The 43026-nt window shown below is 71.1% G+C and carries 41 protein-coding genes; 17 read left to right on the top strand and 24 right to left on the bottom strand.

The window, feature by feature from the left end:
* The 3 genes from VGN50_RS08300 to VGN50_RS08290 all read right to left on the bottom strand — a co-directional run.
* Nucleotides 1–302, bottom strand: a 302-nt coding sequence (locus VGN50_RS08300; RefSeq protein ID WP_327444270.1) for a PqqD family protein, incomplete at its 3' end; no start/stop codon positions are given.
* A complete protein-coding gene (locus tag VGN50_RS08295) occupies nt 295–555 on the bottom strand; it encodes a hypothetical protein (RefSeq protein ID WP_327444269.1) in 261 nt (86 codons plus the stop codon). The genes VGN50_RS08300 and VGN50_RS08295, both read right to left, overlap by 8 nt.
* A complete protein-coding gene (locus VGN50_RS08290; RefSeq protein WP_327444268.1) occupies nt 552–1436 on the bottom strand; it encodes a hypothetical protein in 885 nt (294 codons plus the stop codon). Before VGN50_RS08290 ends, VGN50_RS08295 begins: the two co-directional genes overlap by 4 nt.
* Before the next feature lie 32 nt (nt 1437–1468).
* Here VGN50_RS08290 and VGN50_RS08285 point away from each other — a divergent pair, with 32 nt between their 5' ends.
* The gene (locus tag VGN50_RS08285) at nt 1469–2890 is read left to right on the top strand and encodes a polysaccharide biosynthesis tyrosine autokinase (protein WP_327444267.1); all 1422 of its coding nucleotides are present in this window, start codon (nt 1469–1471) and stop codon (nt 2888–2890) included.
* On the opposite strand, the gene VGN50_RS08280 is transcribed toward VGN50_RS08285, so the two are convergent.
* The 3 genes from VGN50_RS08280 to galT are packed head-to-tail and all read right to left on the bottom strand — an operon-like array spanning nt 2887 to nt 6720.
* Nucleotides 2887–4425, bottom strand: a complete 1539-nt coding sequence (locus tag VGN50_RS08280) for a S10 family peptidase (RefSeq protein WP_327444266.1) — start codon at nt 4423–4425, stop codon at nt 2887–2889. The two genes, VGN50_RS08285 and VGN50_RS08280, sit on opposite strands and share 4 nt — an antisense overlap.
* Nucleotides 4426–4444: 19 nt before the next feature.
* A complete protein-coding gene (gene galK, locus VGN50_RS08275) occupies nt 4445–5608 on the bottom strand; it encodes a galactokinase (protein ID WP_327444264.1) in 1164 nt (387 codons plus the stop codon).
* The gene (gene galT / locus VGN50_RS08270; protein ID WP_327444263.1) at nt 5605–6720 is read right to left on the bottom strand and encodes a galactose-1-phosphate uridylyltransferase; all 1116 of its coding nucleotides are present in this window, start codon (nt 6718–6720) and stop codon (nt 5605–5607) included. The genes galK and galT overlap by 4 nt, the downstream gene beginning before the upstream one ends.
* Nucleotides 6721–6813: 93 nt before the next feature.
* Between galT and trpS the strand changes: the two genes are divergently transcribed.
* From trpS to VGN50_RS08255, 3 genes are read left to right on the top strand one after another with little or no spacing between them, the layout of a single operon-like run.
* The gene (gene trpS, locus VGN50_RS08265) at nt 6814–7845 is read left to right on the top strand and encodes a tryptophan--tRNA ligase (RefSeq protein WP_414694581.1); all 1032 of its coding nucleotides are present in this window, start codon (nt 6814–6816) and stop codon (nt 7843–7845) included.
* Nucleotides 7846–7855: 10 nt separating this feature from the next.
* Nucleotides 7856–8371 carry a 2'-5' RNA ligase family protein gene (locus tag VGN50_RS08260; protein ID WP_327444261.1) on the top strand — a complete coding sequence of 172 codons (516 nt, stop codon included), beginning with the start codon at nt 7856–7858 and terminating at the stop codon, nt 8369–8371.
* A gap of 1 nt (nt 8372) precedes the next feature.
* Nucleotides 8373–9455: a YihY/virulence factor BrkB family protein gene (locus VGN50_RS08255; RefSeq protein ID WP_327444260.1), complete on the top strand. Its 1083-nt coding sequence runs from the start codon at nt 8373–8375 to the stop codon at nt 9453–9455.
* Nucleotides 9456–9508: 53 nt separating this feature from the next.
* On the opposite strand, the gene VGN50_RS08250 is transcribed toward VGN50_RS08255, so the two are convergent.
* The 6 genes from VGN50_RS08250 to VGN50_RS08225 form a co-directional block, all read right to left on the bottom strand.
* Nucleotides 9509–10642 carry a serine hydrolase gene (locus tag VGN50_RS08250; protein WP_327444259.1) on the bottom strand — a complete coding sequence of 378 codons (1134 nt, stop codon included), beginning with the start codon at nt 10640–10642 and terminating at the stop codon, nt 9509–9511.
* A 114-nt stretch (nt 10643–10756) separates the two neighbouring features.
* The gene (locus VGN50_RS08245) at nt 10757–11512 is read right to left on the bottom strand and encodes a succinate dehydrogenase iron-sulfur subunit (protein ID WP_327444258.1); all 756 of its coding nucleotides are present in this window, start codon (nt 11510–11512) and stop codon (nt 10757–10759) included.
* Nucleotides 11512–13287, bottom strand: coding sequence for a succinate dehydrogenase flavoprotein subunit (gene sdhA, locus VGN50_RS08240; RefSeq protein ID WP_327444257.1), 1776 nt, complete (start codon nt 13285–13287; stop codon nt 11512–11514). Before sdhA ends, VGN50_RS08245 begins: the two co-directional genes overlap by 1 nt.
* A gap of 25 nt (nt 13288–13312) precedes the next feature.
* Nucleotides 13313–13774, bottom strand: coding sequence for a succinate dehydrogenase hydrophobic membrane anchor subunit (locus VGN50_RS08235; protein WP_327444256.1), 462 nt, complete (start codon nt 13772–13774; stop codon nt 13313–13315).
* 13 nt (nt 13775–13787) lie between these two features.
* The gene (sdhC, locus tag VGN50_RS08230; protein WP_327444254.1) at nt 13788–14165 is read right to left on the bottom strand and encodes a succinate dehydrogenase, cytochrome b556 subunit; all 378 of its coding nucleotides are present in this window, start codon (nt 14163–14165) and stop codon (nt 13788–13790) included.
* Nucleotides 14166–14404: 239 nt separating this feature from the next.
* Nucleotides 14405–15544: a glycosyltransferase family 1 protein gene (locus tag VGN50_RS08225; RefSeq protein WP_327444253.1), complete on the bottom strand. Its 1140-nt coding sequence runs from the start codon at nt 15542–15544 to the stop codon at nt 14405–14407.
* 99 nt (nt 15545–15643) lie between these two features.
* Between VGN50_RS08225 and VGN50_RS08220 the strand changes: the two genes are divergently transcribed.
* Nucleotides 15644–16735, top strand: coding sequence for a mannose-1-phosphate guanylyltransferase (locus VGN50_RS08220; protein ID WP_327444252.1), 1092 nt, complete (start codon nt 15644–15646; stop codon nt 16733–16735).
* A gap of 22 nt (nt 16736–16757) precedes the next feature.
* Here the strand turns inward: VGN50_RS08220 and VGN50_RS08215 are convergent, their stop codons facing one another.
* Nucleotides 16758–18347: a polyketide antibiotic transporter gene (locus tag VGN50_RS08215; protein WP_327444251.1), complete on the bottom strand. Its 1590-nt coding sequence runs from the start codon at nt 18345–18347 to the stop codon at nt 16758–16760.
* Complete coding sequence (locus VGN50_RS08210) at nt 18344–19300, bottom strand: ABC transporter ATP-binding protein (RefSeq protein WP_327444250.1); 957 nt, start codon at nt 19298–19300, stop codon at nt 18344–18346. Before VGN50_RS08210 ends, VGN50_RS08215 begins: the two co-directional genes overlap by 4 nt.
* A 53-nt stretch (nt 19301–19353) precedes the next feature.
* On the opposite strand from VGN50_RS08210, the gene VGN50_RS08205 reads away from it, so the two are divergent.
* The 11 genes from VGN50_RS08205 (at nt 19354) to VGN50_RS08155 (ending at nt 31714) form a co-directional block, all read left to right on the top strand.
* Entirely contained in the window at nt 19354–19851 is a 498-nt protein-coding gene (locus VGN50_RS08205) for a GbsR/MarR family transcriptional regulator (protein WP_327444249.1), read from the top strand.
* A 130-nt stretch (nt 19852–19981) separates the two neighbouring features.
* Nucleotides 19982–21577, top strand: a complete 1596-nt coding sequence (locus tag VGN50_RS08200) for an acyl-CoA mutase large subunit family protein (RefSeq protein ID WP_327444248.1) — start codon at nt 19982–19984, stop codon at nt 21575–21577.
* A gap of 42 nt (nt 21578–21619) precedes the next feature.
* Nucleotides 21620–22873: an amidohydrolase gene (locus tag VGN50_RS08195; protein ID WP_414694580.1), complete on the top strand. Its 1254-nt coding sequence runs from the start codon at nt 21620–21622 to the stop codon at nt 22871–22873.
* Between the two features lie 130 nt (nt 22874–23003).
* Nucleotides 23004–24077 carry a BMP family ABC transporter substrate-binding protein gene (locus VGN50_RS08190; protein WP_327444247.1) on the top strand — a complete coding sequence of 358 codons (1074 nt, stop codon included), beginning with the start codon at nt 23004–23006 and terminating at the stop codon, nt 24075–24077.
* A 205-nt stretch (nt 24078–24282) separates the two neighbouring features.
* On the top strand, nt 24283–25851 hold the full coding sequence (locus tag VGN50_RS08185; RefSeq protein ID WP_414694584.1) for an ABC transporter ATP-binding protein: 1569 nt from the start codon (nt 24283–24285) through the stop codon (nt 25849–25851).
* Complete coding sequence (locus VGN50_RS08180) at nt 25848–26966, top strand: ABC transporter permease (protein WP_327444246.1); 1119 nt, start codon at nt 25848–25850, stop codon at nt 26964–26966. Before VGN50_RS08185 ends, VGN50_RS08180 begins: the two co-directional genes overlap by 4 nt.
* Nucleotides 26963–28231 carry an ABC transporter permease gene (locus tag VGN50_RS08175; protein ID WP_327444245.1) on the top strand — a complete coding sequence of 423 codons (1269 nt, stop codon included), beginning with the start codon at nt 26963–26965 and terminating at the stop codon, nt 28229–28231. The genes VGN50_RS08180 and VGN50_RS08175 overlap by 4 nt, the downstream gene beginning before the upstream one ends.
* An 83-nt stretch (nt 28232–28314) precedes the next feature.
* Nucleotides 28315–28680 carry a cytidine deaminase gene (locus VGN50_RS08170; RefSeq protein ID WP_414694583.1) on the top strand — a complete coding sequence of 122 codons (366 nt, stop codon included), beginning with the start codon at nt 28315–28317 and terminating at the stop codon, nt 28678–28680.
* Nucleotides 28681–28840: 160 nt separating this feature from the next.
* Complete coding sequence (locus VGN50_RS08165) at nt 28841–30133, top strand: thymidine phosphorylase (RefSeq protein WP_327444243.1); 1293 nt, start codon at nt 28841–28843, stop codon at nt 30131–30133.
* A 10-nt stretch (nt 30134–30143) separates the two neighbouring features.
* Nucleotides 30144–30545 (top strand): cupin, encoded by a 402-nt coding sequence (locus VGN50_RS08160; protein ID WP_327444242.1) that lies wholly within the window; start codon nt 30144–30146, stop codon nt 30543–30545.
* Nucleotides 30546–30604: 59 nt separating this feature from the next.
* Nucleotides 30605–31714, top strand: a complete 1110-nt coding sequence (locus tag VGN50_RS08155) for an adenosine deaminase (protein WP_414694582.1) — start codon at nt 30605–30607, stop codon at nt 31712–31714.
* Between the two features lie 9 nt (nt 31715–31723).
* Here VGN50_RS08155 and VGN50_RS08150 read toward each other — a convergent pair whose 3' ends face one another.
* Nucleotides 31724–32545, bottom strand: coding sequence for an RDD family protein (locus tag VGN50_RS08150; RefSeq protein ID WP_327444241.1), 822 nt, complete (start codon nt 32543–32545; stop codon nt 31724–31726).
* Nucleotides 32546–32568: 23 nt separating this feature from the next.
* On the opposite strand from VGN50_RS08150, the gene VGN50_RS08145 reads away from it, so the two are divergent.
* Nucleotides 32569–33561, top strand: coding sequence for a stage II sporulation protein M (locus VGN50_RS08145; RefSeq protein ID WP_327444240.1), 993 nt, complete (start codon nt 32569–32571; stop codon nt 33559–33561).
* Nucleotides 33562–33619: 58 nt separating this feature from the next.
* On the opposite strand, the gene VGN50_RS08140 is transcribed toward VGN50_RS08145, so the two are convergent.
* From VGN50_RS08140 to deoC, 9 genes are all read right to left on the bottom strand, one after another.
* The gene (locus tag VGN50_RS08140; RefSeq protein WP_327444238.1) at nt 33620–34912 is read right to left on the bottom strand and encodes a DUF58 domain-containing protein; all 1293 of its coding nucleotides are present in this window, start codon (nt 34910–34912) and stop codon (nt 33620–33622) included.
* Complete coding sequence (locus tag VGN50_RS08135; RefSeq protein WP_327444236.1) at nt 34912–35952, bottom strand: MoxR family ATPase; 1041 nt, start codon at nt 35950–35952, stop codon at nt 34912–34914. The genes VGN50_RS08140 and VGN50_RS08135 overlap by 1 nt, the downstream gene beginning before the upstream one ends.
* Nucleotides 35949–37088, bottom strand: a complete 1140-nt coding sequence (locus tag VGN50_RS08130) for a DUF4350 domain-containing protein (RefSeq protein WP_327444235.1) — start codon at nt 37086–37088, stop codon at nt 35949–35951. The genes VGN50_RS08135 and VGN50_RS08130 overlap by 4 nt, the downstream gene beginning before the upstream one ends.
* Nucleotides 37089–37183: 95 nt before the next feature.
* A complete protein-coding gene (locus VGN50_RS08125) occupies nt 37184–37822 on the bottom strand; it encodes a DUF4129 domain-containing protein (protein WP_327444234.1) in 639 nt (212 codons plus the stop codon).
* Nucleotides 37823–37826: 4 nt separating this feature from the next.
* Complete coding sequence (locus VGN50_RS08120) at nt 37827–38918, bottom strand: hypothetical protein (RefSeq protein ID WP_327444232.1); 1092 nt, start codon at nt 38916–38918, stop codon at nt 37827–37829.
* Nucleotides 38919–38991: 73 nt separating this feature from the next.
* Nucleotides 38992–39651, bottom strand: coding sequence for an ATP-binding protein (locus VGN50_RS08115; RefSeq protein ID WP_327444231.1), 660 nt, complete (start codon nt 39649–39651; stop codon nt 38992–38994).
* Nucleotides 39652–39654: 3 nt separating this feature from the next.
* On the bottom strand, nt 39655–40572 hold the full coding sequence (locus VGN50_RS08110; RefSeq protein ID WP_327444230.1) for an aldehyde dehydrogenase family protein: 918 nt from the start codon (nt 40570–40572) through the stop codon (nt 39655–39657).
* Nucleotides 40569–42026, bottom strand: a complete 1458-nt coding sequence (locus tag VGN50_RS08105) for an aldehyde dehydrogenase family protein (protein ID WP_327444229.1) — start codon at nt 42024–42026, stop codon at nt 40569–40571. Before VGN50_RS08105 ends, VGN50_RS08110 begins: the two co-directional genes overlap by 4 nt.
* A 27-nt stretch (nt 42027–42053) precedes the next feature.
* Nucleotides 42054–43026, bottom strand: a 973-nt coding sequence (deoC, locus tag VGN50_RS08100) for a deoxyribose-phosphate aldolase (RefSeq protein WP_327444228.1), incomplete at its 5' end; no start/stop codon positions are given.

Here is a 43026-nt window from a genome sequence, read left to right as displayed (position 1 = left end):
CTGTCGGTGTCTGCGATGAGCGATGAGACGGCCAGCCCTCGCCGTCGCAGGCTGGCCAGGAAGTCTCGGACGTCTGGCTCGACTTCGGTGGCGGGGAGACCGAAGTCGCGGGCGACGGCCGCCGCCACCTGCCGCGCAGTGCCGGGCTCGGCCAGCGCGTGCCAGACGGCGGCGGCCGAACCCTCGAGGACCAGCGGCCGCGCCCTCTGTAGGTCGCTCAGGTCGAGGACGACCACCCGCGCACCCTCGTCGACCACCGCGACCAGGGTGGACCGGCTCCAGATCTCGTCGAGGTCAGCCAAGCTCGAGCACGCCCCGGTCACGCAGTGCAGTGAGTGCGTCGAGCGTCGCGGCTCGGGGGTCGACCCCCGCGGGGGGAGGCCCGAACCGGTCGAGGGCCGCCTGCGTCAGGTCGGCCTCGTCGGTCCAGTCCGAGCAGCGGTCCACCAGCTCCACGGCCAGCGGCGAGAGCCGCACCACCTGACGGTCGACCAGTACGACGGCCTCGCCGTGGCGGTCGATCCGGTCCTGCACCGGTAGCCGGCGTGCCCTCACGCCGGGCCACCCAACAGCTCTTCCACCCAGCCGGCCACATCGGCCGCCTCACGATAGGTCACGCGATGCACACCACCCAGCGACTCGCAGAGCGCCGCAAGGCGCTGCAGCGGTCGCTCCAGCTCGGGCAGGTGCGACGTCTGCGGTACCAGGGCGAGCACAGCGTCCAGCGTGTCGAGCGTCTCGACGACGGGCGGACCGACGTGGTGTTCGTCCCGGTCCAGCAGGCCCAGAGCTGCCAGCCGGACCGGACCCTCGGGCGGGCGAAGGCCCGCTGCACGGGGCGCCATCTCGTCCTTGAACAGGCTGCCGGGCGAGCGTCGTACGGACAACGGCTTGGGATAGGGCACGACGGTGCCGTCGTCATTGACCACCGTGGTCTCGTCCGTGACGTACCAGCGACCCATAGCGAGGGTGCGCACGAAGGTCGTCTTACCAGTGCCGCCGGGAGCGACGAAGGCAGCGGCGGCTCCGGTGCTCGGCTCGGCCAGACAGGCCGCGTGCAGCATGAGATGCCGGCCCGCCTGCGCGTCGATCGCGGCGAGCGTGATGCGTTGGGTGAGGACCTGGAGCAGGTCCTCGAGCCGCTCTCGGCTCACGTGCCCGGCGCCAGCGGCCAGAGCCGTGACGGCGGGGTCACTGTCGAAGACGACGCGCACGGCGGCATCCCGTGCGCTGCGGCCGGCCCGGTCGCCAGTGGGTGCGCAGAGCTCCCACAGCGACGGCAGGCGCTCGGCGACCTCCTCGGCGCGGTCGCCCTCGACCTGCACCTCGACGGCCACGTCGAAGGCGTTCACGACGAAGGGGTTCACGTCGAAGGCGTTCACCGCCACGGGAGTCGCGAGGTCACTCGGCGTTCGCCTCGCCTGAATCCCGCTCACAGCCCGAACAGTAGTTCAGAGGGGAGGTCGACATGGAGCTGAAGGACTATCTGTCCGTCCTGCGCGCGTACTGGCGCGGGGTCACGGCCTGGGTTCTTCTGGGAGTGGCGATGGCGACAGGCCTGAGCCTCGTGCAGCCCAAGGTGTACCAGGCGGACGCCAGTGGCTTCGTGAGCTCGGGCACCAGCAGCTCGCCGGGCGACGCCTCGGTGGGTGACATGCTCGCCAAGTCGCGGGCCGCCTCGTATGTCGATATCGCCAAGTCCAGGGCCACCGCCCAGACGGTCATCGACTCCCTCGGCCTCAAGGCGGACCCGGCCGGTCTGATCGGCAGCGTCACCGTGACGCAGCCGCTGGACACTGTCCTGATCTCGGTGGCGGCACGGGCAGCCACCCCCGTGGCCGCCCAGAAGCTGGCGGACGCGTGGGTCGAGGCGCTCAAGGTCCAGGTGGACCAGATCGAGAACCCCAACGGCACGTCGACGACGGCCCTGCACATCGTGCCCATCGAGGCGGCCGAGCTGCCCACCTCGCCGGTGTCCCCGAACACCAAGCGCAACGTCGCCCTCGGCTTCGCCGTGGGTCTGTTGCTCGGCGTCGGGTATGCCGTGCTGCGCAACCAGCTGGACCGCAAGCTGCGGCGGGCGGAGGACATCGAGAGGCAGTTCGGCGTGACGGTGGCAGCGGCGATCCCCGCCAGCCCAGCGCTGGCCCGCAAGAAGGGCGGGTCTCTGCCGCTGGTCGTCGCCAGGGGCCCCAGGCCTGTGGCCGACCCGGTCCACTCGGGCGAGGCGTTCCTCAAGCTGCGGACCAACCTGCAGTTCATGGACATCGACAACCCGCCGCGAGTGATCGTGGTGACCAGCCCGATGCCTGGTGACGGCAAGTCGACCATCGCCGCCAACCTGGCCGCAGCCCTGTCGATGGCCGATCGGCGGGTCGTGCTGATCGACGGCGACCTGCGCCGGCCCGTGGTCGCGGCGTCGTTCGGGTTGGTCGAGGGGGCGGGCCTCACCGACCTGCTCATCGGACGCGTCGACTTCGCCGACGTGGCCCAGCAGGTCGGCGGCCTGCCGAACCTCCTTGTGCTCGCCGCCGGGCCGAAGCCACCGAACCCGAGCGAGCTGCTGGGCTCGAAGGCCATGCGGCGGCTGTTGGACTGGCTGGCGGACCGCGGTTACACCGTGATCATCGACGCTCCGCCGCTGCTTCCCGTGACCGACGCGGCGGTCCTGACGGCCTCGGCCGACGGCGCGTTGATCGCGGTCTCCGCGGGGCAGACGCTGGACACCCAGCTGGCCGCCGCGCTGGGAGCTCTCAAAGGCGTGCAGGGCCACACCCTCGGAGTGGTGCTCAACCGGGTCTCGCCGAAGGCCGCCAACACCGGCTACTACGGGGGGTACTACGCCGCAGAGCCGCGGCAGCGTGAGCTGCCGCTGCCCGCCGCCGTCTAGCTCTGCTCGCGACCGCTCGCGCGCAGGACGAAGTCGGCCAGGTCCCGGCTCTGCTGGACCCGGGACGGCTCGTGGACGTACATCATGTGGCCCGCCTCGTAGTAGGCATGCTCGATGTTGTCGTGCAGTGACGCCGGGATATCGAGGTGGGCCACGACGTCCTGCGCGCCGTAGTACGGCGTGGCGCCGTCGTGGTACCCGTAGGAGATGTGCACCTTGAGGTGAGGGTTGGCCCGCATGGCTCGCGCGAGTCTCGGCGTGACGTCGACGGGCTTGGCCTCGAACTCCTTGTAGGACCACTCCTGATGGGCGACAGACGACAGCTGGGTGTACGGCAGGTCGCTCTCGTAGCCGAGCTCCTGGCGGATGTAGTGGTTCCAGGCGGCGGCGTACGGTCCGGAGATCGCGTCGTGTGACGGGTCGGCGTCCCAGGTCTCCGCATTTCCCTGGGCGAGGGGTCCCGTGAACCGTGCGTCGAGCCGGCCGACCGCCAGCCGCTGGTCGCGCAGCAGCTCGGTGAAGAACCGTACGTGCTCGACCCGCAGGTCAGCCCGGTCCACGTAGTCCTCGCTCAGGCCGGTCAGCGCAGCGAGCCGGCGCACGTGGTCGGCGCGCTCGGCCGCGGTGAGGCGCGAGCCTCTCGACAACGCCCAGGGATAGTCGTGCGCGGCATACTCCTCCGCCTCGTGGAGCACCGTCCGAAGCGACTTCCGGCCGTGCTTGCCGTGGTAGTGGGCCACGGCGGCATACGTCGGCAGGTAGTCGACGTGAGCGCGGTCGTTGTCGAAGTCGAAGTCGATCGTCGCGAAGTCCAGGACGGAGCTGATGAGCATGAGCCCATTGAGATAGAGCCCGTACTGGCTCTGGAGATGGTCGGCCAGCGCGGCGGCCCGGGTCGTGCCGTAGGACTCGCCCGCCAGGAACTTCGGGGAGAGCCAGCGGTTGTTGCGCTTGGTCCACAGCCGGATGAGCTCGCCGACGCTCTCGATGTCGGCCTTGAAGCCGTGGTAGTCCTTGGGCTTGCCGCCCTCGACGGTGCGGGAGTAGCCGGTCGACACCGGGTCGATGAACACGAGGTCGGACACGGCGAGCAGCGTCTCGGCGTTGTCGAGCAGACCGTACGGCGGTGGTGTCAGGTGGCCCACGTCGCCGGAGTCCACGCGCCGGGGCCCGAGGAGCCCGAGGTGCAGCCACACCGAGCTCGAGCCCGGACCACCGTTGAACGCGAACGTCACCGGCCGGTTGGCGCCGGCCGGAGCGTCGAGCACATACGACGTCAGGCTCATCTCCGCCTTGGCCTGGTGCCCCTTGAAGACCCCGTCCTCGAGGACCTCCTCGCGGAGCACGACCCGACCGGTGGTGGCGGTGTAGCGCAGGGTGCGCCGCCCGACCTTGAGCGTATGCCGCGTGGTCACCACGTCGTCCTTGGGTGGGGCGGGCGTGGTGGTCACCGTGGTCGTCTGACCCGAGGTGGTCGTGGTGGCGCCCTCCGCGCGGGCCGTGTCGGTGGGCGTCGTCGCCGTCTCGTCGGACATGAGCGCCACCCTAGTGCGACTAGGTCTCTCGCCGCGCTGCTCCGGACGGAGAGACCAGGAACGAGTGCGGTGCGCCAAACCCCTTGTCGTGGAAGGCCTGTGCGACACGACCGCGCACCTCGTCGGCTCGGGCGGCTGGTACCAGTGCGATCGCAGAGCCCCCGAAGCCGCCACCGGTCATCCTTGCTCCGAGTGCGCCGGCATCGACGGACGCATCGACGGCGGTGTCGAGCTCCGGGACCGAGATCTCGAAGTCGTCGCGCATCGAGGCGTGCGAATCCAGGAGGACCTCACCGAGCCGAGCGAAGTCGCCGGAACGAAGCGCGCCGACGACGCCCTGCACCCTCGCGATCTCGGTGACGACGTGCCGTGCGCGGCGGCGCAGCAGGTCAGAGGAGAGGACGGCGAGACGTTCCTCCAGACCGCTTGTGGCCACCTCCCTCAGGGTCGCGACCCCCAGCTCGCGGGCTGCCTGCTCGCACGAGGCCCGGCGCTCGGCGTACTGGCCGTCGACCAGGGCGTGCTCGGCGCGGGTGTCGATCACGAGCAGTGCCAGCCCCTGTTTGTCGAGGGTCATCGGGATCTGCTCGGTGTGGTGGTCACGGCAGTCCAGCAGCAGTGCGTGACCGACGGTGGCCAGCAGCGCCGCCGACTGGTCCATCCCCCCGGTGGGTGCCTGGGCGATGGTGTTCTCGGCCGCGACGCACGCTGTGACGAGGTCGCGTCGGCTCGTCGGGGACTGGAGCAGCCCCAACCCGAACAGGTCCGAGATCGCCGCGCCCACCGCGCACTCCAGCGCAGCCGAGCTGGACAGCCCGGCCCCCAGGGGCACACTCCCGTCGACGGCGACGTCGAGGCCGCCCACGGCATACCCGGCCTGCTCCAGAGCCCACACCACGCCGGCCACGTAGGCGGCCCACCCACCCGGGTGCCCCGGCCGCACGTCGTCGAGGGACAGCTCGACGACGCCCTCGCTCTGGGCCGACACGATCCGCAGCAGGCGGTCGTGACGCGGCGACACGGCGGCATACGTGCGGTGCGGTAGCGCGATCGGCAGGCAGAGGCCGGCGTTGTAGTCGGTGTGCTCACCGACGATGTTGACCCGGCCGGGCGCCGACCATACGCCCTCGGGGGCGCAGCCGAACGTCGTCTCGAACAGCGCGGCTGCCGAGGCGGGGCTCACGGGGCCACCTCGCGCAGCCTCGAGGCGATGGCCTCCGGGGGCACGTCGTTGACCCAGCCGCCGACGCCCGACTCGGAGCCGGCCAGGTACTTGAGCTTGCCGGGAGCCCGCAGCACCGACATGACCTGCAGGTGCAGGCGCGACACCTCACGACCCCGCTTGGCCGGCGCCTGGTGCCACCCGGCGATGTAGGGCATCCGGATCGGGGCGCCGTCCGCGCCGAGGTAGTACCGGTCCAGCCGGCGCAACAGGTCGAGGTAGACGCGCGCCAGGTCGTCGCGCTCGGCATCGGACAGCTGAGGCAGGTCGGCAACATCGCGGTTGGGCACGAGGTGCACCTCGACCGGCCAGCGCGCCGCGAAGGGCACGTATGCCGTCCAGTGCTCCGAGGAGAGAACGATGCGCTCGCCGCACTCGCGCTCGGCAGCGAGGATGTCTGCGCCGAGGAGGCGCCCGGTGCGCTCATGATGCTTCTGGGCGCGCACGAGGAGGTCATGGGTGCGCTGGGGGACCGTGGGATAGGCATAGATCTGGCCGTGCGGGTGGTGCAGGGTCACGCCGATCTCCTGCCCCCGGTTCTCGAAGCAGAACACGTGCTCCACCTCGGGCATCGCCCCCAGCTCCGCGGTGCGGTCGGCCCACGCGTCGATCACGGTGCGGGCGCGCTCCGCGGTCAGGTCCGCGAAGGTGGCGTCGTGGTTGCTGGTGAAGCAGACGACCTCGCAGCGCCCTCGCGCGGGGGCCGCCCGGAAGAGCTCCGGCGCTCCCGCGGCAGGGGCCAGGCCGTCGGTCACCGGCGCGTAGGACGGGAAGCGGTTCTCGAAGACCACGACGTCGTAGCTCGTCTCCGGCACCTCGGACGGCACGCTGCCGGTCCCGGTCGGACACAGGGGGCACTCGTCCTTCGGTGGGAGGAACGTGCGGTTGAGGCGATGGCCGGCGACCGCCACCCAGTCGCCGACCAAGGCGTCGTACCGGATCTGTCCGGCGACCGCGCGGCCGTCGAGGGGACGAGTGTCCGATGCCTCGCGCGGGGGCGCGCCGGGAGTGTCGTCGAAATAGATGATCTCCCGCCCGTCGGCGAGTCGGCGGCTGGTCCGTCGTGCGCTCATGAGGTGCTCTCTCTCGGGGGCTCTGCGACAGTAACCGACCGTGGTCCGCCAGACCGCCCCGGCCGGCGGTCCCCACTGCGCCCACCTGACACAATGACGCTCATGCCTGACACCCCCGCTCCCGCTGCGCTGCCTCGGATCCTGTCCGGCATGCAGCCGACCAGCGACTCGCTGCACCTCGGCAACTATCTCGGCGCGCTGGTCAACTGGGTGGGGCTGCAGCACGACTTCGACGCCTTCTACTTCGTGGCGGACCTGCACGCGTTGACGGTCCCGACCGACCCGGAGGTGCTGCGGCGCCGCACCCGCGTGACCGCCGCCCAGTTCATCGCCGGGGGCGTCGACCCCAAGCGCTCCGCGGTGTTCTGCCAGAGCCACGTCACCGAGCACGCCGAGCTGGGCTGGGTGATGAACTGCCTCACCGGGTTCGGCGAGGCGAGCCGGATGACGCAGTTCAAGGACAAGACCGCCAAGGGACAGAGCGCCACCGTCGGGCTGTTCACCTACCCGATGCTCATGGCCGCGGACATCCTGATGTACGACGCGGCCTACGTGCCAGTGGGTGAGGACCAACGCCAGCACCTCGAGATCACCCGCGACCTGGCCGAGCGGTTCAACGCCCGCTTCGGTGGAGGGCTGGTGGTCCCGGACGCCTACATCGTCAAGGGCTCGGCCAAGATCATGGACCTGCAGGACCCCACGTCCAAGATGAGCAAGTCGACGTCCTCGCCCAAGGGACTGATCGACCTCATGGACGACCCCCGGCGTATCGCCAAGAACATCCGGTCGGCCGTCACCGACACCGACGCCGAGATCCGCTACGACGTGGACGCCAAGCCAGGCGTCTCCAACCTGCTCGTCATCCACTCGGTGCTCTCCGGCACGCCGGTCGAGGAGCTGGCGGCATCCTTCGCCGGGCGCGGCTACGGCGACCTCAAGAAGGAGGTCGCCGATGTCGTGGTGGAGCGGCTTCTGCCGTTCCAGCAGCGCATGGCCGAGCTGCTCGACGACCCCGCCGAGCTCGACCGCATCCTCGCCGACGGCGCCGAGAGGGCGCGCGAGGTGGCGATGACGACGATGGCCCGGGTGCGTGACCGAGTGGGGTTGCTGCCCAGCGTTCGGTAGGGTCGCGACCGTGCCCACGATCGGTGTGTCGATCGCCATCCCCTCTCCGCATGCAGAGATGCTGCAGGCGAAGAGGGCGTCCTTCGGCGACCCGCTGGCCGACTCCATCCCCACCCACGTGACCTTGCTGCCCCCGACCGAGGTGCCCGACGAGTCGATGGCCGAAGCGGTCTCCCACCTGGAGTCCGTGGCGGCCGAGGGGCACCCGTTCGGGATGGTGCTGCGTGGCACGGGGACCTTCCGGCCCATCTCGCCGGTCGTCTTCGTCCAGGTGTCCGGTGGTCTGGCCGAGTGCGAGCTGCTGGAGCGCGCGGTGCGCCGAGGGCCTCTGGAGCGGCCGCTCGACTTCTACTACCACCCGCACGTGACGGTCGCCCACCACGTGCCCGAGGACAGCCTGGACCGGGCCTTCACCGAGCTGGCCGACTTCGAGTGCAGGTTCGACGTCCGAGAGTTCTACCTCTACACCCATGGCGAGGACCAGGTCTGGCGGCCGGTCCGCTCCTTCCCCCTGAACGGCGGTTGACGTGAACACCCTGAGGCAGTGGTGGGCCCGGTTCCAGGCGACCCCGCCGGGCCGGGCGTGGAAGCGGTATGGCGACACCCGCGGCAGCCTCTTGGCCGGCGGCGTGAGCTACTTCGGTTTCCTGTCGATCTTCCCCATCATGGCGCTGGCCTTCACGGTGTTCGGCATCCTGCTCCGAGGCCACCCTCAGTGGCTCGCCGACATCCACCGCTACCTGGACCAGGCGCTGCCGGGGTTCGTCCAGGACCCGAAGACCAAGAAGGGCATCATCCCGCTCACTCTCCCGGGCGGGAAGACGCTCACGACGGTGGGCATCGTCGGTGTCGTCGGGCTGCTCTGGGGCGGCCTCGGCTGGCTCGGCGCGCTGCGGGACGGCATCCGCGCGGTCTTCGGTCTCGGGGGCTCGCCCGGCAACGTCGTCACCGACAAGCTGCGCGACATCGGGGTGCTGCTGCTCATCGGGATGGCCGTGATCGTGTCCGCCGTGGTGGCCGGGGTCGCGAACGGTGCGGCGACCTTCGCGGCCGAGCACATCGGGCTGGGCCGGCAGGCGTGGCTCGTGACGCTGATCGGGCTGGTCGTCCAGGCGCTGCTCAACACCGCCATCGTCGGCGTCGTGCTGCGCATGTTGACCGGCGTCCCGCTGCCGTGGCCGGGCCTGCGCAACGGCGCCGTGTTCGGCGGTGTCGGCCTGACGGTGCTCCAGCTCTTCGGCACCCGGCTCATCCGGGGCACGATGAGCAACCCCGTGTTCGCCTCCATCGGGCTGGTCGTCGGGCTCCTGGTGTTCCTGAACTTCATCTCGCGGGTCCTGCTCGTCTCCGCGGCCTGGGCCGCGAACGACCTCGATGCCGCCACTGCGCTGGCGCAGCCGGGGGCGGGCCTGCGAAAGAAGGCCACCGAAGGCCCGGAGGAACATGCACTGGTGGGCGTCCGCGAGCGCTCCGACGCCGGCCTGCCCACCTTCGGTCAGCGCGCTGCGGACCGCACGTCAGTGGCCGCGGGGGCTGTGCTCGGAGCGCTCGGAGCCATGCTGGTCGGGACGGGCGCTCGCGGGGTGCGCTCCCTGTTGCGCCGCGACTGAGGTCAGCGGCGTCTGTGCTACTCGGCCGCGCTGCTACTCGGCAGCGCCTCTGCTCAGCGGCGGCGCAGGCGCTGTCGGGCCGGGCGCCGGCTCGAGCGAGCCGCCAGGAGCGCCACGAGCAGCAACGCGGCTGCGAGGCCTGCCAGTCCGACCCACGGGGCGACCGAGCGGGGCAGAAGCGCACTGGTGGGAATGGCCGCCGCGGCCGAGTTGTCGGACGCTCGCGTAGGAGCGCTCGCCGGGTCGGATGGGGCTGTCGTCGCCGGGGCGCTCGGGGCAGTCGTCACCGAGCCGGGCGCGACCAGCTCGCCCACCGGGCGCGCCGACGACCCATGGGCGAACGCCCAGTCGTACATCGCGGCCTGCTCGTGCCAGGAGGCGTCCAGGCCGTGCATCTCGGTCAGCAGGTAGGTCTTGCCGCCCCTCCTGACCGCGGAGATGAAGGTGTGCTCTGCTGCGATCGTGTAGCCGTTCTTGACGCCGATCGTCCCCGGGTAGTTGTAGAGCAGCTTGTTGTGGTTGTTGATCTTGTAGGCGGCCCGCTTCTTGGTCTTGCGGTCCACCTGTCCCGGGAAGTCGGCCTGCTTGGTCGTCACGTAGGTGCGGAAGGCCGGCAGCTGGAGTGCGGCTCGGCCGATGAGCGCGAGGTCATAGGCGCTCGAGGTCTCGCCGGGCGCGTCGAGACCTGAGGTGGTCTTGGCGACGGTGTCGTGGGCGCCGAGGTATGCAGCGTTGGCGTTCATCGCGACCAGCGTCGACACCTGACCCCCAGCCGCATCGCCGAGGGCGTGGGCCGCGTCGTTGCCGGAGGCCATGAGCATGGCCTGGAAGAGCTGGCGGACGGTGTAGGTCAGACCCGGCACGATGCCGACCCGCGTGCCGTCCACCTGGGCGTCGGCGGCGCTGGCCTTGACCGTCCGCAGCGGCGAGAGCTTGGGGATCAGGGTGAGGGCCGTGAGCGTCTTGAGAGTGCTGGCCGGCAGCAGCCGGGCGTGGGGCGCCTTGGCGGCGATCACCTGGCCGGTGTCGAGGTCAGCGAGCAGCCACGACTCGTCGCGGATCGCTGGCGGCGCAGGAACGCCCGGTGGCAGGTCGGTCACGACGGCGGTCGAGGCCAGCCGGGGGCCGCCGATGGACTGGCTCGGCAGGACGGTGTCCTGAGGAACGGGTTGCGTCGGCGCGGTCACGTGGGGCGTGGGCCTCGGGGTGGGTGCCGCCACCGCGGGAGCCGCCGAAAGCGCGACCGTCGTGGCGACGAACCCGAGGAGCGCGCGTGAGGACGCTGTCAGGAGTGCCAACGGCTAGAACCGGCTCGTGAGCAGGGCCCGCTTGACTTCCTGGATCGCCTGCGTGACCTGGATGCCGCGAGGGCACGCGTCGGTGCAGTTGAAGGTCGTGCGGCAGCGCCACACGCCCTCCTTGTCGTTGAGGATCTCCAGGCGCTGTGACCCGCCCTCGTCACGGCTGTCGAAGATGAACCGGTGGGCGTTGACGATCGCCGCCGGCCCGAAGTACTGGCCGTCGTTCCAGAACACCGGGCAGCTCGTCGTACACGCCGCGCAGAGGATGCACTTGGTGGTGTCGTCGAAGCGGTCGCGGTCCTGCTGGCTCTGGATGCGTTCGCGGGTCGGCTCGTTGCCGGTGGTGATGAGGAAGGGCATGACCTCGCGGTAGGCGTCGAAGAACGGCTCCATGTCGACGATGAGGTCCTTCTCGACCGGGAGGCCCTTGATCGGCTCGACGGTGATCGGCTTGTCGGGGTTGACGTCCTTGATCAGCGTCTTGCAGGCCAGGCGGTTCTTGCCGTTGATGCGCATGGCGTCCGAGCCGCAGACACCGTGGGCGCAGGAGCGGCGGAACGACAGGGAGCCGTCCTGCTCCCACTTGATCTGGTGCAGGGCGTCGAGCACGCGGTCCGTGGCGTGCGAGGTGACCTGGTAGGTCTCCCAGTGCGGCTCGGAGTCGACCTCGGGGTTGTAGCGCGAGATCTTGAGCGTCACCGTGAACGTGGGGACGGCCTTTTCAGTGGTGGTGGCCTTGTCGATCGTTGCGGTCATCAGTACTTGCGCTCCATCGGCTGGTAGCGGGTCACGGTCACGGGCTTGTAGTCGAGTCGCACCTCGTCCGCGAACGCCGGGCCGGCTGCGACGTCGGTCACCGGTGCCCGGTAGGCCATCGTGTGGCGCATGAAGTTCACGTCGTCGCGGGCCTCATAGTCCTCACGGAAGTGTCCGCCTCGTGACTCCTTGCGGGCCAGTGCGCCCAGCGTGATCACCTCGGCCAGCTCGATGAGGAAGCCGAGCTCGACCGCCTCGAGCAGGTCGGTGTTGTAGCGCCGGCCCTTGTCCTGCACCACGACGTTGGCATAGCGCTCCTTGAGCTCCTCGATCACGCCCAGAGCCTCTTTCATGGACCCCTCCGTGCGGAAGACCTGGACATTGCGGTCCATGGTCTCCTGCAGCTCCTTGCGCATGTCGGCCACACGCTCGCCGCTCTCCCGGGTCCGGATGCTCTCGACCATGCCCTCGACCAGCGCCGTCGGGTGGTCCGGCAGGTCCACGAACGGCACCGACGCGGCATACTCGGCGGCTGCGATGCCCGCACGGCGTCCGAACACGTTGATGTCGAGCAGGCTGTTGGTGCCCAGGCGGTTGGAGCCGTGGACCGACACGCAGGCCACCTCGCCGGCGGCGTAGAGACCGGGGACGATGTCGGTGTTGTTGCGCAGCACCTCGGTCTCGACGTTGGTGGGCACCCCGCCCATCGCGTAGTGGGCGGTGGGGTAGACCGGCACGGGCTCGGTGTAGGGCTCGACGCCCAGGTAGGTGCGCGCGAACTCGGTGATGTCGGGGAGCTTGGCGTCGATGTGGGCCGGCTCGAGGTGGGTCAGGTCGAGCAGGACGTAGTCCTTGTTGGGGCCGGCGCCGCGCCCCTCGCGCACCTCGTTGGCCATCGAACGCGCGACGATGTCACGCGGCGCGAGGTCCTTGATGGTGGGGGCGTAGCGCTCCATGAACCGCTCGCCGTCGGCGTTGCGCAGGATCCCGCCCTCGCCCCGGGCCGCCTCGGAGAGCAGGATGCCCAGGCCCGCGAGGCCGGTCGGGTGGAACTGGAAGAACTCCATGTCCTCCAACGGGATGCCGCGCCGGAACGCGACACCCATACCGTCACCGGTGAGGGTGTGGGCGTTGGACGTGGTCTTGAAGACCTTGCCGGTGCCACCGGTGGCGAAGATGACGGACTTGGCCTGGAACACGTGGATCTCGCCTGTCGCCAGCTCGTAGGCGACCACGCCGGCTGCGTGCTCGGCACCGTCGTGACCGGTGTTCATGAGCAGGTCGAGGACGTAGAACTCGTTGTAGAACTCCACGCCCTGCTTGACGCAGTTCTGGTAGAGGGTCTGCAGGATCATGTGGCCGGTGCGGTCGGCGGCGAAGCAGGACCGGCGCACCGCGGCCTCTCCGTGGTTGCGCGTGTGGCCACCGAAGCGACGCTGGTCGATCTTGCCCTCGGGCGTGCGGTTGAACGGCAGCCCCATCTTCTCGAGGTCGATGACGGCGTCGATGGCCTCGCGGCACATGATCTCGGCGGCGTCCTGGTCGACGAGGTAGTCGCCGCCCTTGACCGTGTCGAAGGTGTGCCACTCCCAGTTGTCCTCCTCGACGTTGGCGAGGGCGGCGCACATGCCGCCCTGCGCCGCGCCGGTGTGGGAGCGGGTCGGGTAGAGCTTGGTCAGCACCGCCGTGCGGGTCCGCGTCGAGGACTCGAGGGCGGCGCGCATGCCAGCGCCACCGGCTCCCACGATGACGACGTCGTACTTGTGCGTCTGCATGTTCAGCGGATTCCTTAGCTCGAGCTCACTTGTGACACACGGAAAGGGTGGACGACGGGTCGATGCACGGGTCGAAGGTGAAGATGACCAGCGTGCCGAGCACCATGACCAGCAGGGCGCTCGCGACGAGCAGGCCCTTGAGGATCCAGCGGGTGCTGTCCTTCTCGGTGTAGTCGTTGATGATCGTGCGCACGCCGTTGAAGCCGTGCAGCTCCGCGAGCCAGAGCATGAGCATGTCCCAGACCTGCCAGAACGGGTTGCTCCACTTCTGGCCGACGAAGGCGAAGTCGATGGCGTGGATGCCCTGACCCATCATCAGGTTGACGAACAGGTGGCCGAAGACGAGGACGAGCAGCAGCACGCCACTGCCGCGCATGAAGACCCAGGACCAGAGCTCGAAGTTGCCCCGGCTGGCCCCGACGCGACGGTAGCGGGAGTGCTTGACGGGGACGGCGTCGACGCGGGTCGGCTCGCTGGTGGTGGTCATGTCAGCGGCCCCTTCAGTGGGAGAACACGTTGGTCAGGTGGCGCACCGCGAACGGCGCGAACAGGACGACGAAACCGATGAGCACGGCCCAGAACAGCTGGCGCTGGTATCGCGGTCCCTTGGCCCAGAAGTCGACGGCGATGATCCGCAGGCCGTTGAGCGCGTGGAAGATGACCGCAGCCACGAGGCCGGCCTCGCCCAGCCCCACGACGGGGTTCTTGTAGGCGCCCATCACCGTGTTGTAGGCGCTCGGCGACACGCGGACCAGCGACGTGTCGAGCACGTGGGCGAACAGGAAGAGGAAGAGGAGTACTCCGCTGATGCGGTGGGCGACCCACGACCACATGCCTTCGCGGCCGCGGTAGAGGGTCCCGTTGGCTGCCTGCGCCACTGCGCCGTCCCTTCGACAGAGATGTCACGGTCGTGCCGCGTCGCGCGCGGGTCGGCCGTTGTTCGCCCGTCAGGTTATCGGCCTCGGCGACGGAGCCGTGCACGGGTCACCTGTGAGAAACCGAACAGGCCCGGTTACCGGCTGGTATGCCGTCGGCTCGGGTTGCGCGCTGCCGCCCGGCCAGCCGCTCAGGGCTGGGGCTCAGGGCTGGGGCTCAAGGCTGCCGCCCGGCCAGCGGCTCAGGCGGCGGTCAGCCGGGCCCGGCGGGCCGCGGCGTAGTGGCTCAGCAGCTCGTCGGTGAGTGACGACCAGCTTCGCGAGGCGACGCGGTCGCGCGCGGCCCTGCCCATCGCCTCGCGCTTGGCCCGGTCGCCTGCCAGGTGACCGACGCAGTCCCGCAGCGACAGGTCGTCGTCGGGGTCGAACAGCAGCCCCGTCCGCGAGTGGTCGACCAGGTCCAGGGGCCCGCCGCGGGCCGGCGCCACCACCGGCAGCCCGCTGGCCGCCGCCTCCTGGAGGGTCTGGCCGAAGGTCTCGCGGGTGCCCGTGTGGGCGAACAGGTCGAATGCGGCATACGCCCGGGCGAGGTCGTCACCCTCCCGCCGACCGAGGAAGACCGCGTCGACACCCGCCTCGGTGAGGGTCGCCCGGTCCTCGTCGCGGCTCGGCCCGTCGCCGACGACCGCGACGCGCAGGTTCGGCAGGCCCCGCAGGGCGGCGAGCCGGTGCAGCTCCTTCTCGGGAGCGAGGCGGCCCACGTAGCCCACCACGACCTCGCCGCGCGGGGCGAGCGTCCGGCGTAGGGCGCGGGTGCCCGCGTCGGCACGCCAGCCCGGGTGGAACAGCGCTGCATCCACGCCTCGAGCCCACAGCGCGGTGCGGGGGACACCGTGCGCGTCGAGCTCGGCCAGGGCCGCCGACGACGGTGCCAGGGTGAGGTCGGCCATGCCGTGGACCCGTCGCACCCAGCGCCACGCGGCTCTGGCTGCTCCGCGGCCGAGCGCCCGACCGGCGTGCTGGCTCAGGTAGCTGGGCATGTCGGTCTGGTAGATCGCCACCGTGGGCACTCCCAGTCGCTGCGCGGCCGACAACCCCGCCGCACCGAGGACGAACGGCGAGGCCACGTGCACGACGTCCGGCCCGAAGGCGGCCAGGGCGGACTCCACCTCGCCGGACGGCAGGCCGACGGGGAACTGACGCACCGGTACGGATGCCAGGCCATGCACGGCATACCCGGCAAAGCTGCTCGGCGCGGGACGAGGGGCCAGGATCACCGCATCGTGTCCCTTGGCGCGCAGGCACTCTGCGACGCGGCACACGCTGGTGGTCACGCCGTTGAGGCTGGGCAGGAACGACTCGGTGACGATCGCAACTCGCACGTTCCCAGCGTCCGCGGCGGGCATGAGGGGGCGGCGACGCCTTGGGGTGTGTCGGGTGACGGCCAGGTGACAGGCTGGTGGTGGGCTAGCGTTCCCCGCATGTCTACAGGCGCGTCGGTCGAGCACTTCTGGGCGGTGGTGCCTGCCGGCGGAGCAGGCACCAGGCTGTGGCCCTTGTCGCGGGCCGCCTCGCCCAAGTTCCTCCACGACCTCACGGGGTCGGGGCGCTCGCTCCTTCAGTCGACCTGGGACCGGCTCACGCCTCTGACCGGTGACCGCGTGGTGGTCGTCACCGGCCGCGCCCACGAGTCGGCGGTGCAGGCGCAGCTGCCCGGGCTCGGGGCCGGCCGCCTGCTGGCCGAGCCGTCACCGCGCGACTCGATGGCGGCCATCGGCTGGGCGGCCGCCGTCCTCGAGGCGCAGGACCCGGAGGCGGTGCTGGGGTCGTTCGCGGCCGACCACGTCATCGACGACGAGGAGGCCTTCCTGGAGTGCGTGACCGCGGCCATCGGGGCGGCGGAACAGGGTTACGTCGTCACCATCGGGATCGAACCGACCTATGCGGCAACGGGTTTCGGGTACATCGAGATGGCCGAGCCGTTAGGTGACGGACCGGCCCGCGCCGTGGCGAAGTTCGTCGAGAAGCCCGATAGGACCCGCGCCGAGGAGTACCTGGCGACGGGCCGGTTCCGGTGGAACGCGGGCATGTTCATCGTCAAGGCCACGGTCCTGCTCGACCTGCTCGCCCAGTGGCATCCCGACCTGGCGCGCGGGCTCCGTGAGCTGGCCGCCGCACCCGCTCGCCTCGACGACCTGTGGCCTGGCCTGGAGAAGATCGCGATCGACCATGCTGTGGCGGAGCCTGCGGCGTCTGCAGGCCGGGTGGCCGTGGTGCCCGGCGCCTTCGGCTGGGACGACGTGGGCGACTTCAGGTCGTTGGGTGGCCTGCTCGAGGACGTCGTCGGTATGCCGGGTGCGCGCATCCTCGGCGACGGTACCCAGGTGCGCCTGGTCGACTCGTCGGGCGTGGTCGTGCCGTCTGGTGGCCGCGTCGTGGCCGTGGTCGGCCTGCAGGATGTCGTGGTGGTCGACACGCCGGACGCGCTGCTGGTGACCACGCGTGAACGGGCCCAGGACGTCAAGCGCATCGTCGATCTCCTCAGGAGCGAGGGGCGCACCGACCTGCTGTGACGCCCTGGCCCGCTGCGCGATCTCAGGTGGACAGGTCGCGCCGGCGGAACCCGGCCGCGGCTGCCGCTGCGCCGGCAAGAGCGCACACGGCCAGGCCGACCAGCCCTGCGGGGTCGGCAGCGCCACCCGGCAGGCTGCCCAGGTGGTCGAACGGCGACAGACCCATGACGGCGCCAGGCAGCCGGAGCACCGGGCCGAGCTCGCCGAGCAGCACGAACAGGGCGAGCAGTGCCCACGCCAGGCCGGCCCATCGCGGCAGGTACCCGAACAACAGCGTCGTGATGGCCACGCACACCAGCACGGCTGGAGCGGTCGCGAGCGCCGCCGGCACGAGATCAGCGACGCCCGTGGCAGTGCTCGCCCCGGACGACAGGCCGGCCGCAGTCCCGGCGACCGCGAGAAGCCACAGGGCCCCGGCCCCGGCGATGAGGGCGTGGCTGCCCAGCCACTCGAGCCTGCCCACGCGCGTGGCGAGGACGACCTCGGTGCGGCCGGAGCTCTCCTCGGAACGCAGCCGCAACGTGGTGGCGATGCCGTATGCGGCGGCGCCGATCGCGAGGATGCGCAGCTCGGCCCCGAAGTACACATCGACCAGGGACCCGTTGCCACCACTCATCTTGCGCAGCATGTCTGCCACGCCGGGACTGGCCGCGATCTGGTCCACGGACCCGGCGAGGCTGCCCACGACCAGGCCGACCACGGCATACCCGATGGTCCATCCGAGCAGGGCGCCGCGCTGCAGGCGCCACGCGAGGCCCAGGGGGCTTCCGAGCCGAGGCGTCGCGCGGGCCGGTCCGGGACGGGCGGCCCACAGTCCGGCACCGAGGTCGCGCCGCTGCAGGAGCGCGTCGGCGAGGGCGAGCAATGCGGCGCTGAGGACGGCGGCGGGGACCAGCCACCAGACGCGGTTCGCGCCGAAGGGGCTGACCTGCTCGGCCCAGCCGAGGAAGGACGCGTAGACCAGGCCCTGCCCGCGCCCGGCGGAGCCGTCGCCCATGGCCCTCACGACGAAGGCCAGGCCCAGCGCCGCGACGGCGATGCCTCCCGCGCCGCGGGTGGTCGAGGTGAGCTGGACCGCCACGGCGGTGATTCCGGTCATGACCAGACCCGCGACGATCTCTACTGCACCGAGGGCCAGTGAGCCCGTCGCGTCCGCGCCCGTGGGGAGCAGGCTGAGCGCGGAGAGCATTCCGGTGGCCACCACGGTGGCCAGCGCGAGCAGCACCGCGGCGGCGAGCGGAGCACGGCGCCCGACCACGCCCCCCGCGACGAGCTCGAAGCGGCCGTCCTCCTCCTCGGTGCGGGTATGCCGGCGCACGATCGCGAAGGCGAGGAAGGCGGTGAAGAGGCTGCCGAGCATGATCGTCTTGAGGACGCCGATGCCCTGGGCCGTCAGGGAGGGGAGCGGGCCGTACAGCGCGGTGAGGGACGGGTTGTCCGCCATGAGTCTGGCCCCGGCGGCCGCGTCGGCCGGGTTGGCGTAGAGGCCGAGCGTCGCGGCCATGGAGCCGTAGGCCGTCGCGACCAGCGCGAGGACGGACGCCACGATGACCCAGCGGTCGCGTCGCCAGGCCAGCCGCAGCAGCGGGCGCGTGCCGGCGAAGGAGGTCATGCGGGCACGCCCTCGTGGGACGCGCCCTCGCTGGAGGCGCCACCCGTGGAAGCGCCCGTCGGGACGTCGACGCGGTACTGCGACAGGAACAGCTCCTCGAGCGTCGGGGGCTGGCAGGTCAGCGCGAGGATGTCGTGGACGCCGAGCCGCTGGACGACCTCGCCGACCGCGCTGGTCTCGACCGACAGCACCAGGCGGTCACGGTCGAGGCGGGCCGCGTCGACGCCCGACCAGCGGGCGGCCTCGTCGGCAGGCAGGGGGCGGGCCAGGGTGGCGACGACGCTGGTGCGGGTGAGGTGGCGCAGGTCGGTGAGGGTGCCCGTGTCCACCACCCGGCCGGCCCGCACGATGCTGACGCGGTCGGCGGTGGCCTCGACCTCGGACAGGATGTGGCTCGACAGGAGCACCGTGCGGCCCTCGGCACGGGCCTGAGACACCTGCTCCTCGAACACCTTCTCCATCAGGGGATCGAGGCCGGAGGTCGGCTCGTCGAGGAGCAGGAGGGGGACGTCGGAGGCGAGTGCGGCGACGAGGGCGACCTTCTGGCGGTTGCCCTTGGAGTACGACCGGCCCTTCTTGGTCGGGTCGAGCTCGAAGGCCTGCAGCAGCAGGTCGCGCTTGGCCTGGTCTACCCCGCCCCGGAGCCGTCCGAGGAGGTCGATGACCTCACCGCCGGTCAGGTTGGGCCACAGCACGACATCGCCTGGCACGTAGGCGAGCTGGCGGTGCAGGTCGGTGGCGTCGTGCCAGGGGTCGCGCCCGAGCAGGCTGACCGTCCCGCCGTCGGAGCGCAGGAGGCCGAGCAGGATGCGGATCGTGGTGGACTTCCCGGCGCCGTTGGGGCCCAGGAAGCCGTGGACCTCGCCCTCGTGGACGGTGAGGTCGAGCCCGTCCAGGGCGAGGGTGCTGCCGAAGCTCTTGCGCAGCCCGGTGGCCTCGATGACTGCTGCCATAGCTCGATGGTACACAGTTTTCAGAATTCTCTGAATACTCTAAAATGTCCGACATGGTGAGGAGAGCCGCGGATGCGGCGCGTGCCGAGCGGGAGCACTTCGTCGAGCGGTTCGGGTCCGCGTTGACTGCTGCCGGGATGCAGCGGCTGCCCTCGCGGGTCTTCGCGTGTCTGCTCGCCCATGACTCCGGACGCATGACCGCGGCGGAGATCAGCGAGGCCCTGTCGGTCAGCCCCGCGTCGGTGTCAGGTGCAGTTCGCTCGCTGCAGCAGATGCGGATGATCCACCGCGAACGGGAGCCGGGGACCCGTCGCGACGTCTACGTCGTGGCCGACGACGCCTGGCACGACGTCATGATGAACACCTCCGCCGTCTATGGCCCGCTCACCCAGACCCTGCGTGAGGGCGTGGCGATGGTGGGCGGCCCCGGCAGCCAGGCGGGCGAGCGGCTCGCGCTGAGCGTGGCGTTCCTCGAGTTCGTCACCGAGGAGATGGCGGGACTGGCGGACCGGTGGGACAAGCGCCGCGCCGAGCTCGACCTATTGCCCTGAGTCGACCGGTTGACGCGCGATCTGGGGTCGTCACAGTCGATCCAGGGCAACAAGTCGGCAGGCGCGCGGATGGGTGAGGTTGGCCACGGGGGTGCGTGGCCCGGCATACGGCGCCACTATCTTGGGCGGCATGGCCGCCGACGTCCCTGAAGCACGCTCCGAGTCCGACCTGCCGATCAAGGCGGTCTATGACGCATCGGCGCTCGAGGGCTTCGACCCAGCCGCGCAGCTGGGGGCGCCCGGCCAGTACCCGTACACCCGCGGTGTGTACCCGAACATGTACACGGGGCGCCCGTGGACGATGCGGCAGTATGCCGGGTTCGGCACCGCCAAGGAGTCCAACGAGCGCTACCACGAGCTCGTCGCCAACGGCACGGGCGGGCTGTCGGTCGCGTTCGACCTGCCGACCCAGATGGGCTACGACTCCGATGAGGCGATCGCGCACGGCGAGGTCGGCAAGGTCGGCGTGGCGATCGACTCCATCGACGACATGCGCACCCTCATGGGAGGGCTCCCGCTCGGCGACATCTCGACCTCGATGACCATCAACGCCCCGGCCGCCACCCTGCTGCTGATGTACCAGCTGGTCGCCGAGGAGAACGGCGCCGACCCCTCCCGGCTGGCCGGCACCATCCAGAACGACGTGCTCAAGGAGTACATCGCCCGGGGGACGTACATCTATCCCCCCAAGGAGTCCCTGCGGCTGATCAGCGACATCTTCTCCTACTGCCACAAGGAGCTGCCGCGCTGGAACACCATCTCCATCAGCGGCTACCACATGGCCGAGGCCGGGGCCACGCCCGCGCAGGAGATCGCCTTCACCCTGGCCAACGCCAAGGAGTATGTGCGCACCGCCGTGGCGGCAGGCCTGGACGTCGACGACTTCGCGCCCCGCCTCTCGTTCTTCTTCGTCGCGCGCACGACCCTGCTCGAGGAGGTGGCCAAGTTCCGGGCCGCGCGCCGGATCTGGGCGCGGATCATGCGCGACGAGTTCGGCGCCGTGAACCCCAAGAGCCAGATGCTGCGCTTCCACACCCAGACCGCGGGGGTCCAGCTGACGGCGCAGCAGCCCGAGGTCAACCTCGTACGGGTGGCCCTGCAGGGCCTCGGCGCCGTCCTCGGCGGCACGCAGTCCCTGCACACCAACTCCTTCGACGAGGCCATCGCCCTGCCGACCCAGAAGGCCGCCCGGCTCGCGCTGCGCACCCAGCAGGTCATCGCCTACGAGACCGACGTGACCAAAACCGTTGACCCGTTTGCCGGTTCGTATGTCGTGGAGTCCATGACCGACGACCTCGAGGCAGCGGCGAACGACCTCATCCAGGCCGTCGAGGACCGCGGCGGTGCGGTCGCGGCCATCGAGCAGGGCTTCCAGAAGTCCGAGATCGAGCGTTCCGCCTACCGCGTCGCGCTCGAGATCGACCACGGCGAGCGGACCGTCGTCGGCGTCAACCGGTTCGCCCTCGACGAGGAGGAGCCCTACGAGCCGCTGCGGGTGGACCCTCAGATCGAGCACGACCAGCGCGAGCGGCTCGCCGCCCTGCGCGCCGAGCGCGACAACGACGCCGTCGAGCGGGCCCTCGAGGACATCCGCGAGGCGGCCCGGGGCACCGACAACCTGCTCTACCCGATGAAGGAGGCACTGCGACTGCGCGCCACCGGTGGCGAGATCAGCCACGCGCTACGCGACGTGTGGGGCCTCTACGTGCCGCGCGAGACGTTCTGACCCGACGGGGCGGCGCGAACGCGTCGTAGAGTGCGCCCTGACATGACTGACGACCCTGCGCTGGACGCTGAGCCCCTGATGGACGCCGAACCCCTGATGGACGCGCTGTGCGCCACCATCACGGCGCTCTCACCCGAGCTGCTCGAGCTGCAGCGCGACCTGCACGCCCACCCAGAGCTGTCCCGCGGTGAGACGCGGACGACGGCCTGTCTCGCGCAGCGCCTGCGTGCCGCCGGCGTGGACGTCCGCGAGCTGGAGGGCACAGGTCTGGTGGCCGACCTCGGCGCCGAGTCACCGGCATACCGCGTCGCGTTGCGTGCGGACCTGGACGCGCTACCGGTCGCCGAGCGGACGGGCCTGCCGTGGGCCTCGACTGCCGACGGCATCGCCCACGCCTGTGGCCATGACGTCCACGTGGCCGTCGTGCTCGGCGCGGGCCTGGCCCTCAAGGCCCATGAAGAGGCCCTGCGCGAGCGGGGCATCGCGGTCCGGCTCGTCTTCCAGCCCGCGGAGGAGGTCATCCCCGGCGGGGCCGTCGACGTGATCGCCGAAGGTGGGCTGACCGGTGTCGACGCGATGTTCGCGGTGCACTGCGACCCCAGTCTCGACGTGGGCACTGTCGGCCTCCGCGAGGGACCGCTCACGGCGGCCGCCGACCGCGTCAGCGTCCACCTGGCCGGGCAGGGAGGGCACACCTCCCGGCCGCACCTCACCGAGGACCTGGTCTTCGCCCTCGGCAAGGTCATCACCGAGGTCTCCACCGTGCTCTCCCGCAGGCTGGACCCGCGCACCGCGTTCGCGCTCGTCTGGGGTGAGGTGCACGCAGGCCAGGCCGCCAACGTCATCCCCGCCAGCGGCACGGTCGCCGGGACCCTGCGCATGGTGGACGCGACGACGTGGAGCACCATCGGCCCGCTGCTCGCCGAGACCGTGCAGCAGGTCGTGGCCCCGTATGCCGTGACCGCCGTCCTCGAGCACCTCCCGGGGGTGCCCCCGGTGGTCAACACGCCCGAGGCCATCGAGGTCCTGCGCCGGGCGGCCACCGGGACCGGCCTGCAGCCGGTCGGCACGCCCCAGTCGCTCGGTGGCGAGGACTTCGCCTGGTACCTCCGCCAGGTGCCCGGGGCCATGGCCAGGCTGGGCACCCGGTCCCCGGGAGGGCCGACGTTCGACCTGCACCAGGGCGATCTCGTCATCGACCAGGCGGCTGTCGCGTGCGGCGCCCGGCTACTCGCGGGAGCGGTGGTGGCGGGAGCCGTCAAGGCGGCTGCTGAGCCCAGAATCGCGGGTTGGTAACGGTTTTTCGGCGGTGCACACGAAGGGGGGCGAAACCCTCCTGCCTGGGGGCTATCCTCACGCCGTAGGTGACGCGTCCACATGCGTCACGCATACCCAAAACGAACAGGAGACAGCCTTGCGTCATGCGATGAAGGTTGCAGCGGTGGTGTCGGCGACGGCGCTGACACTGGCCGCGTGTGGCAACTCGGGGAGCAGCGGCTCCTCGTCCAGCGGCAGCGGTTCCGCCAGCTCGAGCTCAAGCTCCAGCTCGAGCGGTGGCGGCAAGAGCGGTCTCAAGGTCGGCATGGCCTATGACGTCGGCGGCCGTGGCGACCAGTCGTTCAACGACGCCGCCGCTGCGGGCCTCGACAAGGCCAAGTCCGAGCTGGGCGTCACCGCCAAGGAGGCGGCCGCGGTCGCCGGTGAGAACGAGGCGGCCCGCGAGGAGCGTCTCCAGCAGCTCGTCGACGCCGGCTACACCCACATCGTCGCCGTGGGCTTCGCCTACGCGCAGGCGACGGGCAAGGTCGCCAAGGCCAACCCCGACGTGCACTTCGCGATCGTCGACGACGCGTCGGCCGACTCCAAGGGCCCCAACGTCGACCAGATCACCTTCGCCGAGAACGAGGGGTCCTTCCTCGTCGGCGTCGCGGCTGCCCTGAAGTCCAAGACCGGCCACATCGGCTTCGTCGGTGGCGTCAACGTGCCCCTGATCAAGAAGTTCGAGGCAGGCTACGACGCGGGCGCCAAGGCCGTGAACCCGAAGATCAAGATCGACTCCCAGTACCTCACCCAGCCGCCGGACTTCAGCGGCTTCGGTGACCCGGCCAAGGGCAAGACCGCGGCCGAGGGCATGTACCAGGCCGGCGCCGACGTGGTCTACCACGCTGCGGGTGGCTCCGGTGGTGGTGTCTTCACGGCAGCCAAGGCTGCCGGCAAGTGGGCCATCGGTGTCGACTCCGACCAGGCCCTGACCGCCCCGGCCGACGTCCGGTCGGTCATCCTCACCTCGATGATCAAGAAGGTCGACGTCGCGGTCTTCGACTTCTTCAAGTCGGCCAGCGAGGGCAAGGACCTCACCGGCAACCACGTCTACGACCTCAAGGTCGGAGGCGTCGCCTACTCGACGACCGGCGGCCACATCGACGACATCAAGGCGAAGATCGAGGCCTACAAGCAGCAGATCATCAGCGGCAAGATCATGGTCCCCACGACCCCCTGATCACCCACGGTGGCGCACACGGCCCGGGCAGCGCGGTAGCGTCTGACCCGGGCCGCGTGCTTCCCTCCGGCCTGCGTCCACCGGTGTGCCGGGTGCGTATGCCGAGTGCGCCAGGTACACCCGCCGCCCGCGACGACGCGGGCCCGTCCCAGGAGTGTGAGCCATCACCACCTCCCCACCACAGACCGAGCCGACGGCCGCCCAGCTGGCCGGTCAGGCCCCGGCGGTCGAGCTCGAGGGCATCACCAAGCGGTTCCCCGGGGTCGTCGCGAACAGGGACATCACGTTCTCGGTGCGGCGTGGCACGGTGCACGCCATCGTGGGGGAGAACGGCGCCGGAAAGTCGACCCTGATGAAGATCCTCTACGGGGTACAGCGGCCCGACGAGGGCACCATCAAGATCGACGGGCGCGCCGTCAACCTGCACTCGCCGGCCGATGCCATCGCTGCCGGCATCGGCATGGTGTTCCAGCACTTCATGCTGGCGGACAACCTCACGGTGCTCGAGAACGTCGTGCTCGGCGCCGAGCGGCTGCACGGCATCGGGGACCGGGCCCGGGCCGAGATCGCCCGGATCTCCACGGCCTACAAGCTGGAGGTCGACCCCGATGCGCTGGTGGCCGACCTCGGGGTCGGGGCGCGTCAGCGCATCGAGATCCTCAAGGTCCTCTATCGCGGTGCGAAGACGCTGATTCTCGACGAGCCGACCGCCGTCCTCGTGCCACAGGAGGTCGACGAGCTGTTCGAGCAGCTGGGCGAGCTCAAGGACGAGGGCCTGACCGTCCTGTTCATCTCCCACAAGCTCGACGAGGTCCTCAAGGTCGCGGACGCCATCACCGTCATCAGGCGCGGCACGACCATCGACACCGTCGACCCGGCCAGCGTCAACGCGCGCCAGCTCGCCGAGCTGATGGTGGGCTCTGAGCTCCCGTCGCCGACGACCGAGGAGTCGACCGTCACCGACCGCGTCCTGCTGCGCGTCGAGGGGCTGGTCCTCGGCGGCGGCGACGGAAGCGGCCGTCCCCTGCTCGACGACATCTCGCTCACGATCCACGCCGGCGAGGTCCTGGGCATCGCCGGAGTCGAGGGCAACGGCCAGGCCGAGCTGGTCGAGGTGATCATGGGGATGCGCGAGCCGAGTGCCGGCACGGTCTTCCTGGGCGACACCGACATCTCCAGCTGGCACACCCGCGAGATCCGCGAGGCCGGCGTCGGCTACATCCCCGAGGACCGGCACCGGCACGGGCTCCTCCTCGAGGCGCCACTGTGGGAGAACCGCATCCTGGGTCACCAGACCGAGGCCCCCAACGTCCGGGGCGCGCTGGTCGACGTCGCCGCAGCCAAGAAGGACACCGAGCGGATCGTGAAGGCGTACGACGTCCGCACGCCCTCGATCAACGTCACCGCCGGGTCGCTCTCCGGCGGCAACCAGCAGAAGCTCATCATCGGCCGGGAGATGAGCCACCACCCCAAGGTCCTCGTGGCTGCCCACCCCACCCGCGGCGTCGACGTCGGCGCCCAGGCGACCATCTGGGACCTGATCCGGGACGCTCGGCGTGAGGGGCTCGCCGTGCTGCTCATCTCGGCCGACCTGGAGGAGCTGATCGGGCTGTCCGACACCATCCGGGTCATCCTGCGTGGCCGGCTCTCGGGCGACTTCGACCCCAACCAGGTCACGGCCGAGGACCTGGGTGCTGCCATGACGGGTGCGGGGGAACGCACCGCGACGGCCGAGGCTCCGGCCCCCGACCCGACCACAGAAGGTGACCGATGACCGCCCTGACCCCTCGGCGCATCCTGCTCAGCCTGGCCGCGCCCGTCCTGGCGCTGGTCGTCGCGTTCGTGGTGACCTCGCTCGTCCTCGTTGCCGTGGGTGACCCCGTCGCCCAGGTCTGGCAGACCATCCTGACCGTCCCCCGGCCGCGCCAGACCGTCAACATCATCAACGCCGCGTCCGTCCTCTATCTCTCCGCGATCGCGGTGGCGGTGGGCTTCCGGATGAACCTCTTCAACATCGGCGTCGACGGCCAGTACCGCGTCGCCGCGTTCGCCGCCGCCGTGTTCGCGGGTCAGGGGTGGGTGCCCGGTTGGCTGAACATCATCGCGAGCCTCGTCGTCGCGATGGTGGCGGGCGGCCTGTGGGCCTCCATCGCGGCATACCTCAAGGTCCGTCGCGGTGTCTCCGAGGTGATCTCGACGATCATGCTCAACGCCATCGCCACCGGCGTCGTGAGCTGGCTCCTGCTCAAGGCGGCCGGCCAGAGCGCCGGCTCCAACAACATCGAGACCAAGGTGATCCCCGACTCCTCGCAGCTCGACGGGTTCGGACTGGTGCCCGGAGCGACCAACAAGGTCTACACGCTCATCATCCTGTCGATCGTCATCGGCCTCCTCTACTGGTTCGTGCTCGGCAAGACCAGGTTCGGGTTCGACCTGCGCGCCACCGGCCGCTCGGAGACGGCCGCGGTCGCCAGCGGCGTGAACGTGCCTCGGATGGTCGTCATCGCGATGGTGGCCTCGGGCGCGCTCGCCGGCCTGGTGGGCATGCCGCTGCTGTTCGGCCAGGACCATAACTACGGGACGACCTTCCAGTCCGGTCTCGGCTTCGCGGGCATCGCCATCGCGCTGCTCGGGCGCAACAACGCCGTCGGCATCGCCTTCGCGTCGGTGCTGTGGGCCTTCCTCGACGTCCAGTCCAACGCGCTGCAGATCCAGGCAGGCGTCGCGCAGGAGCTCGTCAACATCATCCAGGGCGTCATCCTGTTCGCCGTCGTCATCGCCTACGAGCTGATCCGGCGCGCCGACAAGAGGCTCGAGCAACAGCGCGTCGCACGCGAGCTCACGGCCCAGAGCAGCACCAGCCCCGCCAAGGAAGGAGCCCCGGCATGAGCGCCGCAGGACTCGAGGTCGGCGCCACCACCGTGGCCGACCGTGTCAGGCCCCGCCGCCGCCTGGGACCGCGCGAATGGCTCGTCATCGCCGTCGGGGCCCTGGCCGTGGTCTCCATCCTGCGGCTGGTGACCGGCTCCAACGACATCGACTCCTCGGGCGCCCTCGCCGCCGCCATCGGGCTGGCCGTGCCGATCGGGCTGGCCGGTCTTGGCGGTCTGTGGTCCGAGCGGGCCGGGGTCGTCAACATCGGCCTCGAGGGCATGATGATCCTCGGCACGTGGGGCGCTGGCTTCTTCGGCTACCACTACGGGCCATGGGCGGGCGTCCTGGGAGCCATCGCGCTCGGCGTGCTGGGTGGGCTCATCCACGCGGTCGCCACGGTGAGCTTCGGGGTCGACCACATCGTCTCGGGTGTCGCCCTCAACATCATCGGTCTCGGCGTCGCCAAGTACCTGGCGGCGCGGTTCTTCACCGGACTGCCCGGCGGTGGGCCGACGCAGTCCCCGCCGATCGCCCCGCTCCCGAACTTCACCGTCCCCGGGGTGTCCAGCGGCCTGGCCAACATCGAGGGTAGACACTGGTTCCTCGTGAGCGACCTGGCTGGCGTGCTCGGTGCCCTGTGCACCAACCTGTCCGCGCTCACGATCATCGCCGTGCTGCTGTTCGTGGCGACCTGGTGGGTGCTGTGGCGCTCGGCCTTCGGCCTGCGGCTGCGCTCGGTCGGCGAGTCCCCGGTCGCGGCGGAGTCTCTCGGCGTCAACGTGCGGCGTTACAAGTTCGTCGCCGTCCTCATCTCGGGTGGGCTGGCCGGGCTCGGCGGTGGCTTCCTCGCCCTCGTGGCCGCGAACATCTACCGCGACGGCCAGACCGGCGGCCGAGGCTACATCGGTCTCGCGGCCATGATCTTCGGCAACTGGCGACCCGGCGGCCTGCTCACCGGTGCGGCGCTGTTCGGCTACACCGACGCGGTGCAGCTGCGCGGAGGCACCACGGTGCACGCGTTCCTGCTGCTCTTCGCCGTGCTGCTGGTCGCCGTCGGCGTGTGGCAGATCGTGCGCCACCGGCGGCTCCCGCAGGGCCTCGTGGCCATCGTGGTCGGCGCGCTCGTGGGTTGGTGGTACTTCGCCTCGAGCGCGGTGCCGGCCGAGCTCACCGGTACGACGCCCTACGTCACCACGCTGCTCGTGCTCGCCTTCGCCTCGCAGCGGTTGCGCATGCCGGCCGCCGACGGGCAGGTCTATCGCAAGGGCGAGGGGCACTAGTGCCCTCCGACACCGCGCCCTGCGACACCGCGCCCTCCGGCGAGATCGACTGGGATGCCCTGCGCGACCGGGCGGTCGAGATCATGGGCCTTGCCTACGCGCCCTACTCCCGGTTCCCCGTCGGCGTGGCCGGGCTCGTGGACGACGGGCGGGTCGTCGTGGGCTGCAACGTCGAGAACGCCGCGTACGGCGTCGGGCTGTGCGCGGAGTGCGGCTTGGTGTCCCACCTGCACGCCACCGGTGGCGGACGCCTCGTCGCTGTCTCGTGCGTGGGCGTGGACGGTGCCCCGCTGATGCCCTGCGGGCGCTGCCGACAGCTGCTCTGGGAGCACGGCGGACCGACCTGCCTGCTGCTGACGCCAGAGGGTGTCCTGCCCATGAGCGCGGTGCTGCCCCAGGCGTTCGGTCCTGACAACCTCGAGATCGCGGGCTCGCCGCCGCCGGCCTGACAGCGTGACGCCTGACGGCCATCCGTGGCCTCCGTGCCGCGGATGCCCGCCAGGCGGCCAAAGACACGGCCATCCGCGCCCTGCGCGTCACGGATGGCTGCCGCTGGCGGGGATGGTCGGCGTGGTGGGAGCGGCCCAGGGCTTCTGACACGATGGGCGCGTGAGTACCGAGACTTTCGACGCCGTCGACATCATCGTGACCAAGCGCGGCCGGGGTGAGCTGTCCGACGGCCAGATCGACTGGGTCGTCGACGCCTACACCCGAGGGGTCGTTGCCGACGAGCAGATGTCGAGCCTGGCCATGGCCATCCTGCTCAACGGCATGAACCGGCGTGAGATCTCGCGCTGGACCTCCGCCATGATCCGCAGTGGCGAGCGCATGGACTTCTCGTCCCTGTCGCGGCCGACCTCCGACAAGCACTCGACCGGCGGTGTCGGCGACAAGATCACCCTGCCGCTCGCCCCTCTGGTCGCGGCCTGCGGCGTCGCTGTCCCGCAGCTGTCGGGCCGCGGCCTCGGCCACACCGGGGGCACCCTCGACAAGCTCGAGTCGATCCCGGGCTGGCGGGCCACGCTGACCAACGCGCAGATGCTCGCTCAGCTCGAGGACGTCGGAGCGGTGATCTGCGCCGCGGGCGACGGCCTGGCCCCGGCCGACAAGAAGCTCTACGCGCTGCGCGACGTCACCGGAACCGTCGAGGCGATCCCGCTCATCGCGTCCTCGATCATGAGCAAGAAGATCGCCGAGGGCACCGGTGCTCTCGTGCTCGACGTCAAGGTCGGCAGCGGCGCGTTCATGAAGTCCGTCGACGACGCCCGTGAGCTGGCGCGGACGATGGTCGACCTCGGCACGGATGCCGGCGTCACCACGGTCGCCCTCCTCACCAACATGCAGGTCCCCCTCGGGCTGACGGCCGGCAACGCGCTCGAGGTGCGTGAGTCTGTGGAGGTGCTCGCCGGCGGGGGGCCCCAGGACGTGGTCGAGCTGACCCTGGTGCTCGCGCGCGAGATGCTCGCCGCGGCCGGTCGTACCGACGTCGACCCTGCGGATGCGCTCGCAGACGGCCGTGCCATGGACGTCTGGAAGGCCATGATCCGCGCCCAGGGGGGCGACCCGGACGCCGCCCTGCCCGTAGCCAAGGAGACCCACGAGGTCCTGGCGGCCGCCGACGGGGTGCTCACCCAGCTCGATGCCCTCCAGGTGGGGGTGGCCGCCTGGCGGCTCGGCGCGGGCCGCGCCCGCAAGGAGGACCCGGTGCAGGCCGGCGCCGGCGTGGAGCTGCATGCCAAGCCCGGTGCGACGGTGCGGGCGGGCGAGAAGCTGCTGACGCTGCATACGGACACACCGGAGCGGTTCGAACGGGCCCTGGAGGCGCTGGACGGCGCCTACTCGATCGCGCCCGAGGGCTCGCGGCCCGACCTGCTGCCGCTGGTCATCGAGAAGATCTCCTAAGGTGGGCTGCGTGCCTCAGCTGATCGCGACTCCCACGACCATCCCCGTCCCTGGCGGCAAGATCATCGACGAACACGTCGGCCGGGTGAACACCGGCACGGAGGCGGTGTCGGTGGCCCACATGAAGGCTCCCGGGGACTGGACCGAGCCGTTCCAGACGCCGGAGTTCGACGAGGTCACCCTCGTCCTCGCCGGGGCCGTGCTGGTCGACCATGACGGCGGTCAGCTGCGCGTCGAGGCCGGCCAGAGCGTCATCACCCGGGCGGGGGAGCGGATCCGCTACTCCACGGGCGCCGAGGGTGCCGAGTACGTCGCCGTGTGCCTGCCTGCCTTCGCCCCGGACACGGTGCACCGCGACGACGAGCACAGCAGCGAGCTGAGCAGCGACGACCACCGCGTGGCCGGCGCGTGATCTTCGGACGCAGGCCCAGCGCCGACGCCGACGCCGACCAGGTTGTCGTCACCGACCCGATACTCCGCGCCCCCAAGGCGCTCCTGCACGACCACCTCGATGGTGGCCTGCGGCCCAGCACGATCATCGAGATCGCCGACGAGGTCGGGTATGCCGGGCTGCCCAGTACCGACGTCGACGCGCTGGCCGGATGGTTCCGGGAGAGCGCGGACTCGGGCTCGCTCGTGCGTTACCTCGAGACCTTCGACCACACGATCGCCGTGATGCAGACCGCCGAGGGACTGCGTCGCGTGGCCCGCGAGAGCGTGATGGACCTGGCCGCTGACGGGGTGGTCTATGCCGAGAGCCGCTACGCCCCCGAGCAGCACCTCGAGGGCGGCCTCGAGCTCGAGGACGTCGTCGAGGCCGTCAACGCGGGGTTCCGCGAGGGCGAGCAGGAGGCCGCCGCGGCGGGCACGCCGATTCGCGTCACCGCCCTGCTCACCGCCATGCGCCACGCGGCCAAGAGCACCGAGATCGCCGAGCTGGCCGTGCGCTACCGCGACCGGGGTGTCGCCGGCTTCGACATCGCGGGAGCCGAGGCCGGCTTCCCGCCCACCCGGCACCTCGACGCCTTCGAGTACCTGCGCCGCGAGAACGCCCACTTCACCATCCACGCCGGCGAGGCCTTCGGGCTCCCCAGCATCTGGGAGGCGATCCAGTGGTGCGGAGCCGACCGGCTGGGTCACGGAGTGAGGATCGTCGACGACCTCATCGTGCGCGGCAAGCCGTTCGGCGCTGACGTGGCAGCGGCGATCGCCGCCGACGCCGACGAGATCGTGCTCGGCCGGCTCGCCGCATACGTGCGTGACACCCGCATCCCGCTGGAGATGTGCCCGAGCAGCAACGTCCAGACCGGCGCTGCGGCCTCCGTTGCGCTGCACCCGATCTCGCTGCTCAAGCGGCTGCGGTTCCGCGTCACCGTGAACACCGACAACCGCCTCATGAGCGGCACGTCCATGTCGCGCGAGATGGGGCTGCTGGTCGACGAGGCGGGCTGGTCGATGGACGACCTGCGCTGGGTGACCATCAACGCCATGAAGTCGGCGTTCATCCCGTTCGACGAGCGGCTGGCGATCATCGACGAGGTCGTCAAGCCGGGCTACGACGCGTTGGCCGCCGCACGCTGAGGAGCCGGCTCAGCGCAGGGGGTCGGGCGGCAGCAGCTGGTCGCGCCGAGCATCCTGGCGGGCGAGCCGCTCGGCGTCGCGGCGGCGCCGCTCCGCGATGACGGCCGCTAGCACGTACTCCGCGTGGATGCCCGGGGGCGGTGGTGGCGACACCAGGGGGAGCACCGATCGCAGCAGCTCCTGGCCCAGCTCGTGGCGCGCCGCCGGGGTCAGTGCTGCCGCGCGCCCGAGGAACTGCCGGATCGCGATGGCCAGGCCCGGTGGCAGCGACCCCAGGTCGGCCTGCACCGCCCACGCGCCGAGAGGTGGCGGCATCTGCGGTGGTGGCAGCAGTCGCAGGGAGACCCGCTGGGTGACGACGTAGGTCCCTGCCGCCATGTCTCCGAGGCGCTTGGCCCTCGTGCTGAGGATCGCGGCAACGAGGGCACCCGACCCGAACAGCAGGTAGATCTCGACCCAGCCGACGAGCGCGCGGGTCAACGCGTGTCGCGCCGTGATCGGGCCGCCGTCGTCGCGCACCACGCGCAGCCCGAGCGCGAGCTTGCCGAGCGTGCGACCGCGGGTGAGCGTCTCGACAGCCGCGGGGAGCCCAACGGTCACCCCCACGACCATGAGCAGGCTCACCGTGATGTCCACCGCATCCGACGAGCCACCGAACACAGCGCTCACCACGATGCCGCCGAAGAAAAGGCCGGCCGCGGCGACGAGCAGGTCGATGACACCCGACGCCGCGCGGGCGCCGACCGAGGCCACCGGCAGCTCGACAGCCACGCCCTCGCCGGTGACCACGTCCTCGGCCGCATAGCTGCGGTAACCGGCCCCCGTGCTCATGGCCGAAGCATAGAGTGGCGCCCGTGGACCTGGACGCGTATGCCGGTGCGCGAGGCGCGCAGTGGAGGCGCCTCGACGAGCTGGCCCGGCAGCGTCGGGTCACCGGGGCCGAGGGCGACGAGCTGCTGGACCTCTACCAGCGCGTCTCCACGGACCTGTCGGTCGTGCGCTCGGCCAGTCCCGACCCGGCCCTGGTGTCGTACCTGTCGCTCTTGCTGGCCAGGGCGCGCGTCACGATGGTCGGCACCCGCACGAGCACCTGGACCGACCTCCTGGGTTTCTTCACCAGGACGTTCCCGGCAGCCCTCTATCGGACCCGCTGGTGGTGGCTCTCCACCGCTGCGACCAGCCTGGCCGTCGTCGTGCTGGTCGCGCTGTGGACGTTGCGGCACCCGGAGGTCTACACCAGCCAGCTCACGCCGGGGCAGGTCAACGCCTATGTGGGCACCGACTTCCAGCACTACTACTCCGAGTTCCCCCACCACGAGTTCGCCACGATGGTGTGGGTCAACAACGCCTGGGTGGCGGCCCAGTGCATCGCGTTCGGCGTGCTCGGGCTTCCCGTGCTGTACGTGCTCGTGTCCAACGTCGAAGCGCTCGGCGTCGTCGCGGCGCTGATGATGTCCCACGGTCGTACCGCGCTGTTCTTCGGGCTGATCCTGCCGCACGGTCTGCTCGAGCTGACGGCGGTGTTCGTCGCCGGAGGAGTGGGGCTGCGGCTGTTCTGGTCGTGGGTCGACCCGGGGCCGCGCCCGCGTCTGCGGGCCCTGGCTGCAGAGGCGCGTATGGCGGTCGGGATGACTCTCGGGCTTGCGGTGGTGCTGCTCGTCAGCGGGACGATCGAAGGTTTCGTCACGCCGTCAGGGCTGCCGACCTGGTCGCGCATCGGCATCGGCATCGTCGCGGAGGCCGTGTTCTTCGCCTATGTCTTCGTCGTCGGGCGGCGTGCGCACCACGCGGGTGTCACCGGTGACGTCAGCGTCCGCGATGCCGGGGACGCCCCGATCCAGGGGTGACCCTGCGGGGGGCGACGCTGCGGGGGCATCCCTGGGGGGCAACCCCGCAGAGGCGACCTCAGAGCAGACCCTGGCGCTTCAGCATGAGGTAGTGGTCGGCCAGTCGCGCAGGAAGGAGATCCGGGGGCTCATCGAGCACATCGACGCCGAGGCTCGCCAGGGCCGCTGCCGTGCGCTCGCGGAGGGCGGTCGTCCGCTCCGCGGCGGCCGCGTCGTAGACATGCTCGAGGGTGTCGCGACTGGCGCGCATCCGGGCCACCGCAGGGTCTGACACTGACGCGACGACCACGCGGTGATGGGCGGCCAGGACCGGCAGGACGGGGAGGAGCCCCTGCTCGACGGAGGACGGTTCGAGCGGCGTGAGCAGGACGACGAGGGCGCGGTGGGTGCCGAGCCTGGTGATCTCGGTGGCCAGCAGGGCCCAGTCGGCCTCGACCAGTCGAGACTCGACGGGGGCCAGCGTGCTGATGGTGTCGTGCAGCAGCCGGGCCCGGTCCGACCCGGCGACGCGAGCGAGGACCGCGCGGTCCCCGGCGATGACCTGCACGCGGTCATGCGCGTGACCGGCGAGCGCCGTGAGCAGCAACGCGGCATCCATGGCGCCGTCCAGGCGGGGAGCGTCGTCCACCCGCCCCGCCGAGGTGCGTGAGGTATCGATGACGATGACGATCCTGCGGTGCTGCTCGGGCTGCCACGTGCGGACGACGAGGTGCTGACGCCGGGCGGTCGCACGCCAGTCGATGCTGCGGACGTCGTCGCCGTCGACATACTCGCGCAGGCTGTCGAACTCCGTGCCCTGGCCGCGGGTCCGCACCGCCGTACGCCCGTCGAGCTGTCGCAGCACGGCCAGCCGGCTGGGCAGGTGCTTGCGAGCGGGGAAGGGGTGCACCGTGCGCAGCCGGCCGGGCACCGCGAACGACCGTTGCCGCGCGGCCAGCCCGAGCGGTCCGATGGACCTCACCGTCACCGCGTGCGCCTCTCGGTCGCCGCGCCGGGTGGGCGTCAGGACCGTGGTGACCCGGGTGCGTTCGCCCGGCCGCAGGCTGACCGTATGCCGCGTCGTGGCCGCCCCTGCCGAGGGCGGCCACGCGTCGCGCACGAGGCCGCGGACCCGTCTGCGGCCGGTGTTGGTCACCAGCACCGAGGTGGACCCCTGGTCGCCCAGGCGGACCTGGCCCGGACCCTGACGCTCGAACGTCAGGCGTCGGGGCGAGCTGGCCAGCAGCAGGTCCAGGCCGAGCAGCACGGCGGTCAGCAGCCACCACAGCCGCACGGTGTCACCGCTGGGCCACACGGCCACCGGGACCAGCCCCGACAGGGTGAGTGCGACGGCTCGGTAGGTCAGTGACATCAGCGCGGGACCGGCACCGCTCCGAGGGCGCTGTCGAGGACGGCCGTGACGGTGACGCCTTCGAGCTCGGCCTCGGGACGCAGGGACAGCCGGTGGGCGAGCGTCGCGTGGGCCAGGGCCTTGACGTCGTCGGGGGTGACGTAGCCGCGACCGTTCATCCACGCCCATGCCCGGGAGGTGGCCATGAGTGCGGTGGCTCCGCGGGGGCTCACTCCGAGGGCGAGCGACGGCGACGTGCGGGTGGCCCGGGCGATGTCGACGATGTACGCGGCCACCTCGTCGGAGATCTCGACCTGGCGCACCGCCTCGGCGCCTGCGGCGAGGTCGTCCGGGGAGGCCACCGGCCGCAGACCCGCGGCAGCGAGGTCGCCGGGGTCGAACCCGCTGGCGTGGCGCCTCAGCACCTCGAGCTCCTCCCCGCGTGCCGGGATCGGCAGGGTGACCTTGAGCAGGAAGCGGTCGAGCTGGGCCTCCGGCAGTGGGTAGGTGCCTTCGTACTCCACGGGGTTCTGCGTCGCGGCCACCATGAACGGGTGGGGAAGCGGTCGCGGCCGGCCCTCGACGCTGACCTGCCGCTCCTCCATGGCCTCGAGGAGGGCGGACTGGGTCTTGGGTGGAGTGCGGTTGATCTCGTCGGCCAGCAGCAGGTTGGTGAAGACCGGTCCGGGGCGGAACGTGAAGTCGCTCGTGGACGCGTCGTAGACCAGGGAGCCGGTGAGGTCCCCAGGCATGAGGTCAGGGGTGAACTGGACGCGCTTGGTCTCCACGGACAGGGCCGCCGCAAGGCTGCGTACCAGCAGCGTCTTGGCCACGCCTGGGACGCCCTCGAGCAGGATGTGACCGCGGGCGAGCAGGGCGACGAGCAGGCCCGCGACGGCCGCGTCCTGACCCACGACGGCCTTGGCGACCTCGGCCCGGACGGCGAGCAGCGCCGCCCGCGCGTCGGGCGCAGCGGCTCGGGGTGGTTCGGGTTCGCGCAGTGGTTCGGTCGGGCCCTGAGTCACGCCCTGCTGGTCGGTCAGGCCCTGCTGGTTGGTCATGGGGTACGGACCCTCTCCTCGAGCCGGCTCAGTGAGACGGCGATCGTATGCAGCTCGGCATCTGTGGTGGGTGGCGCTCCGGCGAGCAGCGCGGCGACCTCGGCGGCCGGCATACCGGATGCCGCGGCAGCGGCGGGCACCACGACCGTGAGCTCGGTGGTGGGCAGCCCAAGACGCCGGGCCAGCCGCGTGGTGGCCGCGACGCGCAGGATCCGTGCGGCGCGCTCGCGGTCTCGCGCCCTACGGTAGATCCGGCCGCGGCTCTCGGTGGTCTCCACAGCGCGGACCACCACGGGCAGGCGCTCGGTGACCAGCGCGCCCATCCGCCGGCCGCGCACCACGGCGAGCATGAGGACGGCGGTGGCCAGGAGCACGGCGGCGGGGCCGAGCCAGACGGGCCACGGGCTGGGGGTCGGGGCCCCGGATGCGTTCGCGAGGTCGCCCAGGCCGGGCTGGTACCAGACCAGCCGTGGTGAGTGCCCGAGCGCCCGTACCGCCAGCCCGGCGTGGGAGGCGGTGGCCAGGAAGCGGTTGGTGAACGCCGGCGTCATCCCCAGTGCCACGACCTCGGGGTGGTCGGCCGTGGCTGGCAGCGTTGCCATCGCCGCGCCGAACGCGGCATCCGGCGTACCGGAGGCGTGCCTTGGATCCGAGAGCACGAAGCACAGCTGCGAGCGGCTCCGGCCGGTCTCGGTGTCGACGAGACCCTCGTCGACCTCGCTGACCGTGTCGTCCCCCCTGGCGACACTCGTGGAGCAGCCAGACCTGAGATCGGTGACCACACCGGCCGGGGTCGCTGTCAGGGGCAACGCCAGCACGTCCAGCTGCTCAGACGTTGGCGAGAGCAGGACGAGCCGGTCGGCCCGCCGGCTGGCCCTGGCCAGCGTGGTGGTGCTGTCGTGGCCGAGGTACTCGGGGTCCGCCACCACGACCGTCGTCCCCGAGGCGGGCGCCGCGTCGACCAGGGCCTGCGCCGACCGCACGACCTGGACGTCGACCCCGTGATGACGCAGCACCTCCACGAGTGCCCTGCCACCGCCGGGTCCGGTGCCGTCCGGGTCGAGGTCCTGGGAGGGCTGGGCTGTGGCGAGCGCGAGGGCTCCGAGGGCTGCGAGGCCGCACGCTACGACGCCCACCCACGGGACCCAGCGGCGTGCCCTGGCGGCGCGGGAGGGGGACGAACCGTCCGGGGCGCGTGGGGCCGTCGAAGCGGCCGGCGCAGTGGAGGTCGTCATCGGGCGGTCACCGAGGGCAGCCGGGGTCGGCTGCGGAGCACGGTCTCGTCGAGGTCTGCCGCGCGTCGAGCCTGGTCGGACGTCGCCGACAGGTGGCCGTAACGGACGGCGTCGAAGGCTGCAGCCGTCGCCTCGAGGGCGTCGCGGTGCTCAGGGAACAGCGGCCCCAGGGCGACCGCCGCCTCATGGGCGGTGCGCCCCGGCAGCTCGTCCAGGAGGGTGCGCTCGACGGCGGAGGCAGCCACGGCGCGGTAGGAGTCGAGCAGCACGGCATCCCAGTCACCCTGCCCCGCGGCGGCCCTGGCCCGCCGTCGGTAGTCGCCGGCACGCAGCCCCTCCTCGGCCAGGCCGGCGCTCCGGGCGCCTCTGGTCCTGGTGGCGCGGCCCTCCCTGCGCAGCACGAGCGCCACGATGAGGGCGACGGCTGCGAGGACCACGACCACGACCACCGGAACCATCCAGCTGGGCACACCGGCGCTGTGGCCGCCACCCGTCTGGCTCAGCAGCCACTCGGTCAGCCGCCGCCACCACGGCACGCTGGTGTCGTAGCGTCCGTGGGCCAGCTCGTCACGGGCCCACTGCTGGGCCTGGGGCGAGCTCGGGTCCAGCGGCGGCTGGTCGAACGGCACGATCATGGGCTCAGGCAGACTCCGGCCGGCGGTAGTCCCCCGGTTGTCCCAGCGGCGCGTGGGTCTCGGCTTGGGCAGCGGCGATGAGCTGCACGTCCAGGCCCTCACGGCGGATCCGCTGGTCGACGTACAGCAGTGCGTCGACCCCGGCGCTGAACGGTGTCGTCAGGGACCCCGCGACCAGCGCGGCCACGCCGCTACTGAGCGTCTGCCAGACGTACACCTTGCTCAGGTCGCCGGTGAACACCAGGGCAGCCGCGCCGAGGATGGCCAGCGGCACGGTGAGGATCTGCCGGGCGAACCCTGCGACGACAGCACTGAGGAGCCGGATGCCCAGCACCCGCCAGAACTGTGTCCCGCTGGTGAGCCGCCACGAGCGCTTGACGCCGCCGAGGACGCCGATCCGTTCGAGGACGACCGCAGCGGGGACGAACGCCAGACGAGTGCCGAGGAAGAGCACGAGGGCCGTCGTCACGAGTGCTGCCACGACGACGAGCACGATCGGGCCGCCGAGGCCGGACCCATCTCCGCTCTGGACGGCGCTGACGAGCGCCAGGACGGGCGCGACCAGGATGATGGCGGCGGCACCGAGCGTGACCACCACGATGAGCGCCGTGGCGCCGACGAGCCGCAGGATGAAGCCCCGCGTGCCCTGCCAGGTCTGGCCGGCGCTCACCCGTCGCCCCAGCACCGCCTGGCCGACCACGAAGGCGAGGAAACCGGTCAACGGCACTGCGGAGAGGATGGTCCCGACGCCCGGGAGGTAGGTGGCGAAAGCCGGCCCGGCGTCGGGTGTCCCCGCAGAGGCCAGCCAGGTGCCGAGCGCCGTCGTCGGCACGAGGAAGGCCAGGGAGGTCACGAACGCCAGGCCGACCGTCGCGGCGACGTTGCCGCGCACCGCCTTCACCACGCCCGAGTAGACATCGCCGAGAGACAGGGGCCGCAGGGGGATGATGCCCGGCCGGAGGTGCACGGTGAGCGGGGGTGCCATCGGAGCGACCGGGTATGCCGCGGGAGCCGGGTATGCCGCGGCGCCAGACGGCGGTCCGGCGGGTTGCGGCACTGGCTCGCTCCCCGGGGCCACCCACTGTGGCTCGGTCATCGATGCTCCCCTCCTGCCGTGGTGGAACCCTAACCGAACGGCACCTGCGGGATGCCCCGAACCAGCGGAGCGGTCAGTGGACCAGAGCCGACAGGAGCGGTTCGATCTCGGCCGCGGGTGCCGAGGTCGCACCCAGCGCCTCCTGACGGGCTACGACCTGCGGCTCGGCTCGCATGAGCGCGATACCGCGGCGCAGCAATGTCCAAGGTGGCTTGCGCCGCTCGGACAGGTCACGCAGGAGCCTCCACGCGAAGGTCACGAGCCGGTGATGGTGCACGCAGTAGGCCGCCGCAAGCAGCCCACGGGCGCGCAGCTCGCCGATGATCTCGGCGGCGAAGATGCCCTCGGCCAGGATGAGGTCGGAGGGCTCGGCCCGCACGGTGTGGCTTCCCACGGCCCTGCTGTGGCTGAGGTCGTAGGCGGGGGTCTGCACCTCACCGCTGTCGACGAGGGTGGACAGGGCCTGCACCGCGGCCTCGCGGTTCCACGAGTCGGGATGGTCCCAGTCGACGATCCCCAGCTCCTGGCTGCGCGGGACCCGCGGGTCGTCACCGTCGCGGTAGAAGTCGTCGAGGCGCAGGATCGGCCAGCCATGGGCGGCGCTCAGCCGTGCCGCCAGCCGCGACTTCCCCGCGCCGCTGGGACCGGCGAGGACGACGACGCGCGCCCGGTCGAGGTGAACCCGCCCGGCGTCACCGGCGTGCTCACCTCGACCCACCGGGAGGCTGGACACGGGTCAGCGGCCCTTGGGGTGCCAGACCGTCTTGGTCTCGAGGAAGGCCGTGACCCGGGACAGGTCAGGGGTCGCCGCCCAGTCCGGCTCGACGGCGGCGGTGCCGTTGCCCGCTGGGCGCAGGACCCGCTTGAGGTTCTCGGCGGCCGCGAGCTCGAGGTCACCCCAGGCGAGGCCGTCGGCGTCCGCGGCACCGCTCAGGTCGATGGCGTTGACATCGCGGTGAGAGGCTATCCACGGGGCCACCTCAGCGGTGCGCCCGGTGATGATGTTGACGACGCCACCGGGCACGTCGGAGGTCGCCAGCGCCTCGGACAGCGTGATCGCCGGCAGCGGTCGGCGCTCGCTGGTGAGGACCACGGCGGTGTTGCCCGACACGATCACCGGCGCCACGACCGAGACCAGGCCGAGGAGCGAGGAGCCTTGCGGCGCAAGGACTCCCACGACGCCGGTGGGCTCGGGGGCGGAGATGTCGAAGTACGGCCCCGCGACCGGGTTGAGCCCACCGAGGACCTGCGCGAGCTTGTCGGTCCAGCCGGCATACCAGACCCAGCGGTCGATGGCCGCGGAGACGACGGCGTCCGCGCGTGCTTCGGTCAGGCCCTCGCTGGCCCGCACTTCGGCGACGAACTGGGCGCGTCGGCCCTCCATCACCTCGGCGACCCGATAGAGCACCTGACCGCGGTTGTATGCCGTGGCGCCGGCCCAGCCTGCGAACGCCGCGCGAGCTGCCACGACGGCGTCACGGGCGTCCTTGCGCGAGCCCATCGCGGCGTTGGCGAGGAACTGCGGCGAGCGCCCGGTCGAGAACACCTCGTAGGAGCGCCCGGACTCCGAGCGGGGGAACTTGCCGCCGATGTAGAGCTTGTAGGTCTTGCGCACGTCGACTCTACTGTCGGCGGTGCTGGCGGTGGGGGTCACTTGGCGTCTCCTGTCGTGACGTAGGCGGACAGGCCGTGACGGCCACCCTCGCGGCCGTAGCCCGACTCCTTGTAGCCACCGAACGGGCTGGTCGGGTCGAACTTGTTGAAGGTGTTGGCCCACACCACTCCTGCGCGGAGCTGGTCGGCCATCCACAGGATGCGCGAGCCCTTCTCGGTCCAGACGCCGGCCGACAGCCCATACGGCGTGTTGTTGGCCTTGGCGACGGCCTCGTGGGGCGTGCGGAACGTCAGCACCGACAGGACCGGACCGAAGATCTCCTCCTGGGCGATGCGGTGGGTCTGGCTGACCCCGGTGAAGACGGTGGGGCGGAACCAGAAGCCCTTCTCCGGCAGGGCGCAGTCGGTGTCCCAGCGCTGCGCGCCCTCGGCCTCACCGACAGCGGTCAGCTCGGTAATGCGGTCGAGCTGCGCCTTGGAGTTGATCGCTCCCACGTCGGTGTTCTTGTCGAGCGGGTCGCCGACCCGCAGCGTGGCCAGGCGGCGCTTGAGGCGCTTCTCCACCTCGTCGGCGATGGTCTCCTGGACGAGCAGCCGGGAGCCGGCGCAGCAGACGTGACCCTGGTTGAAGAAGATGCCGTTGACGATGCCCTCGACGGCCTGGTCGAGCGGCGCGTCGTCGAAGACGATGTTCGCGGCCTTGCCGCCGAGCTCGAGGGTGGCCTTCTTGCGGGTGCCCGCGATGGACCTGGCGATCATCTTGCCGACACCCGTGGAGCCGGTGAACGCCAGCTTGTCGATGCCGGGGTGGTCGACGATCGCCTGACCGGTCGCTCCGGCGCCGGTGACGATGTTGACCACACCAGCGGGCAGGTCGGCCTGCTGGAGCACCTCGGCGAACAGCAGCGCGCTCAGCGGGGTCGTCTCAGCCGGCTTGATGACGACGGTGTTGCCGGTGGCCAGCGCCGGGGCGATCTTCCAGGCCAGCATCAGCAGCGGGAAGTTCCAGGGGATGACCTGGCCCACCACGCCGTGCGGGCGTGGCTGGGCGCCCACCGTGCCCAGACCGGCATACTCCAGCTTGTCCGCCCAGCCGGCGTGGTAGAAGAAGTGCGCCGCGGCGAGCGGCACGTCCACGTCACGGCTCTCCTTGATCGGCTTGCCGTTGTCGAGGCTCTCCAGGACGGCGAACTCGCGAGCGCGCTCCTGCAGGATGCGGGCGATCCGGAAGAGGTACTTGCCCCGGTCGGCGCCGGACATCCGGCCCCAGACGCCGGTGTAGGCGCGGCGGGCAGCGGCGACGGCGCGGTCGACGTCGGCCTCGCTGGCGCTGGTGACCTCGGCGAGGACCTCCTCGGTGGCCGGGCTGATCGACTTGAAACTCGACCCGCCCTGGGACTCGGTGAACTCACCGTTGATGAACAAGCCGTAGGAGGGCTTGAGGTCGACGACGGCCCGGGACTCGGGAGCCGGTGCGTACTCGAACGTGGCCATGTGTGGAGAGGTCCTCGGAGTCGAAGGTCAGTAGAGGCTGGGCGAGTCGTCGGTGACGTAGTCGGGCCCGGAGTAGGCGCCGGTGCGCAGCTTCTGGCGCTGCAGCAGCAGGTCGTTGAGCAGGCTCGAGGCACCGAAGCGGAACCAGTGCGGGTCGAGCCAGTGGTCGCCGGCCACCTCGCTGACCGCGACGAGGAACTTCAGGGCGTCCTTGCTGGTGCGTATGCCGCCCGCGGGCTTCACCCCGACCATCTCACCGGTGCTCTCGCGCCAGTCGCGGACCGCCTCGAGCATCACCAGCGTCACCGGGAGCGTCGCTGCGGGTGACACCTTGCCGGTGGAGGTCTTGATGAAGTCGGCGCCGGCCAGCATCGACAGCCATGACGCGCGACGCACGTTGTCGTAGGTCACCAGCTCGCCGGTCTCCATGATGACCTTGAGTCGCGCCCGGGTCCCGTCGGGCCGGACGCAGACCTGCCCCACCTCGGCGATCTCGCGGAACACCCCCAGGTAGTCACCCGACAGGAACGCCCCACGGTCGATGACCATGTCGATCTCGTCGGCGCCGGCAGCCACAGCGTCACGGGTGTCGGCCAGCTTGACCGGCATCAGCGCCCTCCCGCTGGGGAACGCCGTCGCCACCGCGGCGACCCTGACCCCGCTGCTGCCCAGCGCCGCCTTGGCCACCGGCACCATGTCGCCGTAGACGCAGATCGCGGCGGGGCGCGGGGTGGAGGCATCGGTGGGGTCCGGGCTCAGGGCTTTGGCGCACAGGCCACGCACCTTGCCCGCTGTGTCGGCGCCCTCGAGCGTCGTGAGGTCGATCATCGAGATCGCGGTGTCGATGCCCCACACCTTGGACGTCGTCTTGATCGACCGGGTGCCCAGGCCTGCCGCGCGGCTCTCGCAGCCCACCTGGTCGACCCCGGGCAGGCCGTGGAGCCAGCTCGTCAGGGCAGCGTTGGTCAGGCGCGAGACGCCGAGGAGGTCACGGGCCCGA

The organism is Pedococcus sp., from assembly GCF_036000045.1.
In the GTDB taxonomy this organism is placed as follows: domain Bacteria; phylum Actinomycetota; class Actinomycetes; order Actinomycetales; family Dermatophilaceae; genus Pedococcus.
This window is presented reverse-complemented; position numbering and strand designations above follow the sequence as displayed.

Excerpts from the sequence above, each read along its gene's own strand:
- VGN50_RS08285 (WP_327444267.1), top strand. The coding sequence starts at position 1,469 with ATGGAGCTGAAGGACTATCTGTCCGTCCTGCGCGCGTACTGGCGCGGG.
- VGN50_RS08280 (WP_327444266.1), bottom strand. The coding sequence starts at position 4,425 with ATGTCCGACGAGACGGCGACGACGCCCACCGACACGGCCCGCGCGGAG.
- galT (WP_327444263.1), bottom strand. The coding sequence starts at position 6,720 with ATGAGCGCACGACGGACCAGCCGCCGACTCGCCGACGGGCGGGAGATC.
- trpS (WP_414694581.1), top strand. The coding sequence starts at position 6,814 with ATGACGCTCATGCCTGACACCCCCGCTCCCGCTGCGCTGCCTCGGATC.
- VGN50_RS08245 (WP_327444258.1), bottom strand. The coding sequence starts at position 11,512 with ATGACCGCAACGATCGACAAGGCCACCACCACTGAAAAGGCCGTCCCC.
- sdhA (WP_327444257.1), bottom strand. The coding sequence starts at position 13,287 with ATGCAGACGCACAAGTACGACGTCGTCATCGTGGGAGCCGGTGGCGCT.
- VGN50_RS08235 (WP_327444256.1), bottom strand. The coding sequence starts at position 13,774 with ATGACCACCACCAGCGAGCCGACCCGCGTCGACGCCGTCCCCGTCAAG.
- VGN50_RS08220 (WP_327444252.1), top strand. The coding sequence starts at position 15,644 with ATGTCTACAGGCGCGTCGGTCGAGCACTTCTGGGCGGTGGTGCCTGCC.
- VGN50_RS08215 (WP_327444251.1), bottom strand. The coding sequence starts at position 18,347 with ATGACCTCCTTCGCCGGCACGCGCCCGCTGCTGCGGCTGGCCTGGCGA.
- VGN50_RS08210 (WP_327444250.1), bottom strand. The coding sequence starts at position 19,300 with ATGGCAGCAGTCATCGAGGCCACCGGGCTGCGCAAGAGCTTCGGCAGC.
- VGN50_RS08205 (WP_327444249.1), top strand. The coding sequence starts at position 19,354 with ATGGTGAGGAGAGCCGCGGATGCGGCGCGTGCCGAGCGGGAGCACTTC.
- VGN50_RS08200 (WP_327444248.1), top strand. The coding sequence starts at position 19,982 with ATGGCCGCCGACGTCCCTGAAGCACGCTCCGAGTCCGACCTGCCGATC.
- VGN50_RS08195 (WP_414694580.1), top strand. The coding sequence starts at position 21,620 with ATGACTGACGACCCTGCGCTGGACGCTGAGCCCCTGATGGACGCCGAA.
- VGN50_RS08190 (WP_327444247.1), top strand. The coding sequence starts at position 23,004 with ATGAAGGTTGCAGCGGTGGTGTCGGCGACGGCGCTGACACTGGCCGCG.
- VGN50_RS08180 (WP_327444246.1), top strand. The coding sequence starts at position 25,848 with ATGACCGCCCTGACCCCTCGGCGCATCCTGCTCAGCCTGGCCGCGCCC.
- VGN50_RS08175 (WP_327444245.1), top strand. The coding sequence starts at position 26,963 with ATGAGCGCCGCAGGACTCGAGGTCGGCGCCACCACCGTGGCCGACCGT.
- VGN50_RS08170 (WP_414694583.1), top strand. The coding sequence starts at position 28,315 with ATGGGCCTTGCCTACGCGCCCTACTCCCGGTTCCCCGTCGGCGTGGCC.
- VGN50_RS08150 (WP_327444241.1), bottom strand. The coding sequence starts at position 32,545 with ATGAGCACGGGGGCCGGTTACCGCAGCTATGCGGCCGAGGACGTGGTC.
- VGN50_RS08140 (WP_327444238.1), bottom strand. The coding sequence starts at position 34,912 with ATGTCACTGACCTACCGAGCCGTCGCACTCACCCTGTCGGGGCTGGTC.
- VGN50_RS08135 (WP_327444236.1), bottom strand. The coding sequence starts at position 35,952 with ATGACCAACCAGCAGGGCCTGACCGACCAGCAGGGCGTGACTCAGGGC.
- VGN50_RS08125 (WP_327444234.1), bottom strand. The coding sequence starts at position 37,822 with ATGATCGTGCCGTTCGACCAGCCGCCGCTGGACCCGAGCTCGCCCCAG.
- VGN50_RS08120 (WP_327444232.1), bottom strand. The coding sequence starts at position 38,918 with ATGACCGAGCCACAGTGGGTGGCCCCGGGGAGCGAGCCAGTGCCGCAA.
- VGN50_RS08105 (WP_327444229.1), bottom strand. The coding sequence starts at position 42,026 with ATGGCCACGTTCGAGTACGCACCGGCTCCCGAGTCCCGGGCCGTCGTC.